Origin of the sequence: Rhodococcus sp. OK611, assembly GCF_003050885.1 — a bacterium.
GTDB lineage: Bacteria > Actinomycetota > Actinomycetes > Mycobacteriales > Mycobacteriaceae > Rhodococcus_G > Rhodococcus_G oryzae.
Genome location: NZ_QAOZ01000026.1, coordinates 1 through 53,080 on the forward strand (window position 1 = coordinate 1; position 53,080 = coordinate 53,080).

The 53,080-nt window shown below is 69.7% G+C and carries 53 protein-coding genes; 15 read left to right on the top strand and 38 right to left on the bottom strand.

What is annotated here, in order from left to right; translation table 11 throughout:
* Positions 1-269: 269 nt before the first annotated feature.
* From C8K38_RS25970 to hisD, 16 genes are all read right to left on the bottom strand, one after another.
* A complete protein-coding gene (locus C8K38_RS25970) occupies positions 270-779 on the bottom strand; it encodes an Rv2732c family membrane protein (protein WP_097214313.1) in 510 nt (169 codons plus the stop codon).
* A 70-nt stretch (positions 780-849) separates the two neighbouring features.
* Positions 850-1,527, bottom strand: coding sequence for an MspA family porin (locus C8K38_RS25975; RefSeq protein ID WP_097214314.1), 678 nt, complete (start codon positions 1,525-1,527; stop codon positions 850-852).
* Positions 1,528-1,574: 47 nt separating this feature from the next.
* A complete protein-coding gene (locus tag C8K38_RS25980; RefSeq protein WP_097214315.1) occupies positions 1,575-2,219 on the bottom strand; it encodes an MspA family porin in 645 nt (214 codons plus the stop codon).
* 262 nt (positions 2,220-2,481) lie between these two features.
* Positions 2,482-3,009: a hypothetical protein gene (locus tag C8K38_RS25985; RefSeq protein ID WP_306455757.1), complete on the bottom strand. Its 528-nt coding sequence runs from the start codon at positions 3,007-3,009 to the stop codon at positions 2,482-2,484.
* Positions 3,010-3,073: 64 nt separating this feature from the next.
* The gene (locus C8K38_RS25990) at positions 3,074-5,980 is read right to left on the bottom strand and encodes a UPF0182 family protein (protein ID WP_097214317.1); all 2,907 of its coding nucleotides are present in this window, start codon (positions 5,978-5,980) and stop codon (positions 3,074-3,076) included.
* Positions 5,981-6,175: 195 nt separating this feature from the next.
* Entirely contained in the window at positions 6,176-6,520 is a 345-nt protein-coding gene (gene hisI, locus C8K38_RS25995; protein ID WP_027503038.1) for a phosphoribosyl-AMP cyclohydrolase, read from the bottom strand.
* Complete coding sequence (hisF, locus tag C8K38_RS26000; protein ID WP_077041870.1) at positions 6,517-7,290, bottom strand: imidazole glycerol phosphate synthase subunit HisF; 774 nt, start codon at positions 7,288-7,290, stop codon at positions 6,517-6,519. The genes hisI and hisF overlap by 4 nt, the downstream gene beginning before the upstream one ends.
* Entirely contained in the window at positions 7,287-8,141 is an 855-nt protein-coding gene (locus C8K38_RS26005; RefSeq protein WP_097214318.1) for an inositol monophosphatase family protein, read from the bottom strand. Before C8K38_RS26005 ends, hisF begins: the two co-directional genes overlap by 4 nt.
* A gap of 8 nt (positions 8,142-8,149) precedes the next feature.
* Positions 8,150-8,884 (bottom strand): bifunctional 1-(5-phosphoribosyl)-5-((5-phosphoribosylamino)methylideneamino)imidazole-4-carboxamide isomerase/phosphoribosylanthranilate isomerase PriA, encoded by a 735-nt coding sequence (gene priA, locus C8K38_RS26010; protein WP_097214319.1) that lies wholly within the window; start codon positions 8,882-8,884, stop codon positions 8,150-8,152.
* Positions 8,885-8,903: 19 nt separating this feature from the next.
* Complete coding sequence (locus C8K38_RS26015) at positions 8,904-9,155, bottom strand: hypothetical protein (RefSeq protein ID WP_097214348.1); 252 nt, start codon at positions 9,153-9,155, stop codon at positions 8,904-8,906.
* A gap of 23 nt (positions 9,156-9,178) precedes the next feature.
* Positions 9,179-9,808 (bottom strand): imidazole glycerol phosphate synthase subunit HisH, encoded by a 630-nt coding sequence (gene hisH, locus C8K38_RS26020; RefSeq protein WP_097214320.1) that lies wholly within the window; start codon positions 9,806-9,808, stop codon positions 9,179-9,181.
* Entirely contained in the window at positions 9,805-10,977 is a 1,173-nt protein-coding gene (locus C8K38_RS26025) for an MFS transporter (RefSeq protein ID WP_097214321.1), read from the bottom strand. Before C8K38_RS26025 ends, hisH begins: the two co-directional genes overlap by 4 nt.
* Positions 10,977-11,129, bottom strand: a complete 153-nt coding sequence (locus C8K38_RS27330; protein ID WP_179800722.1) for a hypothetical protein — start codon at positions 11,127-11,129, stop codon at positions 10,977-10,979. Before C8K38_RS27330 ends, C8K38_RS26025 begins: the two co-directional genes overlap by 1 nt.
* Entirely contained in the window at positions 11,130-11,744 is a 615-nt protein-coding gene (gene hisB / locus C8K38_RS26030) for an imidazoleglycerol-phosphate dehydratase HisB (RefSeq protein ID WP_072751568.1), read from the bottom strand.
* The gene (locus C8K38_RS26035; RefSeq protein ID WP_097214322.1) at positions 11,741-12,892 is read right to left on the bottom strand and encodes a histidinol-phosphate transaminase; all 1,152 of its coding nucleotides are present in this window, start codon (positions 12,890-12,892) and stop codon (positions 11,741-11,743) included. Before C8K38_RS26035 ends, hisB begins: the two co-directional genes overlap by 4 nt.
* Positions 12,889-14,277, bottom strand: coding sequence for a histidinol dehydrogenase (hisD, locus tag C8K38_RS26040; protein ID WP_097214323.1), 1,389 nt, complete (start codon positions 14,275-14,277; stop codon positions 12,889-12,891). Before hisD ends, C8K38_RS26035 begins: the two co-directional genes overlap by 4 nt.
* Positions 14,278-14,434: 157 nt before the next feature.
* On the opposite strand from hisD, the gene C8K38_RS26045 reads away from it, so the two are divergent.
* The gene (locus C8K38_RS26045) at positions 14,435-15,118 is read left to right on the top strand and encodes a hypothetical protein (RefSeq protein WP_097214324.1); all 684 of its coding nucleotides are present in this window, start codon (positions 14,435-14,437) and stop codon (positions 15,116-15,118) included.
* Here the strand turns inward: C8K38_RS26045 and lnt are convergent.
* Both lnt and C8K38_RS26055 read right to left on the bottom strand, forming a co-directional pair.
* Positions 15,103-16,575 (bottom strand): apolipoprotein N-acyltransferase, encoded by a 1,473-nt coding sequence (gene lnt, locus C8K38_RS26050; RefSeq protein ID WP_097214325.1) that lies wholly within the window; start codon positions 16,573-16,575, stop codon positions 15,103-15,105. The genes C8K38_RS26045 and lnt overlap by 16 nt on opposite strands.
* A gap of 3 nt (positions 16,576-16,578) precedes the next feature.
* Positions 16,579-17,613 carry an alpha/beta hydrolase gene (locus C8K38_RS26055; RefSeq protein WP_097214326.1) on the bottom strand — a complete coding sequence of 345 codons (1,035 nt, stop codon included), beginning with the start codon at positions 17,611-17,613 and terminating at the stop codon, positions 16,579-16,581.
* Positions 17,614-17,872: 259 nt separating this feature from the next.
* On the opposite strand from C8K38_RS26055, the gene C8K38_RS26060 reads away from it, so the two are divergent.
* The gene (locus C8K38_RS26060; protein WP_097214327.1) at positions 17,873-18,346 is read left to right on the top strand and encodes an NfeD family protein; all 474 of its coding nucleotides are present in this window, start codon (positions 17,873-17,875) and stop codon (positions 18,344-18,346) included.
* Positions 18,343-19,104: a slipin family protein gene (locus tag C8K38_RS26065; protein WP_097214349.1), complete on the top strand. Its 762-nt coding sequence runs from the start codon at positions 18,343-18,345 to the stop codon at positions 19,102-19,104. Before C8K38_RS26060 ends, C8K38_RS26065 begins: the two co-directional genes overlap by 4 nt.
* On the opposite strand, the gene C8K38_RS26070 is transcribed toward C8K38_RS26065, so the two are convergent.
* Positions 19,101-19,937 (bottom strand): acyl-CoA thioesterase domain-containing protein, encoded by an 837-nt coding sequence (locus C8K38_RS26070; RefSeq protein ID WP_179800723.1) that lies wholly within the window; start codon positions 19,935-19,937, stop codon positions 19,101-19,103. The two genes, C8K38_RS26065 and C8K38_RS26070, sit on opposite strands and share 4 nt — an antisense overlap.
* Before the next feature lie 198 nt (positions 19,938-20,135).
* Between C8K38_RS26070 and C8K38_RS26075 the strand changes: the two genes are divergently transcribed.
* Entirely contained in the window at positions 20,136-21,377 is a 1,242-nt protein-coding gene (locus C8K38_RS26075) for a glycoside hydrolase family 1 protein (RefSeq protein WP_257017850.1), read from the top strand.
* Between the two features lie 9 nt (positions 21,378-21,386).
* On the opposite strand, the gene C8K38_RS26080 is transcribed toward C8K38_RS26075, so the two are convergent.
* Positions 21,387-21,857, bottom strand: coding sequence for an SRPBCC family protein (locus C8K38_RS26080; RefSeq protein WP_097214352.1), 471 nt, complete (start codon positions 21,855-21,857; stop codon positions 21,387-21,389).
* Positions 21,858-21,962: 105 nt separating this feature from the next.
* Here C8K38_RS26080 and rhtB point away from each other — a divergent pair, with 105 nt between their 5' ends.
* The gene (gene rhtB / locus C8K38_RS26085) at positions 21,963-22,595 is read left to right on the top strand and encodes a homoserine/homoserine lactone efflux protein (RefSeq protein WP_097214328.1); all 633 of its coding nucleotides are present in this window, start codon (positions 21,963-21,965) and stop codon (positions 22,593-22,595) included.
* 22 nt (positions 22,596-22,617) lie between these two features.
* On the opposite strand, the gene C8K38_RS26090 is transcribed toward rhtB, so the two are convergent.
* The 4 genes from C8K38_RS26090 to nadA all read right to left on the bottom strand — a co-directional run bounded on the left by C8K38_RS26090 (position 22,618) and on the right by nadA (position 26,599).
* Positions 22,618-23,031, bottom strand: a complete 414-nt coding sequence (locus C8K38_RS26090) for a VOC family protein (RefSeq protein ID WP_097214353.1) — start codon at positions 23,029-23,031, stop codon at positions 22,618-22,620.
* Positions 23,032-23,099: 68 nt separating this feature from the next.
* On the bottom strand, positions 23,100-23,963 hold the full coding sequence (nadC, locus tag C8K38_RS26095; RefSeq protein ID WP_097214329.1) for a carboxylating nicotinate-nucleotide diphosphorylase: 864 nt from the start codon (positions 23,961-23,963) through the stop codon (positions 23,100-23,102).
* Positions 23,964-24,002: 39 nt separating this feature from the next.
* Positions 24,003-25,568 carry an L-aspartate oxidase gene (locus C8K38_RS26100; protein ID WP_097214330.1) on the bottom strand — a complete coding sequence of 522 codons (1,566 nt, stop codon included), beginning with the start codon at positions 25,566-25,568 and terminating at the stop codon, positions 24,003-24,005.
* Positions 25,568-26,599, bottom strand: a complete 1,032-nt coding sequence (gene nadA, locus C8K38_RS26105) for a quinolinate synthase NadA (protein ID WP_077041882.1) — start codon at positions 26,597-26,599, stop codon at positions 25,568-25,570. The genes C8K38_RS26100 and nadA overlap by 1 nt, the downstream gene beginning before the upstream one ends.
* A 108-nt stretch (positions 26,600-26,707) precedes the next feature.
* On the opposite strand from nadA, the gene C8K38_RS26110 reads away from it, so the two are divergent.
* The gene (locus C8K38_RS26110) at positions 26,708-27,397 is read left to right on the top strand and encodes an NUDIX hydrolase (RefSeq protein WP_097214331.1); all 690 of its coding nucleotides are present in this window, start codon (positions 26,708-26,710) and stop codon (positions 27,395-27,397) included.
* Here C8K38_RS26110 and C8K38_RS26115 read toward each other — a convergent pair.
* From C8K38_RS26115 to bioB, 3 genes are read right to left on the bottom strand one after another with little or no spacing between them, the layout of a single operon-like run.
* A complete protein-coding gene (locus tag C8K38_RS26115) occupies positions 27,394-27,972 on the bottom strand; it encodes a DUF2567 domain-containing protein (RefSeq protein WP_257017847.1) in 579 nt (192 codons plus the stop codon). The genes C8K38_RS26110 and C8K38_RS26115 overlap by 4 nt on opposite strands.
* A gap of 2 nt (positions 27,973-27,974) precedes the next feature.
* The gene (gene bsaP / locus C8K38_RS26120) at positions 27,975-28,229 is read right to left on the bottom strand and encodes a biotin synthase auxiliary protein BsaP (protein ID WP_077041885.1); all 255 of its coding nucleotides are present in this window, start codon (positions 28,227-28,229) and stop codon (positions 27,975-27,977) included.
* Between the two features lie 10 nt (positions 28,230-28,239).
* Complete coding sequence (bioB, locus tag C8K38_RS26125) at positions 28,240-29,253, bottom strand: biotin synthase BioB (protein ID WP_097214332.1); 1,014 nt, start codon at positions 29,251-29,253, stop codon at positions 28,240-28,242.
* Positions 29,254-29,425: 172 nt separating this feature from the next.
* Between bioB and C8K38_RS26130 the strand changes: the two genes are divergently transcribed.
* Both C8K38_RS26130 and C8K38_RS26135 read left to right on the top strand, forming a co-directional pair.
* Positions 29,426-30,013: a TetR/AcrR family transcriptional regulator C-terminal domain-containing protein gene (locus tag C8K38_RS26130; protein ID WP_097214333.1), complete on the top strand. Its 588-nt coding sequence runs from the start codon at positions 29,426-29,428 to the stop codon at positions 30,011-30,013.
* A gap of 117 nt (positions 30,014-30,130) precedes the next feature.
* Positions 30,131-30,667: a hypothetical protein gene (locus C8K38_RS26135; RefSeq protein WP_097214334.1), complete on the top strand. Its 537-nt coding sequence runs from the start codon at positions 30,131-30,133 to the stop codon at positions 30,665-30,667.
* A 77-nt stretch (positions 30,668-30,744) separates the two neighbouring features.
* Here C8K38_RS26135 and C8K38_RS26140 read toward each other — a convergent pair whose 3' ends face one another.
* Positions 30,745-32,316, bottom strand: coding sequence for a class I adenylate-forming enzyme family protein (locus C8K38_RS26140; protein ID WP_097214335.1), 1,572 nt, complete (start codon positions 32,314-32,316; stop codon positions 30,745-30,747).
* Between the two features lie 256 nt (positions 32,317-32,572).
* Here C8K38_RS26140 and C8K38_RS26145 point away from each other — a divergent pair, with 256 nt between their 5' ends.
* A complete protein-coding gene (locus C8K38_RS26145) occupies positions 32,573-33,673 on the top strand; it encodes a lipase family protein (RefSeq protein ID WP_097214356.1) in 1,101 nt (366 codons plus the stop codon).
* 20 nt (positions 33,674-33,693) lie between these two features.
* Here C8K38_RS26145 and C8K38_RS26150 read toward each other — a convergent pair whose 3' ends face one another.
* The 5 genes from C8K38_RS26150 to C8K38_RS26170 all read right to left on the bottom strand — a co-directional run bounded on the left by C8K38_RS26150 (position 33,694) and on the right by C8K38_RS26170 (position 38,567).
* The gene (locus C8K38_RS26150) at positions 33,694-34,650 is read right to left on the bottom strand and encodes an alpha/beta hydrolase (RefSeq protein WP_097214336.1); all 957 of its coding nucleotides are present in this window, start codon (positions 34,648-34,650) and stop codon (positions 33,694-33,696) included.
* Between the two features lie 44 nt (positions 34,651-34,694).
* Complete coding sequence (locus tag C8K38_RS26155; RefSeq protein WP_097214337.1) at positions 34,695-35,450, bottom strand: succinate dehydrogenase/fumarate reductase iron-sulfur subunit; 756 nt, start codon at positions 35,448-35,450, stop codon at positions 34,695-34,697.
* On the bottom strand, positions 35,447-37,399 hold the full coding sequence (locus C8K38_RS26160) for a fumarate reductase/succinate dehydrogenase flavoprotein subunit (protein WP_097214338.1): 1,953 nt from the start codon (positions 37,397-37,399) through the stop codon (positions 35,447-35,449). The genes C8K38_RS26155 and C8K38_RS26160 overlap by 4 nt, the downstream gene beginning before the upstream one ends.
* A gap of 68 nt (positions 37,400-37,467) precedes the next feature.
* A complete protein-coding gene (locus C8K38_RS26165; protein ID WP_097214339.1) occupies positions 37,468-38,286 on the bottom strand; it encodes a hypothetical protein in 819 nt (272 codons plus the stop codon).
* The gene (locus tag C8K38_RS26170; protein ID WP_097214340.1) at positions 38,283-38,567 is read right to left on the bottom strand and encodes a hypothetical protein; all 285 of its coding nucleotides are present in this window, start codon (positions 38,565-38,567) and stop codon (positions 38,283-38,285) included. The genes C8K38_RS26165 and C8K38_RS26170 overlap by 4 nt, the downstream gene beginning before the upstream one ends.
* Positions 38,568-38,705: 138 nt before the next feature.
* On the opposite strand from C8K38_RS26170, the gene C8K38_RS26175 reads away from it, so the two are divergent.
* Positions 38,706-39,995 (top strand): cytochrome P450, encoded by a 1,290-nt coding sequence (locus C8K38_RS26175; RefSeq protein WP_306455758.1) that lies wholly within the window; start codon positions 38,706-38,708, stop codon positions 39,993-39,995.
* On the opposite strand, the gene bioD is transcribed toward C8K38_RS26175, so the two are convergent.
* The 5 genes from bioD to C8K38_RS26200 form a co-directional block, all read right to left on the bottom strand.
* Complete coding sequence (bioD, locus tag C8K38_RS26180; protein WP_097214341.1) at positions 39,965-40,666, bottom strand: dethiobiotin synthase; 702 nt, start codon at positions 40,664-40,666, stop codon at positions 39,965-39,967. The two genes, C8K38_RS26175 and bioD, sit on opposite strands and share 31 nt — an antisense overlap.
* On the bottom strand, positions 40,663-41,802 hold the full coding sequence (locus C8K38_RS26185) for an 8-amino-7-oxononanoate synthase (RefSeq protein WP_373560303.1): 1,140 nt from the start codon (positions 41,800-41,802) through the stop codon (positions 40,663-40,665). The genes bioD and C8K38_RS26185 overlap by 4 nt, the downstream gene beginning before the upstream one ends.
* Before the next feature lie 49 nt (positions 41,803-41,851).
* A complete protein-coding gene (locus C8K38_RS26190; RefSeq protein WP_097214343.1) occupies positions 41,852-43,147 on the bottom strand; it encodes an adenosylmethionine--8-amino-7-oxononanoate transaminase in 1,296 nt (431 codons plus the stop codon).
* Positions 43,148-43,174: 27 nt separating this feature from the next.
* Complete coding sequence (locus C8K38_RS26195; protein WP_097214344.1) at positions 43,175-44,425, bottom strand: cytochrome P450; 1,251 nt, start codon at positions 44,423-44,425, stop codon at positions 43,175-43,177.
* 124 nt (positions 44,426-44,549) lie between these two features.
* Positions 44,550-45,788 carry a PucR family transcriptional regulator gene (locus C8K38_RS26200; protein ID WP_257017849.1) on the bottom strand — a complete coding sequence of 413 codons (1,239 nt, stop codon included), beginning with the start codon at positions 45,786-45,788 and terminating at the stop codon, positions 44,550-44,552.
* 167 nt (positions 45,789-45,955) lie between these two features.
* Here C8K38_RS26200 and glgX point away from each other — a divergent pair, with 167 nt between their 5' ends.
* From glgX to C8K38_RS26225, 5 genes are all read left to right on the top strand, one after another.
* Positions 45,956-48,091, top strand: coding sequence for a glycogen debranching protein GlgX (glgX, locus tag C8K38_RS26205; RefSeq protein WP_097214345.1), 2,136 nt, complete (start codon positions 45,956-45,958; stop codon positions 48,089-48,091).
* A gap of 2 nt (positions 48,092-48,093) precedes the next feature.
* Positions 48,094-50,403 carry a malto-oligosyltrehalose synthase gene (treY, locus tag C8K38_RS26210; RefSeq protein WP_097214359.1) on the top strand — a complete coding sequence of 770 codons (2,310 nt, stop codon included), beginning with the start codon at positions 48,094-48,096 and terminating at the stop codon, positions 50,401-50,403.
* A 103-nt stretch (positions 50,404-50,506) separates the two neighbouring features.
* Entirely contained in the window at positions 50,507-51,316 is an 810-nt protein-coding gene (locus C8K38_RS26215; RefSeq protein WP_097214346.1) for a mycofactocin-coupled SDR family oxidoreductase, read from the top strand.
* A gap of 85 nt (positions 51,317-51,401) precedes the next feature.
* Positions 51,402-51,986, top strand: a complete 585-nt coding sequence (locus C8K38_RS26220; RefSeq protein WP_097214347.1) for a DinB family protein — start codon at positions 51,402-51,404, stop codon at positions 51,984-51,986.
* A 45-nt stretch (positions 51,987-52,031) separates the two neighbouring features.
* Positions 52,032-53,080, top strand: a 1,049-nt coding sequence (locus tag C8K38_RS26225) for a DUF222 domain-containing protein (RefSeq protein WP_143548535.1), incomplete at its 3' end; no start/stop codon positions are given.

The window sequence follows — 53,080 nt, forward strand, 5'->3', positions numbered from 1 at the left end:
CGTCACCCTCTGGGGCCAGCCCTTCAGCATCGGCTGACCCCACCCAAGAACGCACCCGGACCACTCGGCCGCGCCCCTCACGCGACCGAACCCGGGTGGCGCCGAGCTCGACGGCGCCGCGGCTCCTGGCCTGCCCCCTGGCCCATGAACCATGGCACCACGATCCGGCCACAACGCGACTGTGCGCGAGGTTCCTCTTCGAACCTCGCGCACAGTCGCGTGTCACAGATCTACCTCAGAACCAGCGAACAACCCGTCGACCGAAGCGTTCACCGCGGCGCTGAGACGTCGGCCTGCATGATGTTCGCGCGACTGAGGACCACCGGGACCCACAGCGCGGTGAGGGCGGCCATCCCCGCCCACGTGAGGATCAGCCCGTATTCGATTCCCGTTGGGCGGATTCCGGGCGGCAGGCTCTGTTGTGACCAGTAGCCGAGCAGTCCGATCACCGTCCCCACACCCGTTCCCATCACCGCTATCTGCGCGATGGCCCATCGTCGTGACCAGGTGCCCAGCAACGAGACGATGACCCCGAAGATCACGACGAACACGATGAACAGCCGCAGTGGCGCGGGCGTCGCGACATGTTCCGGGTTGGGACCTCCCGCGAGTACAGCCCACGCCGGCAGCGACCCCGCATGGGGAAGCGCGAGGCCAAACGTCAAAACGAGGACCACCGCGGTGATCGCCGGGCGGCGCCACCCGGCCACGAACTCTCGGGTGACTCGATTCTCGATCTCGCGGAAGTCGGCACGGTAGTGGGACAGATCGTCGGTCACGACATCCTCCTTGGATCGATACCGAGCGAGGCGACCCACCGGCGATGGTGGGCCGCCTCGACTCATCGGATCAGCCGATGCTGAAGGGCTGGCCCCACAGCGTGACGGTGCTGCTGACGTTCTTCGTGCTGGCGGTGACCTTGACGTAGGAGCGGGCCTGCGCGTAGCCGGCGCAGCCCTCGACACCGATGGTGGAGTCGGCCCAGGTGACGCTGCCGCTCTTGCCCTTGAAGCCGTTGGCGCCCGAGTGCGACTCGCCACCGAAGTCGTCGGCCTTCTCCAGGTCGAGGAGCTTGACGTTCTTGGCCTGGCCGGGAGCGATGGACAGGTTGCCCGCACCCTTGGCGGTCTGCTTGACGCTCTCGCCCTCCCAGTTGGAGGACATGCCGGTGTCGGCGCCGCCCTTGCCACCCAGGGTCAGCTGGCAGGCCACCACGTAACCGGGCTCGATCTTGCCGCCGTCAGCGTTGTCGCCGGACAGTTCGACCTTGGCGCTGCCGGAGACCCACACGTTGCGGTGCAGCGGGGTCGCACCCATCGACGGCGAGATGTTCGCGGACTCACCGGTCATGGCGACGGTGACGACGGTGCCGTCGACAAGCGTCTTGGAGATGGTCCCGCCGGGCAGCGGCACGAAGGTGTCGGCATTGGCCGCACCCGCCGACAGGAAGCCGACCGCGACGGCCGTGGCCGCGCCGACGGCGGAGATCTGCAGCCCGCGACGCAGGCCGTTCGTGCTGGTGTTCATGAATTCCCCTTTGAGGGTTCAGGTTTCAGGTTCGGGGGTGGGCTGGGTCAGCCGATGCTGAAGGGCTGGCCGTACAGGGTGGTCTTGGAGTAGTCGTTGCCGACGATCTCGACCACGGTGTAGGAGCGGGCCTGGGCGAATCCGCCGCAGTTCTGGATCTCGAGCTGGGTGTCCTGGTACTGGACCGAGTACTTGCCGTTCTTCTTGATGTCCTTGCCCGCGACACCGACGAACTTGACCTGGCCGGCGGAGACCGGAACGGTCAGCGAACTGGAGACCGACGGTCCCGAGAGGTCGATGCCTGCGCCGATGGAGCCGCCGAGGCCGGTGATGTCGACCTGGCAGCCCACGATGTAGCCGGTGCTGATCCGCGAGACCCCGTGCGTGGACGAGTTGTTGGTGCCCTTGTCGTTGGTGGCACCGTTGAACGGCCCCGCCTCACCTTCCTTGGTGATGCCCTTGACGTCCGCGGTGACGGTGCCCGAGACCCACGCGGTGCGGCCGGCACCGTTCGCTGCGAGTGACGGCGAGATCAGGGCACTCTCGCCCGTGCGGGAGACGACCGCACCCGGTCCGGCCTTCTGCCCGTCGGGCAGCGGCACGAAGGTGTCGGCGTGGGCCACACCGGTGGACATCAGCCCGATCGCCACGGCGGCGGCAGCGCCCACGCCGACACTACGGAACTTGCTCATCAAATCTCCTTCATAGGCCGCGGCGCATGGGCGCGCGGCACCAAACTCAAATGAAAATGGTTTCCAGTAACCTAGGGAGGGCGGCGGACGCTGTCAAATGCGCCCCCGAGGAAGGGCTTTCGGCCCGGGTCCGCGGCCTTCTGGGCGCACTCCACCGCGCGGGCTCTGGTGAGCACCACGCTGACGGCGGAACGGCGAAGGTACGCGTCAAGATCACCCCTGCTCGGACTGGCGCCCAGACAGGGATGTCGGTTGACGTCGACTAGGCAGACGGCGGCGGGCCGCGGGTGCCGGTGCCCGAGCCGACCAGCAGCCAGCGGGCGAGCGGCGGCGAATCTGCAGGGGCGCAGACCGCGACAGGTACCAGGACCGGCACCTCGGTGAACGGCGCCGGAACTCTCCGGCTCAGTGCCGAAAGCACTGAGACACATCCGCGCTCACCGGCCCGGATCAGCACGGCGGTCACCGCGACGGCGGCGGCGTGCGCGGCGACCATCTGCGGACCGAGCTGCGGCCCGTGCACGTGAACAGCGCCCATCGCGAGCGCGATGTGCCCGATCGCCTGGCCCAGGGTCAGCGCGGCGGCCACGAACAACAGCTGATGTCGATCCACCCGCACGGACGCGATGACCGCACCGACGGCCGCGCAGCCCAGCATCAGCAGGACCACCGAACTCTCCGCGGGAGCCGTGCCCCCGCCCAGCGCGTGAGCGGCGACGCTCACCGCGCCGGAGGTCGAGCCCACGAAGGCACCGCGCATCCGCGCGATCGTCATCCCCTGTGAGCCCACACGCGAAGAATACAAGGCACTACTACAACGGCTAGTACCCAGGATCGGTTGTCGGCGAGGGTATCTACCGGGGCGGTTCGGTCTGGTACGCGTCCACCGCCCGTTGCAGCCGATCGAGCGCCTCACGCAGCTCCGCGATTGCCCTGTTCAGTTCATCGGCGGTCGCCGGATTCGCGACCGCGGGCGGGGGCGGACCCGCCGGTTCCCCCACAGGCGGCGGCGCTGGCGGCGGCCCCGCGCCCGATCCCGGCGCCGTGGCCACGCCGCCGGTGCCCGCCCCGAACACCTGGTCCAGCGCCTCCGCCAGGGTGGGCGCGTATCCCACCCGGACCCCGCCCGTGGCCCCCGGCTCCCGATAGCTGACCAGCAGGCGCGCGAGCTGGGGGAAGGTCGACGTGTTCTGTTCCGACGCGATCCGCTCGGTGAACAGCGGCTCCACGTAGAGCACTCCGCCGTCGGCGATCGGCAACGTCAGCAGGTTGCCGTACTGGATCCGGTTCGACCGCTCCAGCAGGGTCCGCTCCGACGCCACCCGGGTGTCCGAGATCATCGAGTTCTGGATCTGCTGTGGGCCCTGCGTGAGGGTGTCGGTCGGCAGTTCGAGCACGGTCAGCTTGCCGTAGTCCTCGGGATCGGAGTGCGCGGAGATGTAGGCGGAGAGGAATTCGCGCCGGAACCCGACCATGGTGCTGGCCAGCCGGAACGACGGCTCCGCGGTCGCCTGGTCACCCACCAGCACGTAGAACGGCATCTGGTACGGGTTGGACTCGACGGTCGGGTCGCTCGGCACCGACCAGAATGCGTTGGTGGTGAAGAACTCTCGCGGATCATCGACGTGATACTTCGCGAGCATGTCGCGCTGGATCTTGAACAGGTCCTGGGGGTACCGGAAGTGGGCCCGCAACTCGGCGGGAACGGAGCTCTCGGGTTGCACGGTGCCAGGGAAGGCGCTCATCCACGCTTTGAGCACCGGATCCTGCTGGTCGACCTGGTACAGGGTGACCGTGCCGTCGTAGGCGTCGACGGTGGCCTTCACCGAGTTACGGATGTAGGAGACCTCCCCACCCCGCCGCACGGGCGCGGGCTCGGCGCCGACCACCAGGTCCTCGAGCGAACTGCGCTGCGCGTACGGGTAGTTGTTCACCGTGGTGTACGCGTCGACGATCCACACGATCTTCCCGCCCACCACGGCGGGATAGGGGTCGTGGTCGGTGGTCAGCCAGGGGGCCACCAGGTGCACGCGCTCGGCGGGGGACCGATTGAAGATGATCCTCGATCCGGATCCGATCGCCTTGGAGAAGATGATGTTGCGCTCGGAGTACTTGACGGCGAACGCCATCCGGTTGAACCAGTTCCCGATCGAGACACCGCCGGTCCCGTCATAGGTGTAGGTGGAGGTGTCGGTGTCGTACTCGCGTGGCGCGGAACCCTCCGGACCACCGACGACCGCATAGTCGGGGTCGGTCCTCGCGATCAGTTCGCCGAAGTAGATGCGCGGCTGGTCCACTTTGATGACCTGGTGGCCGGAGCCCTGGCTGGCGATGTCGCTGACCGTGTACACCGGATATCCGCTGTTGCTGCTCGAGGTATCCCCCACCGCCTCCCGCACCGCGGCGTTCACCCGGTTCGCCGGCGCCGCGACGAACCCGTCACCGTGGGTGTACACCGTGTGCTGGTTGACCCACTGGGTCTGATTGCCGCTCAGGCTGCTCGGGGTCAACTCGCGGGCCGCGACGACGTAGTCGCGCAGCTTGCCGTCGATCATGTACCTGTCGAGGTCAAGGGTTGCGGGGAACGCGTAGAAGTTCTTGAGCTGTTGCTGCTGGATGAAGGTGTGCGAGAGCAGGTTCGGATCGAGCAGCCGGGCGTTCGCGATCGTCGTCACGTCGGCGGGCACGTCCCGGGGCGATTTGGTGCCGATGCCCGGATACGGCAGGAACTCGACCTTGTCCGCGCCGACGCCGTACGCCTGGCGGGTGGCCTCGATGTTGCGCTCGATGTACGGACTCTCCCGGTCTGCTGCGTTGGGACGGACCGAGAACTGCTCCACGGCCAGCGGCCAGACCGCGCCGACCAGGATCGAGGACAGCAGCAGGAGGATCGCGGCCAATGCCGGCACCCGGAGGTCGCGCAGCACGATCGCGGCGAAGAAGGCGGCGGCGCAGATGAGGGCGATCGCGAGCAGGATCAGTCTCGCCGGGAGCACCGCGTTGATGTCGGTGAAGCCACCGCCCGTGAACGTGGGCTCCTTGCGGCCGCTCGAGAGCAGCGCGTACCGGTCGAACCAATACGCCACCGCCTTGAGCAGAATAAACGTCCCCGCGAGCACGGCCAGCTGGACACGGGCGGCCCGGCTGATTCCGCCCTCGCTCCAGGAGATGCGTACCCCGCCGAACAGGTAGTGCGTGGTCAGGCTGGCCAGGAAGGCGAACACGGTCGCCACGAACAGCCAGTTCAGGACCGACCGATAGAAGGGCAGGTCGAAGACGTAGAAGCCGACGTCTAGACCGAACTGCGGATCCGTGACCCCGAACGCCCCGCCGTGCAGGAACAGCTGAACCGTCTCCCAGCTCGACTGCGCGATCAGGCCGCACAGCAGCCCGAGGACGATCGGGATGCCCAGCCCGAAAAGGCGCGGCCTGCGCCGCACGAAGTCGCGATAGATCCGGATCGGATCGTCCTCGGCCCGCCCAGGCAGGAACACCGGTCGGGCGCGAAACGCCAGCAGCACCGCGAGGAACACGGCGCCGCCGACGAGCACCGCCACCGCGGCGAACAGCAGCAGCCTGGTCACCAGCATCGTCACCCAGACGGTCCGGTATCCGACCTCACCGAACCACAGCCAGCTGGTGTACATGCCCACCAGCACGGGGAGCACGATCAGGGCCGCGAGCAGGCCAACCGCCGACAGCAGCAGGATCCGGCCGCGCCGGGACAGCTGCGGTAGACCTTCGACCGGCCGATTGCCCACTTCCCACGCTCCAGGTCCGAGCGCGTCGCGGCCTACCGGCCTGTTCTCACCAGCGTCACCGCCGACGTGTGTCCGTTTCGCCCCATTCTACTGGCGCGAACCCGGACCGCGGTGTGTCGCCGCCGCCACCGCCGAGTGTGCACCTGCCGACGCAAACCCCCAGGTCGAGCGACGGCAGCTGCACACTCGGCGGGGTCAGGAGTCGGCGAGCAGCACGTCCGCGTCGAAGCAGGTGTGGGTGCCGGTGTGGCAGGCCGCGCCCTCCTGGTCGACGATCAGCAGCACGCTGTCGCCGTCGCAGTCGAGCCGCACCTCGTGCACGTACTGGGTGTGCCCGGACGTCTCGCCCTTGACCCAGTACTGCTGGCGGGACCGCGAATAGTAGGTTCCCTTGCGGGTTTCCAGGGTGCGTGCGAGCGCCTCGTCGTCCATCCACGCGACCATCAGCACCGCGCCGGTGGCCCGCTCCTGGGCGACCGCGCTGAACAGGCCGGCGTCGTTTCGCTTCAGCCGGGCGGCGATTGCGGGATCGAGACTCATCGGACCACGATACCTTCGGCCCGCATGGCGTCCTTGACCTGCGGGATCTCCAGCTCGCCGAAGTGGAAGACGCTGGCCGCGAGCACCGCGTCCGCGCCCGCCTGCACGGCAGGGGCGAAGTGGTCCACCGCGCCCGCGCCGCCGCTGGCGATGACCGGAACGTGCACCGCGGCCCGTGCGGCCCGGATCATCGGCAGATCGAACCCGGCCTTGGTGCCGTCCGCGTCCATCGAGTTCAGCAGGATCTCCCCCACCCCGAGCTCGGCGCCGCGCAGCGCCCACTCGATCGCGTCGATCCCGGTGCCGCGCCTGCCGCCGTGCGTGGTGACCTCCCAGCCGGACGGCGTCGGCTCCTGCCCCTCTGGCACGGTCCGCGCGTCCACCGACAGCACGATGCACTGCGACCCGAACCGCTGGCTGAGCTCGCGCAGCAGCTCCGGGCGCGCGATCGCGGCGGTGTTGACGCTGACCTTGTCGGCGCCCGCCCGCAGCAGGCGGTCCACGTCCTGCTCGGTGCGCACCCCGCCGCCGACGGTGAGCGGGATGAAGACCTGCTCGGCCGTGCGGGTCACCACGTCGATCATGGTCCCGCGGTCCGAGGTGGACGCGGTGACGTCGAGGAAGGTCAGCTCGTCGGCGCCCTGCGCGTCGTACAGCGCCGCCAACTCCACGGGATCGCCCGCGTCGCGCAGGTTCTCGAAGTTCACGCCCTTCACGACGCGGCCCGCGTCCACGTCCAGACACGGGATGACCCGAACCGCCACCGTCATTGCGTCAGCCTTCCTGCCGGTAGCCCCGGGTCCCGATCCAGGTAGTCACCCGGATCGCCCAGAGCCACAAGAATATTCAACACCTCTTCGTGCACCCCCGGCGCCGCGGCGAGCACCGAGGTCGACCCGATGTGCCAGGGCGCACCCGCCAGGTCGGTGACCACACCGCCCGCCGCTCGCACCAGGGCGACGCCAGGCGCGTTGTCCCAGGGGTTGTGACCGAACACCACCGACGCACCGAGCGCGCCACCGGCGGTGAAGGCCAGGTCGGCGCCGGTGCTGCCGTGGATCCGCAGCCTCCTGCTCACCCGACTCAGTTCGCCGAGCGCCCGCACCCGATAGGGCCCGGGGATCGGTCCCCTGCCGTCGACGTTGAACGCGCCGAACCCGACCAGCGAATCGGACAGCGAGGCTCTCGCCAACGGCGGCAACGCCTCCCCGTTGCACAGCACCGGGCCGTCGACAACCGCCGCGTAGCGCCGGCCCATCCCGGGCAGCCAGGTCAGGCCGAGCACCGGGACCCCGTCGTCGAGCAGCGCGAGCAACATCCCTGCGGTCGGCAGGCCGGACGAGTAGTTCAGCGTGCCGTCGATCGGGTCCAGCACCCACACCGGCCCCTCGGTCAGGTCCGGTCCGCCGAATTCCTCACCGTGCACACCGATTCCGGTCAGCTCGGTCAGTTCCGCGCTGAGCCGTCGTTCCAGCTCGAGATCGAGCTCGGTGGCGAAGTCGCGGGCGCCCTTGCTCACCGCGCTCGGCGCGCCGACGCCCTCGAGGAAGCGCTCCTGCGCCGCGTCCAGCAGGCCGCTCGCGATGGAGAGCAGCTCGTGCGGGTCGCGGGGCAGGCTCATGTCCGGCGCTATCGCGAGACCGCGGCGAGCGCTTCGGGGAGCGTGAACCGCCCGGCGTACAACGCCTTTCCGACGATGGAGCCCTCGACGCCCAGGTCGACGAGTCCGGCGATCGCGACGAGGTCCTCGATGCTGGAGACGCCGCCGGAGGCCACGACCGGCGCCTTGGTGGCGCCGCAGACCTGGCTGAGCAGCTCCAGGTTGGGACCGGTGAGGGTGCCGTCCTTGCCGACGTCGGTGACGACGTAGCGCGAGCAGCCGTCCCGATCGAGGCGCTCGAGGGTCTCGAACAGGTCGCCACCCTCGGTGACCCAGCCGCGTCCACGCAGCTGGTAGCGGCCGTCGACGTTGCGGACATCGAGGCCGACCGCGATCCGGTCGCCGTACTCGCCGATGGCGCGGGCGCACCACTCGGGGTTCTCGATGGCGGCGGTGCCGAGGTTGACGCGCGCGCAGCCGGTGGCCAGCGCGGCCCGCAGCGACTCGTCGTCGCGGATGCCGCCGGACAGTTCGACCTTCACGTCGAGTTCGCCGACCACACCGGCGATCATGTCGCGGTTCGAGCCGCGGCCGAAGGCGGCGTCCAGGTCGACCAGGTGCACCCACTCGGCACCGTCGTTCTGCCACGCGAGCGCGGCATCCCGGGGGGATCCGTAGCTCGTCTCGCTGCCGGCCTCTCCCTGAACGAGGCGAACAGCTTCACCGTTGGCAACATCTACAGCAGGCAAAAGGACCAGGCTCACGTGCGCCTACCCTAGTCCGTCATCGCGGCGAGCCGGTTCCCGGGTCGCCGCCCTGTTCGCCCGCGCTCTGTTCGTCGTCCGCGGAGTCGTCGAGAGCGCGCCGGGTCATCCGGGTGGAGACGAGGCCCATCGCCGCGATCGCACCCGCAACCCCGGCGAGGACGATGACCAATCCCACGACCGGTCCCGGCTTCAGCACCGCCAGCAGGACGGTCGCGAGCGCGAGGACCGCGGCGGCGGAGCCGAGCGAGAACAGGGCGAGACGCCCCATCGACAGGCCGCGCCGCTGCCCGGTCACAGGCTGCGGACCCAGTTCTCCAGCAGCGCGGCACCGGCGTCACCGGACTTCTCCGGGTGGAACTGGGTGGCCGAGAGCGGCCCGTTCTCCACCGCGGCGAGGAACGGCCCGCCGTGGTCGGCCCAGGTCAGCTTCGCGGGCGCGATCAGGTCGGAATCGGCGAGCTCCCACTTCTGCGCGGCGTAGGAGTGCACGAAGTAGAAGCGGGTGTCGGCGTCGATGCCGTCGAACAGCACGCTGTCCGCCGGGGCCTGCAGGGTGTTCCAGCCCATGTGCGGGAGCACCTCGGCCTGCAGCATCTCGACGGTGCCCGGCCATTCACCGCAGCCGTCGGCCTCCACGCCGTGCTCGACGCCGCGCTCGAACATGATCTGCATGCCGACGCAGATGCCCAGGACCGGCCTGCCGCCCGCGAGCCGCTGGCCGATGATGCGTTCGCCTCGGACCGCGCGCAGGCCCTCCATGCAGGCCGCGAAGGCACCGACGCCGGGGACCACCAGTCCGTCCGCGGCCAGGGCGACGGCGGGGTCCGAGGTCACCTCGACGTCCGCACCGACGCGGGCGAGGGCTCGTTGGGCCGAATGCAGGTTGCCGGAGCCGTAGTCGAGGAGGGCGACGGAGGTCATGCGGCAACTCTATCGGCCCGGACCCACGCCACCGGAATCACCAGCGCGATGGCCGCAGCCGCGATCACGAACACCCACGTGTAGCCGGCGAATCCGGCGACCACGCCGAGCGTGAGCGCACCGATCCCCGTCCCGGCGTCGTAGCTGATGTTCCAGGCGGCGCTCGCCGCGCCGAGCCTGGCCGGCCCGGCCCCGGTGAACAGCGAGACCAGCGCCTCGTTCTGGCAGGCGCCGAAGCCGAGCCCGAACGCCACCGCGCCCGCCATCAGCAATCCGACCTGGCCGTCGCCGATCACGCCTGCCGCGAACAGCCCGGCACCGAGCGTCGCGCAGGCCAGCGCAGGCACCATCGACCGGCCGTGCCCGATCCGGTCGGCCAGTACGCCCGCGGCGTACCGCCCGACCAGGATCGCCCCGCTGACCACCGCGAGTGCCACGCCCGCGATCGCCGCCCGGTCCTCGACCGCGATCGGGAGCAGGCTGGTGACCCCGCCGTAGGCCGAGGCCACCACGACCATCGCCAGGCAGGGCACCAGCAGCAGGCGAAGCGGCAGCCGTCCCCGCGGGCCGGCCCCCACTGGCCGTGGGATCGACGGCAGCGCGGCGATCGAGGCGATGGACAGCAACGGCACCAACGCCGCGAGCACGAACACCAGCGAGGACTGGCCGCGGCCGAACAGCGCCAGACCCAGTGGCAGCGCGACCATCTGGGCCAGCGAGATGGCGATGCCCTGAGCTCCGGTGGCCCGGCCGAGGATCTCCTTGGGCGCCAACTCCCCGATCAGCGCGCTGCCCGCCACCGTCACCAGGCCGAAGCCGATTCCGCGCACCGCCGAGATGATCAGCGCGGGAACGGCTTCGGTGGACAGCAGGAAGGCGAGCGAGGGCAGACCGAGCAGCAGGCAGCCGACGGCGAGCACCCACCGGTACCCCCAGCTCCGCAGCAGGGTCGGCGTGCAGAGTTGGGTGGCGACGGTGGTCGCCATGAAGACCGCGGTGCTCGCGCCCGCGAGCGCATCCGAGCCGCCCGCCTGCTTGATCGCGAACGGGACCACCGGCAGCAGCAACGACCACCCACCGAAGGTGGTCGCGGCCATGAGGAACGCCACCGGCAGCCCGCGGGTACGCCAGAGTCCGCCGGGTGCCGTCGCCCCGGAGACCGCACCCATCAGATCAGCCGCAGGACCCCGCCCGCGGCCGCGATGATCGCCAGCGCGAGCAGCACGCCGGAGGCGAACTTGTTGACGGTCCACATCGAGTACGCGCCGCCGAGCGCGAATCCGGCCGCGATGAACAGGACGTAGATCAGCGCGTCACCCATCTACAGCGCGCCCTTGGTCGAGGGCACCCCGGACACCCGCGGGTCCGGCTCGACGGCCTCGCGCAGCGCGCGGGCCACGGCCTTGAACTCGGCTTCGGTGATGTGGTGCTGGTCGCGGCCGTAGAGCACACGCACGTGCAGCGCGATCCGCGCGTTCGAGGCGATCGACTCGAACACGTGCCGGTTGATCACCGTGGCGTATGGAACGCCCGGGTAGCCGCCGATGACGGCGTGCAGCATGTGCTCCGGCTCGCCGGTGTGCACGCAGTACGGGCGGCCGGAGACGTCAACGGACGCGTGCGCGAGGGTCTCGTCCATCGGGATGAACGCGTCGCCGAAGCGGCGGATGCCGCGCTTGTCCCCCAGTGCCTGACCGAGCGCCTGGCCCAGCACGATCGAGGTGTCCTCGACGGTGTGGTGGGCCTCGATCTCGATGTCGCCCTCGGCCTTGACCGTCAGGTCGAAGCTGGCGTGGCTGCCGAGCGCGGTCAGCATGTGGTCGAAGAACGGCACGCCGGTGGAGATGTCGACGATCCCGGTGCCGTCGAGGTTCAGCTCGACGGCGATGGAAGATTCCTTGGTGGTGCGCTCGACCTTCGCGATCCGCCCGGTCATCGTGTCTCCTCAGTGATCTCCGTTGTGACAAGCTCCGTTGCGACGAGCTTCTTGCTCACCCGCAACAGCTCGTCGTTCTCCGCGGCCAGGCCAATGGTCGCACGCAGATAGCCCTCGATCCCCACATCCCGGATCAGCACGCCCTCGTCGAGGAACCGCCGCCAGGTGGCGGCCGCATTCGAGAACTGGCCGAACAGCAGGAAGTTCGCGTCCGACTCGATCACCCGGAAGCCCATCGCCGTGAGCTCAGCGGACACCCGGTCGCGCTGCGCGGCGAGCTCCGCCACGCTGGCCAGGGTCTCGTCCGCGTGCCGCAGCGCCGCCCTGGCCGCGGCCTGGGTGATCACCGAGAGGTGATACGGAAGACGCACCAGCAGAAGCGCTTCCACCACGGCAGGCGCCGCCGCCAGGTAGCCCAGCCGACCGCCCGCGAAGGCGAAGGCCTTGCTCATCGTGCGGCTCACGACCAGCTTGGTCGGGAACTCGTCGATCAGCGTGATCGCGCTCGGGCCCGAGGAGAACTCGCCGTACGCCTCGTCCACGATCACGATGCCCGGCGCCGCGGTCAGGATGCGACGCAGGTCGGACAGCGGAACACTGTGCCCGGTGGGGTTGTTCGGGCTCGTGACGAACACGACGTCCGGCTTCTGCTGGGCGACGGCCGCGATCACCGCCTCCGGGTCGAGCGAGAAGTCCGACCGCCGGAACACGGGCAGCCACTTGGTCTCGGTGCCGTCCGAGATGATCGGGTGCATCGAGTACGACGGCACGAAGCCCATCGCGCTGCGACCGGGCCCACCGAAGGCCTGCAGCAGCTGCTGCAGGATCTCGTTGGATCCGTTGGCCGCCCACACGTTGTCGACGGTCACCGCGACACCGGTCTGCCGGGTGAGGTATTCGGCCAGGTCGGTCCGCAGCGCCACCGCGTCGCGGTCCGGGTACCGGTGCAGCTCGGCGGCCGCCTCCCGAACCGACTCCGCGACATCGTCGATCAACGCGCGGGTCGGCGGGTGTGGGTTCTCGTTGGTGTTGAGCTGCACGGGCACCGTCAACTGCGGTGCGCCGTAAGGAGACTTGCCGCGCAGGTTCTCCCGGATGGGTAGCTCGTCGATGCTCGCCGCCGAACCGGGTACCGGACCGCCGCTCACCGAAGCGCCTCGACAGCGGTGCCGTCCGTCAAACCCTCGAAGCGCAGCCGCACTGCCTCGCCGTGCGCGGGCAGGTCCTCCGCGTTCGCGAGGGCGATCACGTGCCCGGAGACGTCCTTGAGGGCGGCCTCCGAGTAGTCGACGACGTGGATGCCGCGCAGGAACGTCTGCACGCTGAGGCCGGACGAGTGCCGCGCGCAGCCCGCGGTGGGCAGCACGTGGTTCGAGCCGGCGCAGTAATCGCCCAGGCTCACCGGCGACCAGGCGCCGACGAAGATCGCGCCCGCGGACCGGACCCGGCCTGCCACCTCGGCGGCGTTCTCGGTCTGGATCTCCAGGTGCTCGGCCGCGTACGCGTTGACCACGCGCAGGCCGTCCTCGACAGAGGAGACCAGCACCGTCCCGGACTGGCTGCCCGCCAGCGCCGTCGCGACCCGCTCGCTGTGCTTGGTGAGCTCGAGCTGGGCGGTGAGCGCGTCGTCCACCGCGTCCGCGAGTTCGACGCTGGTGGTGACGAGCACGCTTGCGGCCATCACGTCGTGCTCGGCCTGGCTGATCAGGTCGGCGGCGACGTGCACCGGGTCTGCGGTGTGGTCGGCCAGGATCGCGATCTCGGTCGGTCCGGCCTCGGCGTCGATCCCGACCAGCCCGCGGCACAGCCGCTTGGCGGCGGTGACGTAGATGTTGCCGGGCCCGGTGATCAGGTCGACCGGTGCGAGTTCGGCCCCGTCGCCGACGGCAGTGCCGTCCCGTGTCACGTCGGTGCCGCCGTAGGCGAGGAGCGCGACGGCCTGGCCGCCGCCGACCGCCCACACCTCGTCGACGCCGAGCAGCTCGGCCGCCGCGAGGATCGTCGGGTGCGGCAGGCCACCGAAGGCGGCCTGCGGCGGAGACGCCACGACGAGCGACTCGACGCCCGCGGCCTGCGCCGGGACGACGTTCATCACGACGGACGACGGGTAGACCGCGTTGCCGCCGGGCACGTAGAGCCCGACCCGGTCCACCGGCACCCAGCGCTCGGTCACCGTGCCACCGGGCACCACCTGCGTCGTGGTGTCGGTGCGCCGCTGGTCTGCGTGCACGAGCCGGGTCCGCTCGATCGCGACCTCGAGGGCGGCGCGCACCGCCGGATCGAGCTCGGCCAGCGCCTTGGTCAGCTCGGCGCGCGGCACCCGGACCCGGTCGGGGCGGACCCCGTCGAACTTCTCGCCGAACTCGAGTGCCGCCTCGGCGCCCCGGTCGCGGACCGCCTCGACCATCGGGCGCACCTGATGGAGCACCGCGTCCACATCCACTCCACCTCGGGGCAGCGCGGCCCGGAGTTCGGCCGTGGTGGGTGTTCGACCGCGCAGATCCACGCGGGCGAGCTCGGTGCGGGCAGGCATGAGGGTCCCTTCAGAGGAATGGGTTTGTACTGATTATTCAGGATAGGTCCACGCCATTTTCCGCTGGCCGCCGCGACCGCGGGTTTCGTTCGTCGCCGGCCGTGCGCGGACACCGCTGCGCGTACGCTGACAAGGCGGTTCGTGGAGAGGATCGACCATGACTCACGACGCGCGATCGATCGCAGAACAGAACACGGCATTGCCCCCGGATGACGGCCGGGAACGATTCGCGGGCTACGGGGTGATGGGGGCGCCGTTCGCCAGCGGACACTGCCTTGCGCTGCGGCATTTCCCTGCCAGTTCGGTCGGCGCAGGCTACGACTCGGTGTGGCATCGGGACCCCGCGGGCGAGTGGACGATCTACAGCAGCGTTCGGCCCGAGGTCAGCTGCGCCCGATACTTCGGCTCCGCCACCGAGGACGCGCGGACCGCGGACATCTCGGTGAGGTGGACCGGTCCGGCCGCCTTCACGGTCACGGTGGACGACAGGCTCGTGTGGGAACTCGAGCTGGGAAAATCGGCGGCGACGACCGCGATGACGGGCCTCGGTCGGCTGATGCCCGCGGCGCTGTGGCGAAGCGATGCCGTCCTCTCGCTGATGGGGCGCGTGGCCGGACCCGCACTCGGGGTCGGCCAGGTCCGGCTGACCGGCAACTCCGCCAACGGCCAGCGATTCCGGGCGAACCCCCGGATGCTGTGGACCATCGACGAAAGCCGGGCGACCATCGACGGGGTCGATCTCGGACCGCCGGGGCCGCTGCCCGAACAAGCACACCTGGGCGACTTCTGGATCCCACAGCGAGGGATGTTCGTCGTCGGCGAGGCCTACTTCGACGGTTGACGCGACGATCTCCGTCCAGCGAGAGCACCGACAGCCAGCAGCGCGACGATGAGCGCGCACGATGCGGGCACCCAGTTCCCGAAGCGGTCGAACACGGTGTCCTCCCCCGCCATCGGCACGTCGACGATCAGCACGCCGCTCTCGGCGGCCGGCATCCACGCGAGCCGGTTGCCCCGGGCGTCGAAGGCCGCGGAGACGCCGGTGAGCGCGGCCGCGGCCACCGGGCGTCCGGTCTCGGCGGCCCGCAGCGCACCGAAGCTCGCGAGCTGTGCGGGCGCCCAGCTGCCCTGGAAGGTCGCGGTCGACGACTGGTAGACCAGGAGCGCGGCGCCATTCCTCGCCTGTGCGCGGGCCAGGTCCGGGAAGGTCTGCTCGAACGAGATCAGCGGCCCGATCGCCAGACCGTCGACGTCCATCACCACCAACTTCTCGCCGGCCTCACGGTTCTGGCCCGCCGCAGCGGTGACCCGGGTGAGCCACCCGAGCTGGTCGCGGAACGGCACGTACTCGCCGAACGGCACCAGCCGGGTCTTCCGGTACTCGGCCTCGATCCCGTCCCGGCCGATCAGGGTCGACGTCTTCGCGATGGCTCCGCTGCCTGCGACCCGCGCATCGACGTTGACCAGCAGCTCGGCCCCGACGGAGCCCGACAGCGCGGTGAGCCGATCGAGCACGTCGGGCCGGGCGGTGAGGTCCTCGCCGACACTGCTCTCTCCCCACACCACGAGATGCACCGGGCGGCTCAGCCCGCGGGTCAGCTCTTCCTGGCGGATCTGCAGGTCGTCGTGCACGATCCCCGGTTGCACGAGCGCCACGGGCACGGCCGGGGCATGGGGCAACTCGGGTCGTGTCGCGGACCAGAGCGGACCGGCGGCGACCGCCACGAGGGCGGCCGCCGCGCCGACATACCGCGCCGTTCCGCGGCCGACGAGAAGGATCGCGAGCCCGACATTGGCCGCGACCACGGCGAAGCCCACCAGCCAGACCCCGCCGACCGACGCGAGTGCCAGCACGCTCGGCCTACGCCACTGCGTCGAACCGAACAGCGACCACGGCCCGCCGAGCCAGTGCCAGGACCGCACGGTCTCGATCAGCACCCAGCCGGCGGGCACTCCGACCACGGCCAGGGCCGCCCGCGCCGGTGTCTCGGCGCCGCGCAGCAGGGCTCGCGCCAGGATCCCCCACCCGGTCCACAGCAGCGCGAGCAGACCGATCGCGAAGGGGAAGAAGTAGACCAGGTTCGGCGCCAGCCAGTACTGCGTCGCGGCCAGGAACCCGACACCCGCGAGCCATCCGCGCAGCGCCGCCTCGCGCGGGGTGTCCGCAGTGCCAAGCAGGAGCAGGACCGGTACCAGCGCCACCCAGGCCAGGAGATCGAGACCCGGTGCGGGGAAGGCGACCAGCGGCAGTGCCCCGGCGATCAGGACGGCGCCGCGGGCCGGCCAGCGCGAGCGCACCGTTCAGACGGCGGTGAGGGCAGGGGCCTCGGCGGCGGGTGTGCAGGTGCGGATGAACTCGCCGACCCTGGCGATCGCCCGCTCCGCCTCCGGGATCAGACCGGCGGCCGCGTGGAAGACGTGCACCTGACGATCCCAGACCTCCAAGGTCACCGATACCCCGGCCGCCCCCAGGCGCTGCGCCATCAGCTCCGCATCCGGGTAGAGGATCTCGGTCGAGCCGACGTGGATCAGCACCGGCGGCAACCCCGCCAGCACCCCGTTCACCGGGGAGGTTCGCGAGTTCGCGCCCGCCCTCGCGGCCGCCACGTCCGCGAGTGCGAGCAGGACCGAGCGCGGGATCAACGGGCAGCCGTCGGCTGCCGGGTGCGCCAGCTTGGTCGACGGATCGATATCAGTGAGCGGCGAGAGCGCGACGAGCCCGGCCGGGGTGGGCAGGCCCAGTTCGGCGATCGCGATGGCGGTCGCGAAGGTCAGGTATCCGCCGGCGGAGTCGCCCGCGATGACGATCCGCTTGCCCTCGAATCCCTGCTCCAGCAACCACCGGTACCCTGCGACGCCGTCCGCGATGGCCGCGTCGATCGGATGCTTGGGCAGCATCCTGTAGTCGACAGCGAGCACCGGCACGCCTGCCGCGCCGGAGATCCGTGAGACCAGGTTCCGGTGGGTGTTCAACCCACACGTGAGGAAGCCGCCTCCATGCAGGTACAGCACCACCGCGTCGCGCATCGCGTCGCGGGCCTGGAGCCATTCGGCGCCACAGTGCTCGAGGCGGATCCGGCGTCGGCCCACTCCCCGGCCCGGCGGAACGATCCTGGCCGCGAGGTCCAATGCGCCCGCGGGCCACAGGGGACTCGGCCAGCGGGCCCACACCTCGAGCGCGGGCTTGACGGTGAATCGGATGGACTCGGCCAGGATCCTGGACCGGAGGCTGGCACCGGCGATGAACCGCGGCTCCGCGGCGACCGCGATCCGTGGGGATCGCGTCGATCGTGCCCGGCGGACGGACCGCCCCGACGGCGATGTGTTCGCAGTCATGTGAGCTCCCGGCATTGCGCCTAACTACCACTGCCGAAAGTTCAAAGGCAGTTGAATCATGGTACGTGATCCAGAACACATTTACGAGGACGTAACAATCCCGACCGCAGGTCAGCAGGTCAAGGCGGGGGTCGCTGGGCGGGTCACACAGCCGGTGGCCGCGGCGCGTGTACCGGATTACCGTGGAGTCGAGGGTTCGGCCGCGAAGTGGCTATGCGAGCGACCGGGCCCCCTTCGAACGTTGATCGCGGGAGTGGAAATGATCGCGTTGGGCCTGTTCGCGCTGGCGGTGGGCATCCTGCTGATCGTGGTCGAGGCCCATACCCCGACCGCGGGGATCCTCGGAGCCGCGGGCGCGCTCCTGTCCGCCGCGGGCGTGTGGATGCTGTTCGCCGCCGATGGCGCCGGGTCGGTGATCGCGGTCCCGGTGACGGTGGGTGTCGCGGTGGTCGGGCTCGGCGTGATGACGCTGGCCGGCCGAAAGGCGCTGGTCGCGAGGCGCCTGCCCGTGCACAGTGGGCCCGAGTCGCTGATCGGCACGAACGCCGTCGTCCGGAACTGGACCGGATCGCACGGTCAGGTGGAGACGGCGGGCGGGCTCTGGCGCGCCAAGGTGGAGTTCGGGTACGAGCAGGATCCGGAGCCGTCGGAGGGCGAGTCCGTCGTGGTCGAGCGGATCCGCGGCCTCACGCTGTCCGTGCGCCGCCGCGAACCGTGGGAGTGGTCGCCGTGACCGCTGTTCTCGCCCTTCTCGTCATCGTCGTCCTGCTGCTGTTGGTTCTCCCCGGCACCTCGGTCCGGATCCTGCGCGAGTACGAGCGCGGTGTGGTCTTCCGGCTGGGCCGGGTACTCGACTCCAAGGGCCCCGGGCTGGTCCTGCTGGTCCCGGCGGTCGACCGGATGGTGCGCGTCGGCCTGCGCACGGTGACGCTGAAGATCCCCGTCCAGGAGGTGATCACCCGCGACAACGTGCCCGCGAAGGTCACCGCCGTCGCGTATTTCCGGGTGATCGACGCCGACAGAGCGATCGTCGAGGTGGAGGACTTCCTGCTCGCGACGCTGCAGATCGCGCAGACCACGCTGCGCTCGGTCCTGGGCAAGGCCGAGCTCGACTCCCTGCTCGCCGAGCGGGAACGGTTGAACGAGGACCTGCAGAAGGTGATCGACCAGCAGACCGAACCCTGGGGCGTGAAGGTCACCACGGTCGAGATCAAGGACGTCGAGATCCCCGAGAACATGCAGCGGGCGATCGCGCGGCAGGCCGAGGCGGAGCGCGAACGGCGGGCGAAGATCATCAACGCCGAGGGCGAGTTCCAAGCGGCGGAGAAGCTCGCACTCGCGGCCGACATCATCAGCCGCAATCCGACGACCCTGCAGCTGCGCTACCTGCAGACGCTGCGGGAGATCGGCGGCGAGCACAACTCGACGATGATCTTCCCGCTGCCGCTCGACCTGGTCCGGCCGTTCCTCGGCGAGGACAGAAAGAGCTAGTTCGTCGCGGGTATCTCGAATTCGCCCTGGCCCGCGAAGTCCACCTGCCGCCGCGCGTTGGAGAGCGCACTGACCACGCAGGTACCGATCGGGCCGCCCCGGTCGAACATCGTCGCGGTGCCCACGGCCAGACCGTCGGAGCTGATGTGGTCGTCCGCCTCGATCCCGACGTCGGGCCCCTCGGGCAGCCTGGCCAGCACGAGGGTCAGGTCGACGTTGATGAAGCCGACGCCCTCGCTGCCCCAGTTGGTCATCAGGCTGGTCGGCTCGCCCGCCATCGCGGCCCGCTCGAACTGCGACGGCTCCGCCCCGGCCACCACCGGAAGATGCCTGGCCCACATGCGTTTACGGCTGACACCCTGATGTTCGAACATCGAGGTGGACCAGCCGTCGGGGTGCGAATCGCTGCCGAAGTACGGCGGCGTGAGCGCGTCGGTCGGCGGGGCGATCGAAGCCGGCGGCGGTGACGGGCGGCGATCGCGGGTCCAGACCTCGCCGGGCGGCTGCTCCGACGGGCGAAGGAAGACCGCGGACGCGCGCGCGACCGTCTCCCCGTCCTGGAGCAGCTCCGCGTCGGCGACCCGGATCCGCTTGCCCTCGCGCACCGTCGTGGTCGCGGTGGTCAGTGGCCGGGTCCGCGCCGGACGGAACAGGTCGACCGTCAGCCTGGTGGGCACGAATCCGTCGCCGCCGTGGCCGTTTTCGAGCGCACGGGCGAGAAGTCCGCACAGCGCCACACCGCTGGCCATGTCCGGTGACCACCGGCTGACCGCGAAGGGCAACGCAACGTATCCGTCGGGGGTCGTGTCGAAGAAGGCAAGCGGAGAGTTCACGAGCAGCGCCTCTCGGGTCGGCGGGTCCGGCCCCCATCATGGGTGGCCGCGGGCCCGCAGCGATGCGGAATCGTTGACACCTCGAACGTAATTCATCGGCGAAACGACCCCACGAGCGGACCCCGCTGCCCTACCGTGCGACGCGTGACCCGAATCGCCCGGATCCTCGCCCTCGTCCTCGCGGTGGCGGCGGCTCCGCTGGTCACCGGATCACCCGCCCAGGCCGCCCCGGCCGGACTGGGCGCCGATTTCGAATGGGGCGTTGCCACCTCCGGCTTCCAGTCCGAGGGCTCGCCGCCGGACAGCAACTGGTCGCGCTACGTGTCGTCGGGCAAGACCCACGACCCATACGGCTCCGGGCCCGACTTCCGGCACCGCTACCGGGAGGACATCGCCCGCGCGGCGGCCCTCGGCGTCGACGTGTTCCGCTTCTCCGTCGAATGGGCCCGGGTCCAACCCACCCCGGACGGCTGGGACGAGGCCGAGTTCGCCTACTACGACGACGTGATCGACGAGATCCGCGGGCACGGCATGAAGCCGATGATCACCCTCGACCACTGGGTATACCCGGGCTGGATCGCCGACCGCGGCGGCTGGGCCGACCCGGACACGCCGGCCCGCTGGCTGACCAACGCCGAGCGGGTGGTGGAGCGCTACGCCGGCGCAGGGGCCGACTGGATCACCTTCAACGAGCCGACGGTGTTCGTGCAGAAGGAGCTGACCTTCGGCGGCATCTCGCTGCCCGCGGCCCCGCAGATGCTGGACCGGATGGTCGGCGCGCACCGCGCCATCTACGACACCATCCACCGCCTCGACCCCGACGCCCGCGTCTCGAGCAACGTCTCCTACATCCCCGCCGCGATGGGCGCGGTGGACTCGGTCTTCGCCGACCGGGTCCGCGACAAGCTGGACTTCCTCGGCCTCGACTACTACTACGGCGTCTCCCTGGACAACCTGACCGCGGCGGCCGCCGTGTCCGACGCCTTCTACGACATCCGGCCGCAGCCGGACGGGATCTATCACGCCGCGATGTACTACGCGCGCAAGTACCCGGAACTGCCGATCTACGTGGTGGAGAACGGGATGCCCACCGACAACGGCGCGCCGAGGCCAGACGGGTACACCCGCTCGGATCACCTACGCGATCACGTCTACTGGCTCGGCCGGGCGCGGGCCGAGGGCGCCGACGTGATCGGCTACAACTACTGGTCGATCACCGACAACTACGAGTGGGGCACCTACCGGCCCCGGTTCGGTCTCTACACCGTCGACACATTGACCGACCCGACGCTGACCCGCAGGCCAACCGACGGCGTCGCCGCATACCGGGAGCTGATCGCCGCCGGCGGCGTGCCGGCGGACTATCGGCCGGTGATGGCGCCCGCGTTCTGTTCGCTGGTCAGCCCGCCGCAGAGCTGCCTGAGCCCGACCGGCTCCTAGCCGCGGCCGTCAGGCGTATCGCCGCTGCAGACCCTCGAGCGTCTCCGAGATCCCCTTCGCGTTCTTCTGGGGAAACCCGATGAGCTCGAAGGACTTTGCCAGCTTGGAGCCGGTGTAGTCGAAGACCTCGGTGACCTGTGTCTGCGGCACCGGCGCGTCGGCAGAGAAGACCTCGGCGAACTCCCAGCGCCACCGGTGCCCGAATGGGTGCCGCCACTCGATCAGCCTGCCGTCCTCGAACGCCGTGACGGTGCTGGTGATGCGGTAGGGGAAGCCGTACATCCGCATCGACATCGAGAACTTGTCGCCCCGCTCGAGTCGGGCGGGCCCCGAGACGGAGGCCTGCACGGTCCCCGAGCCGTCCAACTCGTGATGTCGTCTCGGGTCGGCGACCAGGCCGAACAGTTCGTTCACGGGGGCATTGACCAGGACGCGGCGGGCCACCCTGCGGGGTCCCAGGTCTACGGGCTCGACAGACAGTGCGGGCATGGCCACAAGATACGCGTGGCGGCCCCGTCCTATGCTCCAACCGCGGGCACGCGCGTCGCGTGTCGCCCGCTCCTCGTAGGTGAAGGTGGAGTTCTCATGGCCTGGCAGGTGTGGTTCGCGTTCTTCGGCGCCGCGTGGGTGATCAGCCTGTCCCCCGGCGCGGGAGCGATCGCGTCGATGTCCACCGGCCTCAGTCACGGTCTGCGCCGCGGCTACTGGAACATCCTCGGCCTGCAGATCGGGCTGTTGCTACAGGTGGTCATCGTCGCGGCCGGGGTCGGCGCCCTCCTCGCCAGCTCGGCGCTGGCGTTCACCGTCATCAAGTGGTTCGGCGTCGCCTACCTGGTCTACCTCGGGATCCGGCAGTGGCGGGCCGCGCCGACCGAGGTGTCCGCGGAGACCGATACCCGCCGCCACTCCGCCGCCGCCCTGGTCGCGCGCGGGTTCCTGGTCAACGCCAGCAACCCGAAGGCTGTGGTCTTCATGCTGGCCGTCCTCCCGCAGTTCCTGAACCCGGCAGCACCCCTGGTCCCGCAATACGCGATCATCGCCGCGACGATGATCGCCGTGGACGTAATGGTGATGACCGGCTACACCGGGCTGGCCGCGCGGGTGCTGCGGATGATGCGGTCACCGAAACAGCAGCGGGTCACCGGCCGGGTGTTCTCCGGCCTGTTCTTCGCCGCGGCAGCGTTCCTGTCGCTGGTGCGGCGGGGCGCGACGGCCTAGCCGCGATACGGCCGCCAGGCCGTCAGGCCTGCGGGGCTCCGATGTTGACCATCCAACCGATGCCGAACTTGTCGGTACACATGCCGAACTCATCGCCCCACATCTGCTTCTCCAGCGGGACCGACACGGTGCCTCCGTCGGACAGCTTCGCCCAGTAGCCACGCAGCTCGTCGCCGTCGTCGCCGCTCAGGCTCACCGCGATGTTCTCCCCGGGCTTGTGCTCCATCCCGGGCGGCGTGTCTGCCCCCATCAGCGTGTATCCGCCGGGGGTCTCCAGCATGCCGTGCATGATCAGGTTGGCCTCGGGGGCATCCGGTGCGCCGAACTCACCGAAGGTGCTCAGGTTCAGGGTTCCGCCGAACACACCCTGGTAGAACTCCATGGCCTGCCTCGCGTTGTCGGCGAAGCTGATGTACGGGTTGAGACGAGAGCTCATCTGGTTCTCCTTCATCCGTCGCACGTTCGGTCTCTTGCAGACTAGCGCGGCCCGGCGACAGGAAACGGCTACATGTCCAGGCCGAGATCCAGCACCGTCACCGAATGCGTCAGCGCACCGACCGCGAGATAGTCCACCCCGGTCCGGGCGAAGTCAGCCGCGACGTCGAGCGTGAGCCCGCCGGAGGACTCGAGCTTGGTCCGCGGCGCCACCGCATTGCGCCGCTGGACCGCGGTCTGCGTCTCCCAGAGCGCGAAGTTGTCCAGCAGCACCAGCTCGACATCCTCCGCGAGCACCTGGTCGAGCTGGGCCAGGCTGTCCACCTCGACCTCGCACTCGATGTCCGGGGCCGCCGACCGCACCGCGTTCAGCGCGGCGACCACCGAGCCCGCCGCCGCGACGTGGTTGTCCTTGATCAGCGCCGCGTCCCCGAGGCCCATCCGGTGGTTGACCCCGCCGCCCATCCGGACCGCGTACTTCTGCAACGCGCGCAACCCAGGGAGGGTCTTGCGGCTGTCGCGGATCCGGCAGTCGGTGCCCTGCACCTCCTCCACCCAGGCCGCGGTGGCGGTCGCGATCCCGGACAGGTGGCACATCAGGTTGAGCATGGTGCGCTCCGCGGTGAGCAGGTCCCTCGTCGGGGCCAGCACGGTCAGCACCGACTCCCCCGGCCGCACGACGGCACCGTCGTCTACGCGTGCCAGCACCTCGTAGTTTCCCGCGCCGACCACCTCGTCGAGCACCAGCAGGCCCACCTCGATCCCGGCCACCGTGCCCGCCGCCCTGGAGACCACGGAGGCCTTGGCCACCGCGCCCTCGGGCACCGTCGCCACCGAGGTGATGTCGGGGCCGTACCGCAGGTCCTCGCCCAGCGCCACCCGCACCAGGGTGAGGATCTCGTCGCGGTCCAGGCCGTCAGCCAGCGTGGTCATCGTGCTCCTGTCGAAAGTCGTCACAAGGGTCGTCTGTCTCTAGTTCGGGGCCGTCACGAGTTCGGGCAGCTCGAGTTCGCCGTCCGACCCCAGCCGGACCTCGATGCTGTGGCGCAACGATTCCGAGGCCTCAGGGAAGTCGCTGCGAGTGTGGCAGCCCCGGCTCTCGGTCCGTGCGCGGGCCGCCAGCACCAGGGCGGCGGCCGTCACGGTGAGCGCGGCGTCCTCGAGACCCGTCGCATCGGCCGGGACGAGCTGCACCGACCCGGCGAGTTCGCTTGCCGCCGTCGACAATCCGGCCCCGTCCCGGACCACCGAGGCGTGCGCGGTCATCAGCGCCTGCATCCGATCGCGGGCGACGTGCGGCCGCGACCGCAGGTCCGCTGAGCCGACCTCCACCGGCAGTCCGGACCGCTCGACAGCCGCGATGCCTGCCCGCTCCCCGACCACGAGCCCCTCGAGCAGGCTGTTCGACGCCAGCCGATTGGCGCCGTGCAGACCGGTGCGCGCCACCTCGCCCGCCGCGTAGAGCCCGGACACCTCGGTGCGCCCGTGCACGTCGGTCACCACCCCGCCGCACGCGTAGTGCGCCGCCGGGGCCACCGGGATGAGCTGGTGCGCGGGGTCGATCCCCGCGGCCAGGCAGGAGGCGGTCACCGTCGGGAACCGCTCCGCGAACCCGGCGAGCCCGCGCGCGTCGAGGTACACGTGGTCGGTGCCGAGGCGGCGGATCCGGTCCGCGATGGCGCGCGAGACCACATCACGCGGCGCCAGGTCCCCCATCGGGTGCACCCCGGCCGTCACCGAGTCACCGTTGCCGTCCACCAGGATCGCGCCCTCGCCGCGCACGGCCTCGCTGATCAGAGGCCGCCGGCCGATGCCGCCGGGGGTGAACAGCACGGTCGGGTGGAACTGCACGAACTCGACGTCCGCGACGGCCGCACCGGCGTCCAGCGCCAGCGCAATGCCGTCGGCGGTCGCGCCGGGCGGGTTGGTGCTGCACGAGTACAGCTGCCCGAGCCCACCGGTGGCAAGCAGCACCGACGGCGTGTGGATCACGCCGAGCCCCTCGTCTGAGAGCACCAGCAGACCCACCACACCGCGATCGTTGGTGACGACCCGCGCGGCCGCCGCGCCGAACAGCACGGGCAGGCCCGCGGCGTTGAGCGCCCGCTGCACCTCGGCGCCGGTGGCGTCGCCGCCCGCGTGGATGATCCTGCGGGTGCTGTGCCCGCCCTCGCGGGTGCGGGAGACCGCGCCGTCGCGACCCCGGTCGAAGACCGCACCGAGGTCGGTGAGCGCGGCGACGGCGTCGGCGCCGCCCGCGACGATCGAGCGCACGGCATCCTCGTCGCACAGCCCGGCGCCCGCCGCACAGGTGTCCGCCACGTGGGAGTCGACCGAGTCCGTGCGCAGGTCGCCGACGACCGCGATGCCGCCCTGCGCGTACTGCGTGGCAGTGTCGGTCGGTCCGCCCTTGCTCACGGTGAGCACCTTCAGGCCGCGCAGCGAGGCGGCGCGGGCCGCGGTCAGTCCCGCGACCCCGCCGCCGACGACCACGAGGTCGGCGTTCGCCTCCCAGCTCGCCTCGCCGGCAGGCGTCATTACTCGCCGCCGCCCGGGTTGCCGATCTCGATCATCCGCTGCACGGACTTGCGCGCCCGCTCAGCGGTGGCCAGGTCGACGTGCACCTCGTCCTTGCCCTCGATCAGGCAGCGCAGCAGCGCGGCCGGGGTGATCATCTTCATGTACGGGCAGGAGGCGCGGTCGTTGACGGCCTGGAAGTCGATCTCGGGCGCGGCCTTGCGCAGCTGGTGCAGCATGCCGACCTCGGTCGCCACCAGCACCTGCTTCGCCTTGCTCGCGCGGGCCGCGTCCAGCATGCCGCCGGTGGACAGGATCTTGACCTTGTCCTCGGGTACGAAGCCCTCGCCCGCGAGGTACAGCGCGGAGGTGGCGCAGCCACACTCCGGGTGCACGTACAGCTCGGCGTCAGGGTGCGACTTGGCCTGCGCGGTGAGCTCGTCACCGTTGATGCCGGCGTGCACGTGGCACTCGCCCGCCCAGATCTGCATGTTCGTCCGGCCGGTGACCCGCTTGACGTGCGCGCCGAGGAACTGGTCCGGCAGGAACAGCACCTCGCGGTCGGGGTCGATCGAGTTCACCACGTCGACCGCGTTGGACGAGGTGCAGCAGATGTCGGTCAGGCCCTTCACCTCGGCCGTGGTGTTCACGTACGACACCACCACCGCGTCGGGGTAGTCGGCCTTCCACGCCCGCAGGTCGTCCGCGGTGATCGAGTCGGCCAGCGAGCAACCGGCGCGCTCGTCGGGGATGAGCACGGTCTTGCTCGGGCTGAGGATCTTCGCGGTCTCGGCCATGAAGTGCACGCCACAGAACACGATGGTGTCCTCCGGCGCCTCGGCGGCGATCCGGGACAGCGCCAGCGAGTCGCCGACGTGGTCGGCGACGTCCTGGATGGCGGGCAGCTGGTAGTTGTGCGCGAGCAGCGTCGCGCCGCGCTCCTTGGCGAGGCGCCGCACCTCGGCCGCCCACTCCGGAGTGGCCTCCACACCTGTGTAACCGCCGGGTGCGTCCGTGATCGAACCCGCACCTGCCCACAACGTCGATGTCATGGCCTTGCTCCTTCACCGTGGATCCGGTCGGTCTGCGCCGGATCTGCCATCCGATTCCCCGCACGTGCGGGTTTCGATTCTCGGGGTTTTCGACTTAGGATCGAAAACATGCCCCATCGTAGCACCGTCCACGAAGTGCTCACCGCGGTCTTCCAGGTTCGCGACTTCGACGGCCGCCCCGAACTGGCGGTCCTTCTGTGGCAGCGGGCCCTGGACCCGCAGAAGGGCACCTGGTCGCTGCCCGGCGGACAGCTCTGCGACCACGAGGACCTGATCACCTCGGCACGGCGTCAGCTCGCCGAGAAGGTCGACGTGCGCGAGGTGGCGCACCTGGAGCAGCTCTCGGTGTTCAGCGATCCCGCCCGGGTCCCCGGCGACAGGCGGATCGCATCGACCTTCCTCGGGCTGATCCCCCTGCCCTCCGATCCGCACCTGCCCCCGGACACCGCCTGGCACCCGGTCTCCGCCCTGCCCGAGATGTCGTTCGACCACGGCGTCGTTGTCGCACACGCCAGGGCGCGGTTGGCGGCGAAGCTGTCGTACACCAACATCGCCTTCGCCCTTGCCCCTGCCGAGTTCGCGATGTCGACCCTGCGCGAGATCTATTGCGCCGCACTCGGCTACCAGGTGGATGCCACCAATCTGCAGCGGGTGCTCGGCCGCCGCGGGGTGCTCACGCCAACCGGCACCACCGCGCCGTCGGGAAAGGCGGGCGGTCGTCCGCCCGCGCTCTATCGGTTCGCCGAGTCGCGACTGCGCGTCACCGACGAGTTCGCCGCCCTGCGACCGCCGAGCTAGGCCTCCAGCCGACTGTGCACCTGCTGGGGCATCGACCCTGGACGACCGCCGGCAGGTGCACTCTCGTCGGGAGCCGGGGCGGCACCGAGGTCGTCGCGCGGGCTCATCGAGGCGAGCACCAGGTACACGAAGGCCGCCACCAACGGCTGCAGGATGAGCACCATCGCGGTGCCCAGCCCAGGCGAGACGGGGACAATCTGCCCCTCGACGGCGTCGGGGAGGTCGGGGAACCGGAGCCCCGCGACCCCGAGGCCGACAACCGCGGTGGTGGCGGCACCAACGGCCGACCCGATCAGCAGGCCGATCAGCACGACCGGACCACGCACCGAACGCCACAGCCAGGCCGCCGACGCGCTCAGCACGCCCACGGTCAGGCCGGCGCACAGGAACAACGCGACCGCGTCGAACTGGTGTCCGCTCTCGGAGGTCAGCGACGCCGCGCGACCGCCGGAGATCACCAGGAAATGCTGTGCGGGCACGAGCAGCCCCCACCCGATCCCGGCGAGCGCACTGGCCGCGACCACCGCCACCACAATGCGCGCGGCGGCACGGATCTCCGACCTGTCGACGGCCACGGTCAGCGCTGGCCCAGGTAGCTGGAGTCGAGGACGCCGTGCCGGGAGCACTTGGCCCACCACCCGTCGGGACTGATCTGCACGATCATCCGCCTGCCGCAGTCCTCACAGAAACGCGGCGGCTCCAGGCCGAGCTGAGCCGCGGCCGGGATGGTGTCGTCGAAACCCGGCACCACCCGTCGACCGGTGAACGGGTTGTAGCGCTCGACGATCTCGTCGACGGGCGCGGCATTGCTCAGCTCTTGAGGGAACGTCACGTATCCAACCCTAGATGGTGTCGTTGAGAACCTTGATCGGCATCTGCAGCTCGCCGAGCAGGTCGAGGTCCTGTTCCGCTGGGCGGCCCAGCGTGGTCAGGTAGTTACCGACGATGACGGCGTTGATTCCGCCCAGGATGCCCTGCTTGGCACCCAGGTCACCGAGGGTGATCTCCCGGCCGCCCGCGAACCTCAGGATGGTGCGCGGCAACGCCAGCCGGAATGCGGCGACGGCACGCAGCGCGTCGCTTGCGGGCAGCACCTCGAGGTCACCGAAGGGGGTGCCCGGGCGCGGGTTCAGGAAGTTCAGCGGCACCTCGTCGGGATCGAGCTCGGCCAGGTTGGCGGCGAACTCCGCGCGCTGCTCGAGGGTCTCGCCCATGCCGAGGATGCCGCCGCAGCAGACCTCCATGCCGGCCTCGCGGACCATCTTCAGGGTGCCCCAGCGCTCCTCCCAGGTATGCGTGGTGACCACGTTCGGGAAGTGCGACTTGGAGGTCTCGAGGTTGTGGTTGTAGCGGTGCACACCCATCGCGGCGAGCTGGTCGACCTGCTCCTGGGTGAGCATGCCCAGCGAGCACGCGATCTGGATGTCGACCTCGTTGCGGATGGCCTCGATACCGGCCGCGACCTGCGCGAGCAGCTTCTCGTCCGGTCCGCGGACGGCGGCGACGATGCAGAACTCGGTGGCGCCGGACTTGGCGGTCTGCTTGGCGGCCTCGACCAGGCTCGGGATGTCGAGCCACGCGGCGCGGACCGGGGAGGCGAACAGCCCGGACTGCGAGCAGAAGTGGCAGTCCTCGGGGCAACCGCCGGTCTTGAGGCTGATGATGCCCTCGACCTCGACCTCGGGCCCGCACCACTTCATCCGCACGTCGTGGGCGAGGCCGAGCAGGTCCTCGAGGCTCTCGTCCGGCAGCTGCAGCACGGCGAGCGTCTGCTCCTGGGTGAGTCCCTCACCGCGCTCGAGGACCTGTTCCCTGGCGACGGCGAGAATGTCTGTGCGGGCGGGGGCCTGGGTCACTGCAACTCCTCGGGGGCTGGACACGGTGCCGCAGAAAAGCCGCGGCGGTGCCGCAACTTGAACGCTGCGGCGGTTCCGCAACTTGAACACCGTGCAAGTTGAACGGCGTTCAGGTTAGGGTCGTGGTGGAATGGTGTCAAACGCCACACGACAACTCAGGGGATGACGAACAGTGCAACTGCGACGCGGTGACGTCCTCGGTGGCGCGATCGCCATCCTCGACGAGTACGGCCTCGGGGACCTCACGATGCGCAGGCTGGCCACCTCGCTCGGCGTACAGCCGGGGGCGCTCTACTGGCACTTCCCGAACAAGCAGACGCTGCTCGCCGCCATCACCGACGAAATGCTCGCCCGGGTCTCCGCACCGCTCGACGCGCACGACTGGGATGCCCGGCTGGCGGCGTTCGCGCACCGGATCCGCGACGCCCTGCTCGCGCACCGCGACGGCGCCGAGCTCGCCGCCGCGTCGTACTCGGCGCGGCTGGCCACCAACGACGCCAGGGACACCCTCGCCCGCGCCTGCGTCGAGGCAGGCCTGCCCGACGACGAGTCCGAACTCGCGGCCGACACGTTGCTCTACTACATCCTCGGCCAGACCATGGACGAGCAGTCCCGCATGCAGATGGACTCGCACGGCGCCCTCGTCGAGGACGCATCCCCGCTCTACGACAGCACTAGCGGCACAGCACGTTTCGACTACGGGCTGAGCCTGTTCGTGGACGGTGTGCGCAGCCGGCTGCACGCGGCGGTCCGGGACTAGGTTACGTCTCGCGGTCGAGTACCGCGCTCGAACTCCCTTCACTACCAACGGAATAACTGGTTTGCGCGAGGTTTTCGCACCTGCCATCATCCTCGGATGAAGATATCGAAAGTTGCGGTGCTCGGTGCCGCTGCGGCGCTGTCCGTCGGACTCGCCGGCTGCGGTTCCGCCGAGGAATCTGCGTCCGCCGCCACCTTGGTCGCATCGACCAGCGTCGCGGCCTCGTCGCCCGCATCGATCGACTACACGAGCCTGCTCATCGAGCCGAGTGACATCGACGCCGGCTGGACATTGGTGTCCACCAAGCCGGAGCAGGACGGCATCACCGGCAATTTCGGCAACAGTGAGGACACTGAGGCAATCAGTACGTCTGTCATCGTGCACGAGGATTCGGAGACCGCCGCCGCAGCCGTCGCGGCGGCAAAGGACGCCGTGTCCCAGGAAGCCGGAGGCGCGACCTTTTCTCCCGCCGACGTCGGTGTTGGCGGCGGCATACTGAATGACCAGAGTGGGACGACCGTCGTGGTTTTCGGTGAGGGCAGGGCCTTTGCGTTCCTCGAATTCAACAGCAAGACCGGTGAACGCGTTCCGGCCGAAGTGGCAATCGAGATCGCGAAGGTACAGGACGCCACCATCAAGGCGGGCGTGAAGTAAGTCGGACCCCTCGGTGGCGGTTGGGAGCGGGCTGACGCCCGCCCTCAACCGCCACTGCTGCTCAGGCCTCCGCCCGGTCAGATCCGCGGCGTGAGAGCGACCTTGCGGATCTTGCCCGCGGGCGTCATCGGCAGGCCGTCGACCACCTCGACCCCGTCGGGCACCTTGTACTTGGCCAAGGCGAGCCTGCACCGCTCGAGCAGCGATTCGATGTCCACCGTGGCGCCGGGCGCGGGCACCACGAAGGCGTACCCGCTCTCGCCGAAGGTCTCGTCGGGCACCCCGATCACCGCAGCCATCGCCACCGTCGGGTCCGCGACCAGCACATTCTCGACCTCGGCCGGGTAGACGTTGTATCCGCCCCGCACGTACATCTCCTTCTGGCGGCCGAGCAGAGTGACGTGCCCGTCCTCCGACATCGACGCGATGTCGCCGGTGGCCAGCCAGCCGTCGGCGTGGAAAGTCGCGGCCGACTCGTCCGGCAGCTGCCAGTAGCCCGCCGCCACGCACCCGCCCCGAACCTGCAGTTCGCCGGCCTCGCCCGGGCCGAGCGGGTTGTTCCTGTCGTCGACGACACGGCCCTCGAAGTCGCCGGTCATGGTCCCGATGCTGCGGCCGACCGTCTCCAACGAGTCACCCGGCGGCGAGATCACGCACGCCCCGGATGTCTCGGACATGCCGTAGAGGTTCGCGATCCGGACGCCGTCGAATCGCGCCGCCACCTGCTCGGCCAGGGCAGGCTCGAGGTTGGACCCGCCGACCACACACAACCGCACGCTCGACATGTCCACGCCGGCAACGGAGTCCGTGCCGAGCACCATCTTGTACATGGTCGGGACGCCGACGAACATCGTCACCCCGGCACCGGCCATCGCGTCGACCACCAGGTCCGGGTGGAACCTCGGCAACAGCGCGATGGCGCCGCCGGTGACCAGGGTCGAGCCCAACGTGCACGTCAGCCCGCCGACATGGTTGAACGGCATGACGCCGAGGATCACGTCCGCGGCCGTCTGCTCGAACCGCTCCGCCTGGGCAGCGGCCGAGGCGAGCAGGCTGGCGTGAGTGATGGTGGCACCCTTGGGCGTCCCGGTCGTTCCCGAGGTGTAGAGGATCACCGCCGGATCCGCGGGGCGGACGCCCTCGGCGGCGCAGGCGAGCAGCGCCGGATCGGGCTCGGTGGCGGCGAGGTCCGACCATCGCGCTCCACCAGGAACCTCGTCACCACCGAGGAACACCAGATGCTCGACCGTCGGGATGTCGGGACGCAGCTGGTCGAGAAACGGCCCGAACTCGAATCCGTTCGACTCCGCGTCGCAGATCAGGGCGCGAGCCCCCGACTGCGTGAGCATGTGGGTGAACTCGCGCTCGCGGTAGACGACGTTGAGGGTGACCAGCACGGCGCCGATCTTCGCCGCGGCGAGGTGGGCAACGATCCAGTCAGGCGAGTTCGTCGCCGCGATGGCGATGCGGTCCCCGCGGCCCATACCCAGACGCAGCCACCCGGTGGCCACACGGTCCGACCGCGCGTCGATCTCGGCGTAGCTGATCGCCTCACCACCGAAGTGGACAAAAGTCGCCTCGGGCGCTGTCGCGACCCGGGCCGCGAGCAGCGCGGGAATCGTGGGAGAGTTGCCAATTCCGTTGTCCATCAAGCATTCCGATCAGTCGTCGGGAGGGCGCCGGCACCACCGACGCCACCCCCACCCGGAGTCGGGCGGCGTGACGGCGATCACACCGGGCAAGCTTGCGCCACTGTAAGCGGACCTAACGAACTAAGCAAGCATGCTTGCTTGTTTTCCGCCCCTCCCCACGCGCGGCCCGCATTGCGCCCACAATGGGTGAATGGTCGGCCGGTTCGATCTCGGTACCCATCCGTCGGGGCGTTTCGCGCGCTCCGCGGGCGCGATGCTGGTCGCGGCGCTCGTCGCGGCGGCACTGACGCTGACCCTGCCTGCGCACGCCGCACCCGCTGGACAGCCAGGCACCGTCGTCTCGTCGGGACCTCTCGTGCGTGAGTACTGGATCCCCGACGCGGCGGACGCCCACCTGGTGACCTACTGGTCCACCGGCCCGGGCGGCAGGCCGGCGCTGAGCACCGGCGCGGTCTTCATCCCGCCGGGCCAGGCCCCGCCCGGCGGCTGGCCGGTGGTGTCCTGGGGGCACGGCGCGATCGGGCTCGCCGACGAGTGCGCGCCCACGGCCACCGGGGTGCTCGGCGGCGGATACCTGACGCGCTGGCTGACACAGGGGTACGCCGTGGTCGCCACCGACTACGTGGGCCTGGGCACCCCCGGGATCCATCCGTATCTCGACGGCCGATCGCAGGCCTACAGCGTCGTCGACATGGTCCGCGCCGCCCGCGCGATCGTTCCGTCCCTCTCCCGCAAGTGGGTGGCGCTCGGTCAGTCTCAGGGCGGCCAGGCCGCGATGGTCGCCGCCTCGCTCGCCACCTCGTACGCCCCTGAACTCGACTACCGCGGCGCCGTCGGCCTCGGGGTGCCGTCGAACATCGAGAACCTCGCGCCGCTCGGTGGCCCGGCCTTTCCGGAGCTCCCGCTGACCGGCACCACGGTGTTCATCTCTTACATGCTGGCCGGGCTGCGGGCCACCCGCCCCGATATCGACGTCGACGGCTACCTCAGCCCGCTCGGCCGCGAGGTGCTGGACCGGGCCGAATCGCTCTGCTACCCCGAGGCGGCGGAGGCGTTCGCGGGGATCTCGATCGGCGAGTTGCTCTCCCGGCAACTGGACGACCCGGTGATCCTGTCCGCGCTGCGCGAGATGCTGGAGATCCCGACCCGCGGATACGACCGCCCGTTCTTCATCGGGCAGGGCATGCTGGACGAGGTGGTCCCGGCGCCGCTGACCCTGAAACTGGTCGCGGACCTGACCGGCAATGGAGAACAGTTCACCTTCCGGCCCTACCCGGCAGGACACCTCGGGACGATGCGGTTGTCGCTACCCGACGCGACGGACTTCGTCCGCGAGGCCTTCCGGGTGCCATGAGCCCACGGGCGCCGAAACCCTCAGTCCCCGTGTAACGCCCGGTGCAGCGTGGTCGTCGCGAGCAGCATCGCGGCGCGGGCGGCGTGCGTGTCGGCCAGCGCGTTGAGCATGACGAAGTCGTGGATCATGCCCTGGAACCGCACCGCGGTGACCGCCACGCCTGCGGCGCGCAGCTTGTTGGCGTAGGCCTCGCCCTCGTCGCGCAGGACGTCGGCCTCCCCGTTGATGACCAACGCAGGCGGCAGGCCCGCGACCATCTCCTCGGTAGCGCGCAGCGGCGAGGCCAGCACCTCGGCGCGCTGGCCCGGATCGGTCGTGTACTGGTCCCAGAACCAGGCCATCGCGCCCGCGGTGAGGAAATAGCCGTCCGCGAACTGGCGGTAGGACTCCGTGTCCTGGCCTGCGTCGGTCACCGGATAAAAGAGCACCTGCTGGCGGAAGTCCGGACCGCCGCGCTCCTTCGCCATCAGGGTGAGGGCGATGGTCATGTTGCCGCCCACGCTGTCGCCCGCCACCGCGAAGCGGGTCGCGTCGAGACCCGCCTCGGCGCCCTGTGCGGCTATCCAACTGGCGGTGCCGTAGATCTCCTCGATGGCGGTCGGATACTTCGCCTCGGGCGAGAGGCTGTAGCTCGGGAACACCACGGCCGCATCAGCGCCCACCGCCAGCTCACGGATCAGCCGGTCGTAGATGTGGGTGTTGCCGAAGACCCACCCCGCACCGTGGTTGTACTGGATGACGGGCAGCGTCCCGCTCGCGCCCTTCGGCCGAACGATGCGGACCGGCACCGCCCCCGACGGTCCGCCAGGGATCACCCGGTCCTCGGTCTCGACCGGCGGCGCGACCGTGTCACCCGCCTGCACCTCGTCGAATTTCATGCGGCCCTCTGCCACGGGCAACTCATAGATGAACGGCGGCACCGCCGTCGCGTCCGCGAACTCCTTGGCGTCGCGCTCGAGAACCGGCTCGTTGGACATCGGAGCTTCCTTCCCTCGTCGAACATGGTGCCCGCCGACCGGGTTCAGCTGTCGCCGCGCCGGAACAGTTTGTTGCCCAGCCAGACGATCGGGTCATAACGCCGGTCGACGACGCGTTCCTTCATCGGGATCAACGCGTTGTCGGTGATGCGGATGTTCTCCGGGCACACCTCGGTACAGCACTTGGTGATGTTGCACAGGCCCAGTCCGTGCTCGTCCTGCGCGGCGTCGCGTCGGTCGGCGACATCGAGTGGGTGCATCTCCAACTCGGCGACCCGCATCAGGAACCGCGGTCCGGCGAAGGCCTGCTTGTTCTCCTCGTGGTCGCGCACCACGTGACAGGTGTTCTGGCACAGGAAGCACTCGATGCACTTGCGGAACTCCTGCGATCGCTCCACATCCACCTGTTTCATCCGGTACTCCCCCGGCTTCAGCCCCGGAGGCGGCGTGAAAGACGGGATCTCCCTGGCCTTCTGGTAGTTGAAGGACACGTCGGTGACCAGGTCCCGGATCACCGGGAAGGTCCGCATCGGGGTGACGGTGATGACCTCGTCCTCGGTGAACGTGGACATCCTGGTCATGCACAACAGCCGGGGTCTGCCGTTGACCTCCGCCGAGCACGATCCACACTTGCCCGCCTTGCAGTTCCAGCGCACAGCCAGATCCGGTGCCTGGGTGGCCTGCAAGCGGTGGATGATGTCGAGGACCACCTCACCCTCGTTGACCGGTATCGAATAGTCCTGCAGATCACCGCCGTCCACGTCCCCGCGCCACACCCTGAAGCTCGCGTCGTAGGTCATGACGGGCCCTCACTTCCCATTCGGGCCGAGTCCGGGTGATCGGCGAGTTCGGCGTCCGTGTAGTACTTGGCCAGTTCCCCGAGATCGAACAGCGCCAACAGGTCCGCGCGCATCGGCTGCTGAGGTTCGGGCGCGACCGTGACATCGGGCACCACGGTGCCCGCAGCGGTGTCGGCGCCGCCGACCACGCTGCACACCAACAACGTGCCCCGCCACCCCGAGTCCATCGCCGGGTGGTCGTCCCTGGTGTGCCCGCCCCTGCTCTCGGTCCGCATCAACGCCGCCTTCGCGACGCACTCGCTGACCAGCAGCATGTTCCGTAGGTCCACCGCGAGGTGCCAGCCGGGGTTGAACTGCCGGTGTCCCTCAACCGTGACGCCGGGGATCCGCCGCCTGATCTCCTCCAGCTTCGCCAGCGCCTCCCGGATCTCGCCATCCGTCCGGATGATGCCGACGAGATCGTTCATCGTCTGCTGGAGCTCGGTGTGCAATGTGTACGGGTTCTCCGCGGCCTCGCCCTCAGCCGGCGGATCGAACGGTGCCAGCGCCATCGCCGCGGCCGCGATCACGTCGGCCTCGTCGATCACCGGCCTGCGCTCGAGCGACTCCAGGTAGTCCGACGCCCCGAGGCCGGCTCGACGACCGAAGACCAACAGGTCCGACAGCGAGTTCCCGCCGAGCCGGTTCGACCCGTGCATGCCGCCCGAGCACTCCCCCGCCGCGAACAGGCCGGGGAGGCTGGACGATCCGCTGTCGGGGTCCACCTCGATGCCGCCCATCACGTAGTGACAGGTCGGCCCGACCTCCATCGGCTCCTTGGTGATGTCGACGTCGGCGAGCTCCTTGAACTGGTGGTGCATGGACGGCAGCCGACGCACGATCTCGTCGGCGGGCATCCGGGAGGCGATGTCGAGGTAGACGCCCCCATGCAGCGTCGACCGCCCCGCCTTGACCTCCGAGTTGATCGCCCTGGCCACCTCGTCGCGCGGCAGCAGGTCCGGCGTGCGGCGGTTGTTGTCCGGATCGGTGAGCCAGCCGTCCGCCTCCTGCTCGGTCTCGGCGTACTGGCCTTTGAACACCGGCGGGATGTAGGAGAACATGAACCGTTCGCCCTCGGAGTTCTTGAGCACCCCACCGTCGCCGCGGACCCCCTCGGTCACGAGGATCCCCTTCACGCTCGGCGGCCACACCATCCCCGTCGGGTGGAACTGCACGAACTCCATGTTGATCAGGTTCGCGCCCGCGCGCAGGGCCAGCGCGTGCCCGTCGCCGGTGTACTCCCACGAGTTCGAGGTGACCTTGAAGGACTTGCCGATCCCACCTGTGGCCATCACGATCGCGGGCGCGTCGAACAGGATGAACCGCCCGGATTCGCGCCAGTAACCGAACGCGCCCGCGATCCGGCCGTCCTCCCGCAGGAGCTCGGTGATGGTGCATTCGGCGAACACCTTGATCCGAGCCTCGTAGTCGCCGGTCTCGGCGAAGTCCTCCTGTTGGAGGGCGACGATCTTCTGTTGCATGGTGCGGATGATCTCCAGGCCGGTGCGATCCCCCACGTGCGCCAGCCGCGGATAGGTGTGGCCACCGAAATTGCGCTGGCTGATCCGGCCGTCCTCGGTCCGATCGAACAGCGCGCCATAGCTTTCCAGCTCCCACACTCGGTCGGGCGCCTCGCGCGCGTGCAGCTCGGCCATCCGCCAGTTGTTGAGGAACTTGCCGCCGCGCATGGTGTCCCGGTAGTGCGCCTGCCAGGAGTCCTTGGAGTTGGCGTTGCCCATGGCGGCCGCGCAGCCGCCCTCCGCCATCACCGTGTGTGCCTTGCCGAACAGCGATTTGCAGACCACCGCGACGGAATGACCGCGTTCACGTGCCTCGATGACCGCGCGCAGTCCCGCGCCTCCTGCGCCGATCACGACGACGTCGTAGGTGTGCCGTTCGACCTCGGCCACGGGCGGCCCCCTTTGATCTCGGTTGCTCCTTGGATCGATCAGTGCTTGAGCTCGATCAATGCTCGAACTCAATCAATAAAACGCAGGTCGGAGATGGTGCCGCTGGCGACGAGCATGATGTAGAAGTCCGTGATCATCAGCGTCGCGAGCGTCGTCCAGGCGAGCTGCATGTGCCGGGTGTTGAGCCGGCCGACCAGGGTCCAGAGCCGATACCGGACCGGGTGCGCCGAGAAGTGCTTGAGCCGGCCACCGGTGATGTGCCTGCACGAGTGGCAGGACAGTGTGTACGCCCACAGCAGGATCACGTTCACCAGCAGGATGACGTTGCCGAGGCCGAAGCCGAACCCACCGCTCTCACCGTGGAAGGCGGCGATCGCGTCGTAGGTGTTGATCAGCGAGACGATCAGCGCCGCATAGAAGAAGTAACGGTGCGAGTTCTGCAGGATCAGCGGCAACCGCGTCTCGCCGGTGTACCGCTCGTGCGGCTCGGCGACCGCACACGCGGCGGGCGCCAGCCAGACCGAGCGGTAGTAGGCCTTGCGGTAGTAGTAGCAGGTGATCCGGAAGCCGAGCAGGAACGGCAGCACCAGGAAGCCGAGCGGTATCCACATCGGCAGCTCTCCGATGGGTGTACCGAAATGGCTGGACCCCGGCACGCACGAGTCGCTCAGGCACGGCGAGTAGAACGGGGTCAGGTAGTGGTATTGGTCGACCCAGTAGGCGGTGCGGACCCAGGACCGGATGCTCGCGTACACGACAAAGGTGGCCAGCCCCAGAGTCGTCAGCAGTGGGGCCAGCCACCATCGGTCCGTCCGCAGGGTGCGCGCGGATATCCGCGCGCGCGAGGATCCGGTGACGCCACCGGACACCCGTGCCGGCGCGCTCACCGGCGCTCGTGGGGATGACCGCCTACGCCCTCGTCGTCCGCGCCGAGCCACAGCGTCTGGTCGTACGGGGTGTCCGGCACGGGCACCCGCTCGTGCTGCCCGCCGTGCGCCATCCGGGGAGGCGACTCGTCGAGGTCACCCGCGTCGAGTTCCAGTCGCTCCACGTCATTGGCGAGCCTGCGGACCGCAGCCGCGTCGCCGTAGACCGTGCGGAGCGAGCCGACGCACTGCCGCAGGTGCCCGATCGTGCGTTGCAGCTCCATCATTTCGGTGGTGGACATTCGAACCTCCGAGACCCGATGATGTGATTGCTATCACACTACGGTAAGCGCATGGCCACGACCCCGCATCCGACTCGGCAATTCGTCGGAACCGCTCCTGAATCGGGCGCCGTGTCGGACCGACAGAAGGGTGTTCGCATGGTGTCCCAGCGTGGTCGTCGAGCCGCTCCGCAGGATCCGATCCCCGGGCTCGACCTGCCCGCGGGATTCGATTTCACCGATCCCGATCTGTACGTGACGGGTGTGCCGCACGCGCAGCTGGCCGCGCTCCGTGCGCACTGCCCGGTGTGGTGGAACCCGCAGCCGCCCGACGTCGGCGGCTACCGCGACGAGGGCTACTGGGTGGTGACCAAGCACGCCGACATCCGGGAGATCTCGCGGAACTCCGAGCTCTTTTCGAGCTGGGAGAAGACCGCCATGGTCCGGGTCGAGGATGACATCACACCGGAGAACGTCGAGATGCAGCGGCTCATCATGCTGAACAAGGACGCACCGGAGCACACCACGCTGCGCAAACTCGTCGCCCGCGGGTTCACTCCACGGGCGATCTCGAACCTGCGCGCGACCCTCGCGGAACGCGCCGAGAAGATCGTCGCGTCCGCCGCGACGGCGGGCAGCGGCGACTTCGTCTCGCAGGTTGCCTGCGAGCTACCGTTGCAGGCCATCGCCGAACTCATCGGTGTGCCGCAGGAGGACCGCCGCAAACTCTTCGACTGGTCCAACGAGATGACCGGCGGCGACGACCCCGACTACGACACCGACCCGCTGACCGCCTCCGCGGAGATCCTCGGGTACGCCTACCAATTGGCCGACGCCCGCCGTCAGTGCCCGGCCGAGGACATCGTGACGACCCTGATCCAGGCCGATATCGACGGCGACGAGCTCACCCCCGAGGAGTTCGGGTTCTTCGTGATCCTGCTGACGGTGGCGGGCAACGAGACCACCCGCAACGCCATCACCCACGGGATGATCGCGTTCCTGGAGAACCCGGACCAATGGGAGTTGTTCAAGCGCGAGCGGCCGGCCACGACAGCCGACGAGATAGTCCGATGGGCGACGCCGGTGACGGCGTTCCAGCGGACCGCGACCGCCGACACGGTGCTCGGCGGTCAGCAGATCCGCAAGGGCGACCGGGTCGCGATGTTCTACGCCTCCGGGAACTTCGACGAGGACGTGTTCGACAATCCGACGAGGTTCGACATCACCCGGGATCCCAACCCGCACCTGGGCTTCGGCGGCTCGGGCGCACACTTCTGCCTCGGCTCGAACCTCGCCCTGCTCGAGATCGACCTGATCTTCAACGCACTGGCCGACCGGATACCGGACATCTCCCGCCTCGGCGACCCACAACACCTGCGCTCCGGCTGGCTCAACGGGATCAAGCGGTTCGACGTCGACTACGGCAGCGGCTGCCCCGTCAAGCGCTGAGCGAGCGCCGGATCGAACCATCCGGGCGCCGCGGCCACGAATGCCTCGCGTTCGAGCACGGCCGAGCCGGCCGGAACCGACCCGAGCAGCGGTACGCCGGTCACCTCGGCGAGCTCCTCGAGGTTGCAGCGGGCGGCGAGGTCCGGCTCCGACGGCCACGAGCCGATGACCAGACCAACGCAGGGCACCTCGGCGGATTCGAGCGCGCGCACCGTCAGCGCGCTGTGGTTCAGGGTACCGAGTCCCGCGGCGGCGACCACGAGGACCGGGGCGCCGAGCTCCCGCGCCACGTCGACGAGCGTGAAGCCGTCCGCCCCGAGGCGGACCAGCAGCCCGCCCGCGCCCTCGACGAGGGTCAGGTCGTGGGTGGCGTCGAGCGCACGGGCCGTGGCCACCACCTCGGCACACTCCAGCTGGGGCATCCCTGCGCGGCGGGCGGCGGTGTCGGGGGCGAGCGGCTCCGGGTACCGGGCCAGCTCGACCACCTGGTCCACGCCCGAAAGCCGCTGCACCTCGGCCAGATCCCCCGGCTCGCCGACGCCCACGCCGGTCTGCGCCGGCTTGCACACGGCCACCGTGCGACCGGCGGACAGCGCGACCGAGACGAGCGCGGCGGTCACCACGGTCTTGCCGACGTCCGTCGAGGTCCCGCTGATGAGCAGCACGCTCACGCGGGCGCCCCGGCGAGGATCTCGGTGAGAACGGTCTCGATGGTGGCGAGCTCGTCGGGGGTGATGGTCGCCCGCGCGGTCAGGCGCAGCCGGGAGGTGCCCTCCGGCACCGACGGCGGACGGAAGCAGCCGACGTGCAGCCCGCGTTCGCGACAGGCCTGGGCCGCGTCGAAGGCCCGCTGAGCGTCGCCGAGCACCACCGAGACCACCGCGGACTCGGGCTCCGGGACGCCGGCGATTCGCGCCAGGTCCGCGGCCCGGCCGAGGACGGCGGCCGCCCGTTCCGGTTCGCGTTGCAGCACCTCGAGCGCGGCCCTCGCTGCGCCGACCGCGGCGGGCGCGAGCCCGGTGTCGAAGATGAAGGGGCGGGCGGCGTCGATCAGGTGCGCGCGGATCCGGGCGTCGCCGAGCACCACGCCGCCCTGGCTGGCCAGCGACTTCGACAGCGTCGCGGTGACCACCAGGTCCGGCTCCCCCGCCAACCCGACCTCGTGGACGAGCCCGCGCCCGCCGTCGCCCCGCACCCCGATCGCGTGCGCCTCGTCCACCAACAGCACCGCACCGTATTCCCGGCAGACCCGGTGCAGCTCGCGCACCGGCGCCAGGTCGCCGTCGGCACTGAACACCGAGTCGGTCAGCACCAGGGCACGCGCCTCGGTCCTGGTCGCGAGCGCGTCGCGGACCGCGTCCACGTCGGCGCGCTGGCTGACCTGCACCCGAGCCCTCGACAGCCGGCAGGCGTCGACGAGCGAGGCGTGGCTGCCCGCGTCGGAGACGATCAGCGAGCCCTTGCCGGACAGCGCGGTGACCACGCCGAGATTCGCCGCGTACCCCGAGGAGAACACCAGCCCGGACTCGGCGCCGACGAACTCGGCCAGTTCACGCTCTAGCAGTTCGTGTTCGGTGGTGGTCCCGGTGACCAGGCGCGAGCCGGTCGCGCCCGCACCCCAGCGGCGCAGCGCCGCCATCGCGCCGTCGATCACCTCCGGGTGTCGGACCAGACCGAGGTAATCGTTGGAGGCCAGGTCGATCGTCGCCGGGGCAGGCGTGCGCGGCCGCAGCTCACGCCGCAGCCCGGCGTCACGGCGCTGCTGCGCGACGTCGTCCAGCCAGCTCAGTGCGTCATCGTTTCCCACGATGACGCACCATACGCCAGGACTTGAACGGCGTTCAAGCCATGGCTGATCACTCCCCCGGCACAGTCGCCCTTGCCGCCGCCACCATCCCCGCCGCGATCGCCGCGACCTCCTCGGGGGTGCAGATGTACGGCGGCATCGCATAGATCAGCTTTCCGAACGGCCGCAGCCACACGCCCGCCGCCACCGCCGCGTCGGTGGTGAGCCGCATGTCCACCGGCCGCTCCATCTCGATCACGCCGATCCCGCCGAGCACCCGCACGTCCGCCACACCGGGCAGGTCCCGGGCAGGCTCCAGCCCGGCCGCCAGCCCGGCTCCGAGCGCTGCCACCTCAGCGCTCCATTCCCTCGAGAGCAGCAGTTCGACCGCCGCGACGGCGACCGCGCAGGCGAGCGGGTTCCCCATGAACGTCGGGCCGTGCATCAGCCCACCGGCCTCCCCCTCGCTGATCGCCGCCGCGACCGCGGTGCTGCACAGCGCGGCGGCGAGGGTCATGTATCCCCCGGTCAATGCCTTGCCGACGCACATGATGTCGGGTGCGACACCGGCGTGGTCGGCCGCGAACAGGGCCCCGGTGCGGCCGAACCCGGTAGCGATCTCGTCGAACACCAGGAGCAACTCGTGCTCGTCCGCGAGGCGACGCAACTCGCTCAGGTAGCGCGGATCGTGGAAGCGCATGCCGCCCGCGCCCTGCACGACGGGCTCGACGATGATCGCGGCCAGCTCGTCCCGGTGCTCGATCAGGATCCGCTCGAACTCGGCGACATAGGCCGGGTCGAACTCGCTCGGCGGGATCGGTGCGAACACCTGCCGGGTCAGCACGTCCGTCCACAGCGAGTGCATGCCGCCGTCCGGGTCGCACACGCTCATCGGCGCGAAGGTGTCGCCGTGGTAGCCGCCGCGCCAGGTCAGCAGCCGATTCTTCGCGGGCCGGCCGAGCGCCCGCTGATACTGCAGGCACATCTTCACGGCGACCTCGACGGACACAGACCCCGAGTCGGCGAGGAACACCTTGTCCAGCCCCGCCGGGGTGATCTCGACGAGCAGCTCCGCAAGCCGGGCGGCCGGCTCGTGGGTGAGGCCGCCGAACATGACGTGGCTCATCCGCCCGAGCTGGGCGGTCGCGGCGGCGTCGAGCACCGGGTTGCGATACCCGTGCACGGCCGCCCACCACGAGCTCATCCCGTCGATCAGTTCCGTGCCGTCGGCCAGCGTCAGCCGGACCCCGCTCGCACTGTCGACCACCAACGCGCTGGTGGACGCCGGAAACGCGCCGTACGGATGCCAGAGGTGCTCGGCGTCGATGTGGGAGATCTGATCTGCGGTCAGCGGGGCTCGGGACACACCAGGACCCTAGCGAGCCGCCTCGCGCTACCCGTGCCGGACCGGGCAGCCGCCCTGATAGTCCACCTGAAGCTCCTTGATCCCGTTGATCCACCCGGACCTCAGCCGGCGCGGATCGCCGATCCTGCTCAGGTCCGGCATGTGGTCCGCGATCGCGTCGAACATGATCCCCACCTCCATGCGGGCGAGATTCGCGCCGACGCAGTAGTGGGCGCCGGTGCCACCGAAGCTCAGGTGCGGATTGTCTGCCCTGGTGATGTCGAAGTCCATCGGGTTCTCGAAGACGTCCTCGTCGAAGTTCGCCGACGCGTAGAACATCACCACCCGGTCGCCCGCCGCGATCTCCTGGCCACCGAGCACGGTGTCACCGAGGGCGGTTCGCTGGAACGCCGTCACCGGTGTCGCCCAGCGGATGATCTCGTCGACGGCGGTCGCGGGCCGCTCCCGCTTGTACAACTCCCACTGGTCCGGGTGGTCGAGGAACGCCATGATCCCGTGCGTGATCGCGTTGCGCGTGGTCTCGTTGCCCGCGACGGCGAGGATCAGCACGAAGAAGCCGAACTCCTCGGAGGTGAGCGCCTCACCGTCCACATCCGCCTCGACGAGGGTCGTCAGCAGATCGCCTGCCGGACACTGCTTGCGCTGCTCGGCCATCAGGTACGAGTACCCCAACAGCTCCGTCGTGGCGGTGACCGACGCCGACGCGAACTCCGGATCGTCGTATCCCATCATCTGATTCGACCAGTCGAAGATCTTGCCGCGATCATCCTGCGGGACACCGATCAGCTCGGCGATCGCCTGCAGTGGAAGTTCGGAGGCCACCTGCGTCACGAAATCGCCTGTGCCGCCTGCCGCGGCCTGCTTCACGATCGATTCCGCGCGCGCCTGCAACGCCGGGCGCAGGTCTGCGATCGAGCGCGGGGTGAACGCCCGGGAGACCAGCTTCCTGAGCTTGGTGTGCTCGGGCGCATCCTTGTTGAGCAAGAGGTTCCGCAGCATCTCGATCGTCTCGCGCGGGGTGCCATCGGCGAACCTGGGGATCGCCGAGTTCTGCCAGGTGGAGTAGATGGCGCCGTTGCGCGACACCTCCTTTACGTCGGCGTGCTTGGTGACGGCCCAGTACCCACCGTCACCGAAGCCGCCCTTGTCGGGCGACTGAGGGCTCCACCAGACCGGCGCGGTCCTGCGGAGGTCCGCGAACTCCTCGGCCGGCAGCCGGTCTGCGTACACGGCGGGATCGGTGAGGTCGAAACCGTCCGGGATGTTCGGTGTGCGCACTGCAATCTCCTCGTCCTCGGGGTGAGTGTCATGACGAGCGTCACACGGCGAAAAGGGCTAGTGCTTGGCAGATTTCGCCAAGCTCATCACGGTGATTTGTGCGACCCGCACACCGGGATCCCGATCACCGGCCGAAGGTGTCGAAGCACTCCAACGCCAGCTCCAGCGGCAGGCGGTTCGACGACAGGTCCCGGCCGAGGACCTCCTCGACCCGCTGGATGCGGTAGCGAACGGTGTTCTTGTGCACGCCGAGACGCCGCGCCGCGGCCTCGTGGTTTCCCCAGCAGGACAGGACCGCGCGGACGGTGTCGCGTAGGCGTTCCGAGGCGGCGTCGTCCCCCAGCATGCCCCGGAGCTCACGTTCGACGAGCGCGGACCGAGCGGCGGGATCCTGCGACACCAGGGACACGACCTCGACGTCGCGGTAGCGGGTGAGCGTGCGGCGTTGCCTGCCGTTCTCTGCGATCGACCGGGCGGCCCGCGCCTCGCGATGACTGCTCCGGAATCCGTCGATCCCGGCGCCCTCGCCACCGACCGCGATCCGGACTCCGGCCGGGACCAGCGCGGCGTGCTGTGGATCGGTACCAAGACGATCCCCGTCGACCATCCAGGCCCACAGTCCCCTGGCGCCGGACGGCACGCAGAGCAGGTCGGTGGCGGATACCGCCCTGGCCAGCCGGAGAACGATCGGCTCGAGGTCGGCGACGGGGTCGAATCCCGGCGCCGCGTCCTCCGCCCACACGATGAGGGCGGTGTGCGACCGGTGTAGCGGGTACGCCATCCGAGCGGATGCGTGAGCGACGTCGACGGTGGTGCCGTCCAGGATCTCCCGGACCGTGCCGATGCGCTGCGAGAACGCACCTCGCAGCAGGCTCTCCCGCTCGCGGGTGTACGTCGTGTTGAGCTCCTCGAGCATCGTGTTCATCAACTCGCTGGTCTGCTCCCACATCATCGTCATCAGCGCCACCGCGAAGTCGCTCGGCAGATCCTGCTGGGCGACGAAGTCGGTGGCGAACCCGAGCACGGCGCGATGGCAGGCGTGGTCGAACTGGGACAGCACCCGGAGTTCGAGGCCGCGGCGGGCGATGGTCCGGGCGAGCGCGTGGCACTCACCCGAGACGGTCGGCGTCGCGCGGGCACCGTCGACCGGGATCTCCGTGCCGAGGAACACCCGGAACTGGCTCCGGATCGCGACCTTGAGGTCGCGCTGCAGCTCCGCGTCCGCCGCCAGCTCGGGGACGTCCGCGCAGATCGACGAGTCGAGCCGGTCGATGAACCCCTCGAAATCGGCGCGACTGAACGTCGAGCTCACGTACTCGCGCATCCACCGAGCTGCGGACCCCGGACTGTCGATCGACCCCATGCGGACATTGTGTGCAGATCGCACAATCCTTCGACGTCGTATGGCATGAATGTTCAAACAGACACGGATGAATTGTGCGAATCACACATATCCAGTGAGGGTGCCCCTGTGCCGCGGGACCGCGACGTCGACAGGAGGGCTCGCTCGGCGCGGGCTAGGGTCGAGTCATGGCACACACGGAGAGCCCGGCCATCGCGGTGTGGCCGGGCAGCGCCTATCCGCTCGGCGCGACCTACGACGGCGCGGGGACCAACTTCTCGCTGTTCTCCGAGGTGGCCAACGCGGTCGAGCTCTGCCTGATCGCCAAGGACGGCACCGAGACCCGGGTACCGCTCGAGGAGGTCGACGGCTTCGTCTGGCACGCCTATCTGCCCGCGATCGCACCCGGACAGCGCTACGGCTTTCGCGTACACGGCCCGCACGACCCCGACGCCGGTCAGCGCTGCGACCCGGGCAAGTTGCTGCTGGACCCATATGGCAAGGCGTTCGACGGTGCGTTCGTCCCCCAAGCACTTCGTGCAGGGGGTGCCCCCAGCGATCCAGCGCTGTACACGTTCGGCTCGGACTCGCTGGGACACACCATGACCACCGTGGTGATCAACCCGTTCTTCGACTGGGCGTCCGATCGTGCGCCCCGTCGGCCGTACCACGACACGCTGATCTACGAGGCGCACGTCAAGGGAATGACGGCCACCCATCCCGCTGTCCCGGAGGAGCTTCGGGGCACCTACGCCGGTCTCGCGCATCCCGCGATCATCGACCACCTGCGCGGCCTCGGGGTCACCGCGATCGAGTTGATGCCCGTGCACCAGTTCATGCACGACCAGACCCTGATCGATCTCGGACTGCGTAACTACTGGGGCTACAACACCTTCGGATTCCTGGCCCCGCACGCCGACTACGCCGCATCCACCAAGGCGGGCGGCGCGGTCACCGAGTTCAAGGCGATGGTGCGGGCGTATCACGAGGCGGGCATCGAGGTGATCCTGGACGTGGTCTACAACCACACCGCCGAGGGCAACCACCTGGGCCCGACGATCAACTTCCGCGGCATCGACAACGCCGCGTACTACCGCCTCGTCGAGGGCGACCTCGCGCACTACATGGACTACACGGGCACCGGCAACAGCCTCAATGCCCGGCACCCGCACACCCTGCAGCTGATCATGGATTCGTTGCGGTACTGGGTGACCGAGATGCACGTGGACGGGTTCCGCTTCGACCTGGCGTCCACCCTCGCCCGCGAACTGCACGACGTGGACCGGCTGTCCGCGTTCTTCGACCTGGTGCAACAGGACCCCATCGTCAGCCAGGTCAAGTTGATCGCCGAGCCGTGGGACGTCGGCGAGGGTGGCTACCAGGTGGGCAACTTCCCGGGACTGTGGACCGAATGGAACGGCAAGTACCGCGACACTGTCCGCGATTACTGGCGAGGCGAACCGTCGACCCTCGGCGAGTTCGCCTCCCGCCTGACCGGCTCGTCGGACCTGTACGAGGCCACCGGCCGCAGGCCGAGTGCCAGCATCAATTTCGTCACCGCGCACGACGGCTTCACCCTCGCGGACCTGGTGTCCTACAACGAGAAGCACAACCAGGCGAACGGCGAGGACAACAACGACGGCGAGAGCCACAACCGATCCTGGAACTGCGGGGTGGAGGGTCCGACGGACGACCCCGAGATCCTCTCGCTGCGGGCCCGCCAGCAGCGCAACCTGCTGGCCACCCTGATGCTCAGCCAGGGCACCCCGATGCTCGCGCACGGCGACGAGATGGGCCGGACCCAGCACGGCAACAACAATGTGTACTGCCAGGATTCACCGCTCGCCTGGATGGACTGGTCACTGGCCGAGACGAACGCGGACCTTGTCGAGTTCACCCGCAACGTGATCGCCCTGCGCGCCGCACATCCGGTGTTCCGTCGCAGGCGGTTCCTCGAGGGCGGCCCGATCCGGTCCGGCGAGCAGATCCGCGACATCGCCTGGCTGACACCGGCGGGCGAGGAGATGACCACGGAGGATTGGGGTAGCAGCTTCGGCCGCTCGCTCGCGGTGTACCTCGACGGCGAGGGCATCCAGGAGCCCGATCAGCGCGGCAGGCGCGTGGTCGACGACTCGTTCCTGTTGTGTTTCAACGCCCATGACGAGGCGCTCGAGTTCACCATCCCCGACGACGGCGACGGCGCGCACTGGGCGGTCGCGCTCGACACCGCCACCGGCACCGGACTCGTGGACGCGGTCGTCGGCGGCGGCGGGACGATGAAGGTGGCGCCGCGGTCGGTGGTCGTGCTGCGCTCGGTTCCGTGACCGTGCCGGCGATCACCGGGACGTACCGGCTGCAGCTGCGCGGGGACGCGTTCACCCTCGACGACGCCAGGCGGTTGGCGGACTACCTCGACGATCTCGGCGTCTCCCACCTGTACCTGTCCCCCGTCCTGACCGCGGCCGCGGGGTCGACCCACGGCTACGACGTGACCGACCCGGCTTCGGTGTCACCCGCGCTCGGGGGCCGGGAATCCCTTGTGGCGTTGGCGTCCGAGCTGCGCGGCCGGGGCATGGGGCTGATCGTGGACCTGGTGCCCAACCACGTCGGAGTGGCCGACCCGAGGCAGAACCGCTGGTGGTGGGACGTACTGAAGCACGGCGCCGGGTCCGATTACGCGTCGTTCTTCGACATCGACTGGGCCCAGGGACGATTCGCGGTGCCGGTGCTCGGCGACGACGAACCACTCACGGTCGACCGCACCGGCCCGGAGCCCATGCTCGCCTACTACGACCACCGCTTCCCGATCGCGCCGGGAACCGATGGCGCCGACGCGACGGCAGTGCACTCGCGGCAGGCCTACGAGCTGGTCGACTGGCGCAGCGGCCGTGTCGGCTACCGGCGGTTCTTCACCGTCAACGAGCTGGCCGCGTTGCGCCAGGAGAACCAGGAGGTGTTCGAGGCGAGCCACCGCGAGCTCCGGACCTGGGTGTCGGACGGCCTCGTCGACGGGGTGCGGATCGATCACCCCGACGGGCTCACGGACCCGGCCGGCTACCTGCGCCGCCTGCGGGAGCTGCTCGGAGCGGACCGGTGGCTGGTGATCGAGAAGATCCTGGCCCCCGGCGAACCCCTCGACCCCGCGCTCCCGGTGGACGGCACTACCGGCTACGACGCGCTCGGCGAGCTGACCGGGGTGTTCCTCGACCAGTCGGGCGAACGGGAGCTGACGGACCTGCACCTGCAACGCACGGGCGACCGCGGCGACGCCGAATCGCTGCGGCGGTCCGAGCGCGAACTCAAGCGCGAGGTGCTGCGCGGCGCGCTGGCCCCGGAGGTCCGCCGCGTGGTCGGCGCGATCCGGCGCGACTCCCCCACCGACGTCGAATCCGAGGCACTGACATCGGCCGTGGTGGAGACCGTCGCGCGGGTCCCCTACTACCGCACCGACTACGGCCCGACGTCGGGTGCGCTCGGCGAGGCGATCGGCGTGGTGGCCGCGGAGCATCCGGAGCTCGCCGGGGCGTTGTCGGCGCTGTCCGCGGCGGATCGCGCGGAGGGCGACGCGGCGGCGCGGCTGCAGCAGGTGTGCGGCGCCGCGATGGCCAAGGCCGTCGAGGACCGCCTGTTCTACCGGACCGCACGGTTGATCTCCGCGCAGGAGGTGGGCGGCGACCCGGGCAAGTTCGGTGTGTCGGTCGCGCAGTTCCACCTCGCGCAGGCCCGGCGGGCTCGGGACTGGCCTGCCGCGATGACCACCCTCTCCACCCACGACACCAAGCGGGGCGAGGATGTGAGGGCCCGGATCGGCGTGCTGTCGCAGGCGTCGGGGCTGTGGTCCCGCTCGGTGCGCGCCTGGGAGGAGCTCACCCCGAGCCCGGACCCCGCCACCGGACTTTTCCTGTGGCAGTCGATGTTCGGGGTATGGCCGGTCGTCGGGAACCCGGACGCCACGGTGCGCGAGCGGCTGCACGCGTACGCGACGAAGTCCGTGCGGGAATCCGGCGTCCGGACGTCCTGGGAGCGCGTCGACGCGACCTTCGAGTCGCGGATGCACGCGTGGATCGACGACGCGATCGACGGTCCGGTTGCGGCATCGATGTCGGATCTGGTCCGAACCCTCGCGCCGCACGGCCGGGTCGACTCCCTCGGGCAGAAGCTGCTGCAGTTGGCCGGGCCGGGCATCCCGGACGTGTACCAGGGCACCGAATTGTGGGAGGACTCGCTGGTCGACCCGGACAACAGGCGGCCGGTGGACTTCGGCGTGCGGCGGCTGCTGGCGGCCGACCTGCGTCCGGTGTCGGCTGTCGATGCGGTCGCGAAACTGACGGTGACCCGGGCGGCGCTGCGCCTGCGGCGCGAACGCCCGTCGAGCTTCGTCGGTGGCGCCTACGCACCGGTGACCGCCGACGGTGCGGCGTCCGCCCATCTGGTCGGGTTCCTTCGCGGCGAGGACGTGATCGCGGTGGCCACCCGGCACAGCCTCGCGCTGTCCCAGCGGGGGTGGCGCGGAACCTCGGTTGCGCTGCCGCCCGGCACCTGGACCGACCGACTGAACGGGCACGTGTTCACCGGCACGGTTCCAGCCGAGGAGTTGCTCAGCCAACTGCCGGTCGCACTGCTCGCCCGCGGCTGACCAGCGCTCCGTCCACTGACCGGGACGATTCGGCACACGATGACAGAATTTCGCCTAACGTGATCTGTAACACGTTCACACCGCACGCGGGAGGCTCACAGCAATGGCGAATCGGTTCGAGGGCAAGGTCGCATTCATCACCGGCGCAGCGCGCGGTCAGGGCCGGGCGGAGGCGGTCAAGTTCGCGCAGGGCGGCGCCGACATCATCGCGCTCGATGCGTGCATCGACTTCGACTCGACGCCCTACGCGGGCGCCACCGAGGAGGACCTCGCCGAGACCGTCCGCCTGGTCGAGGAGCAGGGCCGCAAGATCGTCGCCACCAAGGCCGACGTCCGCGACTTCGCCGCCGTCACAGCCGCGCTCGACGCCGGCGTCGAGGCCTTCGGCCGCCTGGACTACGTGGTCGCCAATGCCGGCATCTGCTCGGCCGCACTGTCCTGGGAGATCACCCCGGAACAGTGGCAGGAGACCATCGACGTCAACCTGACCGGCGTCTTCTTCACCTGCAAGGCCGCCATCCCGAAGCTGATCGAGCAGGGCGAGGGCGGCTCCATCGTCGTCACGAGCTCGGTCTCCAGCCTCAAGGGCGCACCGTTCTTCGGACACTACGTCGCCAGCAAGGCCGGCATCGCCGGACTGACCCGGACCATGGCCAACGAGCTGGGCATGCACAGGATCCGCGTCAACAGCGTGCACCCCTACGGCGTCGCCACCGGCATGGTCATGTCCGACGTGCTCCCGCTCATGGAGCGCTTCGCCGAGACGCTCGCCCCCGCATTCATCCCGTCGCTGCCCGACGGATTCAGCCAGCCCGAGGACGTGGCGAACGTCGTCGCCTTCCTCTGCTCCGACGAGGCGCACCACATCACCGGCATCAACATGCCGATCGACCTGGGCAACGCCGCGCGCTGACCCGACCACTCCAACGAACCGCCGACCGGGTGATCCCGGCCGGCGGTTCGTCTTTGCAACGGGAATCCGGCGATAGGCTGCCGTCGTGACCCCGCAAGAGGCATACAAGTCCGACCTGATCGATCGGCTTCAGGTGCTGCGCGAAACGGTGCTGTGGAAGCTGGACGGCCTCACCGAGTACGACCTACGACGCCCCCTGACTCCGACCGGCACGAATCTCCTCGGGCTCGTCAAGCACCTGGCAGCCTGCGAATTCGGCTATTTCGGTTACGTTTTCGGCCGCCCGGCCCCGATCGAGCTGCCATGGGACGTACCCGGCGCCCAAGAGAATGCCGACCTGTGGGCCACGCCCGATGAATCGACGGACTTCATCGTGGACGGCCTCTACCGACGCTCCTGGGATCACGCCGGGCAGACCTTCCACGCGCTCGACCTGGACGCGCCGGGCTCCGTGCCCGGATGGCCCGAACCGCGCGTCACCCTGCACCAGATCCTGGTGCACAGGAACATCGAAACGGCCCGGCACGCCGGGCATGCCGACATCGTCCGCGAGATGATCGACGGCACCGCGGGCATGACCGAGGACAACGACAACTTGCCCCACGCTACCGCCGAACTCCGTCGCGCCCACTTCGAGCGAGTCCAGGCCGCCGCCGAGACGTTCCTCTGAACTGAAGTCGGTTTCTTGTCGGACCTCCGGCGTAGAATCGAATGTATGTTCGAGAACGGTGGCGGGGTCGGTGAGGTGAGGTCCGGTGTGGAGGCGGAGGCCGCCTCGCTGCTGGCCGACGTCGCCGCCCTCGACGAGGTCGTTAGGTCGTGTCGGGCGGAGAATCGGTTCGCGGCGCGGAAGGTGTTGGCGGCGGGTCGGTTCTGGGAGTCGTGGATCGAGCGCGATGTCCGGTTGGGGTCGGGTGACATCGTGGACTGTGGCAACGGTGCGGTCGCCGAGTTGGCGGTGCGGATGGGCTGCTCGAAGACGGTCGCGGAGTCCCATGCCTCGCTGGGGATGGACCTGCGGTTGCGGCTGCCCCTTGCCCGGGCTGCGTTCGAGTCCGGTGAGTTGGATCTGCCTCGGGTGCGGGCGATCAGTCGTGAGACGACGGGGCTGAAGCCGGAGACGGTGGCCGCGTTGGAGCCGGGGATCGTGGCGGCGGCGCGGCAGCTGACGCCGGGCCCGTTGGCCGGTGAGATCGGGCGGCTGGTTGCGGAGTTCTCGGCGGAGGAGGCGGCCGCGCAGCGGGAAACCGCGCAGGAGTTGGGGCGCCGCATCGTCAAGCGTTCCCGCGGAAATATGTCCACCATCGAGGTGAATGTGTCGCCGGAGGAGGCCGAGCAGGTGATGCAGCTGGTCGCCGAGTTCGCGGCCACGGTCTGTCCGCATGACAAGCGCGGCAAGCGGTGCCGGTTGGTGGATGCGGTGTTGGCGATGATGCATGGCGAGCCGTATCTGCGGTGCAGCTGCGACCGCACTGACTGCGCGCAGGCGGGCCGGGCCGCGCTGCCGGGGCGGCGGGCGCCGCTGACGCAGGTCACCATGGACGTTGCGACGCTGGTGGGGTTGTTGTCCGAACCGGCGTATCTGCACGGGCACGGGCTGATCGACCCGGAGCTGGCCCGCAGGCTGGCGGCGGACGGGACGTGGCAGGCACTGCTCATCGAGGCATTGAACCTGGCCGAGGAACTAGGGCTGGTCACCCATCGGGAGGACGACGGGACCGACAACGGCAACCACGGCGCCGCCGACTGCGACGGGGCCCACGA

Bases quoted from the DNA above. Each gene is read 5' to 3' on its own strand.
- C8K38_RS26060 (WP_097214327.1), top strand. From the start codon at position 17,873: ATGATCGCGTTGGGCCTGTTCGCGCTGGCGGTGGGCATCCTGCTGATC.
- C8K38_RS26150 (WP_097214336.1), bottom strand. From the start codon at position 34,650: ATGTCCAACGAGCCGGTTCTCGAGCGCGACGCCAAGGAGTTCGCGGAC.
- C8K38_RS26215 (WP_097214346.1), top strand. From the start codon at position 50,507: ATGGCGAATCGGTTCGAGGGCAAGGTCGCATTCATCACCGGCGCAGCG.
- C8K38_RS25980 (WP_097214315.1), bottom strand. From the start codon at position 2,219: ATGAGCAAGTTCCGTAGTGTCGGCGTGGGCGCTGCCGCCGCCGTGGCG.
- C8K38_RS26015 (WP_097214348.1), bottom strand. From the start codon at position 9,155: ATGGGGCGTCTCGCCCTGTTCTCGCTCGGCTCCGCCGCCGCGGTCCTC.
- C8K38_RS25975 (WP_097214314.1), bottom strand. From the start codon at position 1,527: ATGAACACCAGCACGAACGGCCTGCGTCGCGGGCTGCAGATCTCCGCC.
- C8K38_RS26005 (WP_097214318.1), bottom strand. From the start codon at position 8,141: ATGAGCCTGCCCCGCGACCCGCACGAGCTGCTCTCCATCGCGAGCGGC.
- glgX (WP_097214345.1), top strand. From the start codon at position 45,956: ATGGCACACACGGAGAGCCCGGCCATCGCGGTGTGGCCGGGCAGCGCC.
- hisB (WP_072751568.1), bottom strand. From the start codon at position 11,744: ATGACCGGGCGGATCGCGAAGGTCGAGCGCACCACCAAGGAATCTTCC.
- hisI (WP_027503038.1), bottom strand. From the start codon at position 6,520: ATGAGTCTCGATCCCGCAATCGCCGCCCGGCTGAAGCGAAACGACGCC.
- C8K38_RS26145 (WP_097214356.1), top strand. From the start codon at position 32,573: ATGCTGGTCGCGGCGCTCGTCGCGGCGGCACTGACGCTGACCCTGCCT.
- C8K38_RS26170 (WP_097214340.1), bottom strand. From the start codon at position 38,567: ATGTCCACCACCGAAATGATGGAGCTGCAACGCACGATCGGGCACCTG.
- hisH (WP_097214320.1), bottom strand. From the start codon at position 9,808: ATGACCTCCGTCGCCCTCCTCGACTACGGCTCCGGCAACCTGCATTCG.
- C8K38_RS26155 (WP_097214337.1), bottom strand. From the start codon at position 35,450: ATGACCTACGACGCGAGCTTCAGGGTGTGGCGCGGGGACGTGGACGGC.
- C8K38_RS26025 (WP_097214321.1), bottom strand. From the start codon at position 10,977: ATGGGTGCGGTCTCCGGGGCGACGGCACCCGGCGGACTCTGGCGTACC.
- C8K38_RS26200 (WP_257017849.1), bottom strand. From the start codon at position 45,788: ATGGGGTCGATCGACAGTCCGGGGTCCGCAGCTCGGTGGATGCGCGAG.
- hisD (WP_097214323.1), bottom strand. From the start codon at position 14,277: ATGCCTGCCCGCACCGAGCTCGCCCGCGTGGATCTGCGCGGTCGAACA.
- C8K38_RS27330 (WP_179800722.1), bottom strand. From the start codon at position 11,129: ATGGGTGACGCGCTGATCTACGTCCTGTTCATCGCGGCCGGATTCGCG.
- C8K38_RS26090 (WP_097214353.1), bottom strand. From the start codon at position 23,031: ATGAGCTCTCGTCTCAACCCGTACATCAGCTTCGCCGACAACGCGAGG.
- hisF (WP_077041870.1), bottom strand. From the start codon at position 7,290: ATGACGGTGGCGGTTCGGGTCATCCCGTGTCTGGACGTGGACGCGGGC.
- rhtB (WP_097214328.1), top strand. From the start codon at position 21,963: ATGGCCTGGCAGGTGTGGTTCGCGTTCTTCGGCGCCGCGTGGGTGATC.
- nadC (WP_097214329.1), bottom strand. From the start codon at position 23,963: ATGACCACGCTGGCTGACGGCCTGGACCGCGACGAGATCCTCACCCTG.
- C8K38_RS26140 (WP_097214335.1), bottom strand. From the start codon at position 32,316: ATGGACAACGGAATTGGCAACTCTCCCACGATTCCCGCGCTGCTCGCG.
- nadA (WP_077041882.1), bottom strand. From the start codon at position 26,599: ATGACATCGACGTTGTGGGCAGGTGCGGGTTCGATCACGGACGCACCC.
- C8K38_RS26100 (WP_097214330.1), bottom strand. From the start codon at position 25,568: ATGACGCCTGCCGGCGAGGCGAGCTGGGAGGCGAACGCCGACCTCGTG.
- C8K38_RS26175 (WP_306455758.1), top strand. From the start codon at position 38,706: ATGGTGTCCCAGCGTGGTCGTCGAGCCGCTCCGCAGGATCCGATCCCC.
- C8K38_RS26055 (WP_097214326.1), bottom strand. From the start codon at position 17,613: ATGACTGCGAACACATCGCCGTCGGGGCGGTCCGTCCGCCGGGCACGA.
- C8K38_RS26045 (WP_097214324.1), top strand. From the start codon at position 14,435: ATGACTCACGACGCGCGATCGATCGCAGAACAGAACACGGCATTGCCC.
- C8K38_RS26110 (WP_097214331.1), top strand. From the start codon at position 26,708: ATGCCCCATCGTAGCACCGTCCACGAAGTGCTCACCGCGGTCTTCCAG.